The sequence below is a fragment of the Nitratireductor luteus genome (assembly GCF_026162365.1).
Classification (GTDB): Bacteria; Pseudomonadota; Alphaproteobacteria; order Rhizobiales; family Rhizobiaceae; genus Chelativorans; species Chelativorans luteus.
On record NZ_JAOANW010000007.1, the window covers coordinates 1 to 55,800 of the forward strand.

The window sequence follows — 55,800 nt, forward strand, 5'->3', positions numbered from 1 at the left end:
GGCCTAAAAAACCCAAGGCCCAAAGAGTGTCGCTCACGCGGCTCTCATGATTACTAACCAACAAGGCCAAACAACCCCGCCGCCAGCGGCGAGCCGCCCTCGTTGGTGAGGCGTATATAGGCGGGGGCTCACACCTCTGTCAACGGCCATCATCGAGTTTTTTGAATTTTTTGCGACAGTCCACAATCGCGGCATAAGCGGCGCGCATACGCGCTCTGTTAAAGGAATTTTAAACTGTTAATGGCCGCGTTTCCGACTTCTCTGGAGACATTGAGCCATATTGGAGCCCCATTCGCGACCTAGGCATGCAACGCGTTGAATCGCTCCTTCAGGGGGACGCGCTTCGGCGTTGGCTGCCGGCGCAGCGATCCACCGAATTGACTTGGACGCAGCCGGCGGGCAGAAACCATAAAGACAGGGGCGACGCACCGGCGCATGCCGGTTCACAACCAAAGAGCATCAGCGGCGTTGGACAATAAAGGTTCCACAAACACGACGCTTGGCAACGAGCCGCCGCTCGTTGCCGATGGACGTAGCGGCCCGCCGGATCGCCGCGAGATTTCCGCGCGATGGCTGCTGGGCACGTTTCTGACAGGCGTCACGTCGACCGTTCTAATGGGTGTCGCGCTCTCGGCCGCCCTCGATGGCCGCGAGCAATTGGCCACCCCTCCCGAACTCGTCGGGCTCGGCGAGATGGCGCACGGTTCCGGCGAAGCGGCCAAGAACGCCCGTCTCATCCCTTCGCGAACAGTGACCAAGCCTAGCGACCGCCGCCGCATGGAAGTTTCCACGGTCCTGAAGGAAGGCGACCGCGAGGTCGTGCGCACCCTTCCCTTTGTGCATGTCCGGATGGCGCTCGCCGCCGGTCACGCCGCCGGCCGCGACTACCCGCCATTCGATCCGCTGACGGTATTCGCCGAGGACGGCGCCACAGCGAACACGCAGACCGGCCTCATCTACGGCGCGCGCGTCGAGAGCGAAGTCAGCCTGCGCACCCTTCCATTCCCCCTGAAGAATGCGTCCTTCGACGAAAACAGCGACCTTTCGGCCGAAGAGGTCGAGGAGGTCGTTCGCAATACCAGCGCCATCCTGACTGATGGCGATATCCAGGTCGCCGCACTTCACTATGTCGATCCGCAGCGCTTCGGCGGCGATGCGCTGGCCGCCCAATCGCTCGCCAATTTCGGCGTCCGCATCGTGCAGGAGAATGTATCCGTCGCACCGATGACGAAGCCGACTGGTCCGTCGGAGGGCTTCGCCGAGGACGTCGTCTTCTTTCAGACGGATCAGGACATCACCGACGCGCTCGCCAGCTCGGGCTATGACGGACAGGACGCCGCCAACATGGCGGAGGCGATCGCCAAGCTGATGAACAGTAAGGCACTGAAGGCCGGGACGATGCTGCGGGTCGGCGTTCTGGTCGAGGGGGAGACGAGCCGCATCGTCCGCACCAGCGTCTATGACGGCCGCCAGCACATCCTAACCATTGCCGTCGATGATCGCGGCCAGCACGTGCCGGCCGAGGAGCCCGATGCAGACCCCGAACTGCTGGCCATGCTGGACAACGAGCCCCAGCCCACGCGTGCCCGCGCCGACCTGCCGCGCACCTATGACGCCATCTACAATGCGGCCTATTCCTACGGTCTCAACGAGCGTCTGACCCAGCGGCTGATCAAGCTGCTCGCCGCCGATGTCGACTATCAGTCGCGGCTTTCCTCGTCGGACCGCATAGAGGTGTTCTTCTCGCAGCCGAATGAAGATGGCAGCGCCTCCGAAAATTCGGAGCTGCTTTATGTTTCGGCGGCGTTCGGCGGCAAGGTCCGCACCTATTACCGGTTCCAGATGCCCGACGGGACGGTCGACTACTTTGACAGCGAAGGGAAAAGGTCAAAGCCCTTCCTCTTGCGAAACCCCGTGCCGAACGGCCGCTTCACCTCCGGCTTCGGCATGCGCCGCCATCCCATCCTCGGCTATTCGCGCATGCATACGGGCGTCGACTGGGGGGCCCCGCGCGGCACCCCCATCATCGCACCGGGCGACGGAATGGTGGAAAAGGCCGGATGGGCCGGCGGCTATGGCAGGCAGACGATCATCCGTCACGCCAACGGCTACCGCACCTCGTACAATCACCAGAGCGCCATCGCCAAGGGCGTGGTCCCCGGCGCGGCGGTCCGCCAGGGCCAGGTGATCGGCTATGTCGGTTCCACCGGCCAGTCGACGGGCAACCATCTGCATTACGAAATGATCGTGAACGACCGGAAGGTCGATCCGATGCGTGTGCGCCTGCCAGAAAGGCGCGCGCTCGAGGGCGAGGCCCTTGCCTCGTTCGAACGCGAGCGCAAACGCATCGACGAATTGCTGGGCGATTCCTTCGACACGCCAGTGCCCGTCGCCAGAGCCCAGTAGAAGGCCGGGCTCTCCGCTCTTGCCGGGAAAGCTACTCCGCGAACTCGACGGTCACGCCGGGTTTAACCCTTTTCGCCAGTTCCTGTGCATCCCAATTGGTCAGGCGCACGCAGCCGTGGGAGGATGTCTTGCCGATCTTGGACGGCTCGGGCGTGCCGTGGATGCCGTAGGTGGGTTTCGACAGCGCGATCCAGATCGAGCCCACCGGCCCGTTCGGCCCCGGCGGTATGGTCAGAACCTGATCGTTTTGGCCCTGCTTGAAATTGATCTTTGGGTTGTAAGTGTATTCCGGATCAAAGGCGACGCGCGCCACCTCGTGGGTGCCCGTCGGAGAGGGCGTATCGGCTGAACCGATGGTCGCCGGATAGGCCCCGACCAGACGGCCACGCTCATCATAGGCGCGCACCTGCTTGGCACTCTTGTCGGCGACGATGCGCGCCACTTTCGCATCGGCCGGTTCCCCCGGATTGACCACTTTGATCCGAGTTCCTGGCCGGTTGAAATAGGCGTCGGGATTGAGAGCGGTCAGATATTTCTCGTCCATATGGAACCGCTCGGCGAGCATCTCGCTCACCCGCGTGAATCCCAAGCGCTCCAGCTTGGCTTTCTCGCCGTAGTCCTCGGGAACCGACGCGATATACGGCCCGGCCGCATCAGCCGCGGTGATCGTGTAGTCGATGAAGGCGGGACCGCCGGTCTTTTCCAGCTCAGCCTCGATCCATTCCTTGTCATAGGTCCTCAGCCGCTGTCCGGTGATCTCCTGATAGGCGCTGATGGCCTTGTTCACATTGTCGCCGGTGCGCCCGTCGATCACGCCGGGCGAAGCGCCCGCGCGATCGAGGAGGACCTGGAATTGCGCCACGTCCTCACTGGCGCCGCGCGCACCTGGGACCGTAACGGCACGCTGGTCGCCAGGCAGCGCCGGCCGCAAATTGTCGCCGCCAGTCGGCGGCAGGCCCGTTTCATCCCGGGGAACGGCGGCATAATCGTCACGTCCGCTTGCCGGCGGATCCAGCGGTTCGCGGCGCACGTCTCCGCCATCACGCCATTCGCCCGGCTCATTGGCAAAGCCGCCGAAGTCGTCATAGTCGGGCTCGCGCTCATAGTCGTAGTCGTCAAACCCCCGATCGCGGTAGCGGGGGTCGCCATAAGGCGGTGGCTCGCGCGCGATAATGGCTTCCCGGTCGCGACGAAGCCGTTCCAGATCTTGCGGGTCGGTGAGATCGTAGCTGCGGCGGCCAAGCTCCCTGTCACGCGCCGCGCGGCGCTCGACGGGCGGCGGCTGCAGGGGTGGACGCTGCACGACCGGAGGGCGGATTTCAACAACCCGGCCAGTTCGCGGATCCACCACGACCTCGCGGCCATACTGGTCGATATAGACGTCGAAATCATAGGCCTGCGCAAGCTGAACCGCCGGCGCATCCGCCATGCCATCTGCGAATGGAACCGCGCCGGCCTGCGAAGCCATAGCTAGCCCTGAGAAGAACGGCAGCAAATAGCGCATCAATTTCGGCCCCCGATCGATGTTGTCAATGCCGCATCGCACATGCCTGCGGAGCAGTATTAGCGGTTAGGACATGAACCGGGCATGAAAATGGCTGAATGGCCGCCGCCGGCGTTCAGTCACCGTTCCCGCCAGGCTGTAAAACCGAGCTCTCGCTGCAGTTTCCGGGTCAAACCCAGTGTAACGAGGCGATGACTCTCCGCCAGGTATTCGCATAGCGCCTGATCGTCCATGGCTTCGTCAGTCTGTCGCTGGATCCATTTCATTCCGCATGATGCGAGATAGGGTGCGGGGCGCAATCCCGGCTGCTCGCTGAGAATGTCGAAGGCAACCGGTGAGCATTTGAAGGTGACCGCGAGCGCCGCGCCGTCGCTCCAGCCGCCGACGGCGAAAACCTTGCCGCCCACTTTCCAGACATGCGCACCGCCCCATTGTACCACATGGGTGGCATGGGGCAGCGAGGCGCAGAAGCGATTGTAGTCGTCAAGCGTCATCTGCGCCTCCCCGGTGGCGATTTCAAGCAGCCTGCTCGGCCGCGCCCGAAGCGTCATTGCGGCGGGTGCGGAAATTCAGGCGATCCGATCCCGCCGTCACCTTGACGGTGGAGCCGTCGAGAATGTCGCCGAGCAGGATCTTCTCGGCTAGCGGATCCTGCAAGTCCTTCTGTATGACCCGCTTCAGCGGCCGGGCGCCGTAGGCCGGATCGTAGCCCTTGTTGGCGAGCCAGGCGACAGCCTCGTCGTCGAGTTCGAGCTGGATCTTGCGGTCCGACAGAAGGCGCTCCAGCCTTTCGAGCTGTATCCTGACGATCTGCCCCATATCCTCGCGACGCAGCCGGTCGAACAGAATGACCTCGTCGACGCGGTTGAGGAACTCCGGCCTGAACGAGGCGCGCACGACGTTCATGACCTCGTTGCGCACCTTGTCCACGTCCTCGCCCTCACCGAGACCGACCAGATATTCGGCGCCGAGATTCGACGTCATGATAATCAGCGTGTTGCGGAAATCGACCGTGCGGCCCTGCCCGTCGGTCAGCCGGCCATCGTCGAGCACCTGGAGGAGCACATTGAAGACATCCGGATGCGCCTTCTCGATCTCGTCAAAGAGGATTACCTGATAGGGCCTGCGGCGCACCGCTTCCGTCAGAACACCGCCCTCCTCATAACCGACATAGCCGGGAGGTGCGCCGATCAGCCGGGCAACGGAGTGCTTTTCCATGAATTCCGACATGTCGATGCGCGCCATCGCATGCTCGTCGTCGAACAGGAAATTGGCCAGCGACTTGGTGAGCTCCGTCTTGCCCACGCCCGTGGGACCGAGGAACATGAAGGAGCCGATTGGCCGGTTGGGATCCTGAAGACCGGCGCGGGCGCGCCGCACTGCCTTCGAAACCGCCTGCACGGCCTGGCCCTGCCCGACGACCCGCTTGGCAAGCTCATCTTCCATGCGCAGCAGCTTGTCGCGTTCGCCTTCCAGCATCCTGTCGACGGGAATGCCGGTCCACCGCGACACGATATGGGCGACGTGATCCGGTGTCACCGTCTCCTCGACCATGCCGCCCGGCGCACCATCTTCCTGCGCCTCGGCCTCCGCCAGCTTTTTCTCAAGCTCGGGAATGACCCCGTAGGCCAGCTCGCCGGCACGCTGGAATTCACCCTTGCGCTGGGCGATGGCAAGGTCGTTGCGCGCCTCGTCGAGCTGCCGCTTGAGGTCGGCGGCAAGGCCGAGCTTGTCCTTCTCCGCAGCCCAGCGGCTGGTCAGCCGGGTGGATTCTTCCTCGAGCGCCGACAGCTCCTTCTCCAGCTTCTCCAGCCGATCCTTGGAAGCTGCATCCTTTTCGGCCCTCAGCGCCTCGCGCTCGATCTTGAGCTGCATGATGCGGCGGTCGATCTCGTCCAGCTCTTCCGGCTTGGAATCGACCTGCATGCGCAACCGCGCAGCCGCCTCGTCCACCAGGTCGATGGCCTTGTCGGGTAGAAAGCGGTCGGTGATGTAGCGGTTGGAAAGGGTGGCGGCCGCAACCAGCGCTGAGTCGGAGACCCGCACCTTGTGGTGCTGCTCGTATTTTTCCTTCAGGCCCCGCAGAATGGAGACTGTATCCTCGACGGTCGGCTCGTTGACGAAGACCGGCTGGAAGCGGCGGGCAAGGGCAGCGTCCTTCTCCACATGCTTGCGGTATTCGTCGAGCGTGGTCGCGCCGACGCAGTGCAGCTCGCCGCGCGCCAGCGCCGGCTTCAGAAGATTCGAGGCGTCCATGGCCCCATCGGCCTTGCCCGCGCCGACAAGCGTGTGCATTTCGTCGATGAACATAATGACGTCCCCGCTCGCCGCGGTCACTTCCGCGAGCACCGCCTTCAGCCGCTCCTCGAACTCGCCGCGGTATTTCGCGCCGGCGATCAGCGCACCCATGTCGAGCGCCATCAGCCGTTTGTCCTTCAGCGATTCGGGTACATCCCCATTGACGATCCTGAGCGCCAGTCCTTCGGCAATCGCCGTCTTGCCGACACCGGGCTCGCCGATCAGCACAGGGTTGTTCTTGGTGCGCCGCGATAGCACCTGGATGGTACGGCGGATTTCATCGTCACGGCCGATCACCGGGTCGAGCCGGCCGGAGCGTGCATCCGCCGTCAGGTCGCGCGCATATTTCTTGAGCGCGTCATAGCCCTGCTCCGCGCTCGCCGAATCAGCGGTGCGGCCCTTGCGAATATCGTTGATCGCCTGGTTGAGAGCAGTCGGCGTGACACCGGCCTTTGCCAGGATATCAGCCGTCTTGGCGGATTTTTCCACCGCGAGCGCCGTCAGCAGGCGCTCCACGGTAACGAAGCTGTCGCCGGCCTTTTTTGCCATTTCCTCGGCGGTCGCGAAGACCTTGGCCAGAGGCTGGGCAAGATAGAGCTGGCTATTGCCGCCCTCCACCTTGGGCATGGCTTTCAGCGCCGCCTCGACGCCCAGGCGCACATCGCGCGCGCTGCCGCCCGCCCGCTCGATCAGCGAGGCTGCCAGCCCATCGTCGTCGTCGACCAGCACTTTCAAGACGTGCTCGGGCGTGAATTGCTGATGGTTTTGCGAGAGCGCATAGGTTTGCGCCGACTGGATGAAACCACGCACCCGCTCGGAATATTTTTCAATGTCCATATCTGTCTCCATTTCCGCGCCGACCCGCTCAGCGGCATCGGTCACGACCAATGCGACGGGTCCCCGCGATCGAAAACCGACCGATTGTGGCAGACCCAACCTGCTGTGGATATGGGAACATTGGGCGAAGCGAACAAGATTGAGCGCAAACGAAAAGCGGCGGGCCGAGCCCGCCGCTTTCAATGAATTTCGGCAGCAAGGAAAGCGTCAGCCCTGGGCTGCGACTTCCTCATTGACGCTCGCCTCGGAGGCGTCCTTCTTGGCGGCCGCATCTTCCGAACCGGCTTCGTCGGGCTTCTTGGCGCGCGGCCTGCGGGTGCGCTTGGCAGGCTTGGGTGCAGCCTCCTCGCCATCCTCCGATACCGGCGCGCCCGCATTGTCCGCCTTCGCTGCGGTTTCGTCTTCGCTTGCGCCGTTCGGTTTGTTCCGGCTGCGTCCATCGGACCGTGCACCGTTGCCTCGGCTCGACTCGCGATCTTTCAGCGCAACTTCGGCCGGCGTGCCTTCGATGACGGGCTGCGGCCCGGAACCGTCGCCGGACCGCTGGCGCGGCTGCTCCGGCATGTTGTCGGCGAAACGATCGTTGCGATCGTCATTGTCGTCGTCATTGTCGTCGCGCATGTCACGATCATTATCGTCACGGGGATCGCGCGTGCTCTGCTGCTGCGCTTGCGCCTGTGCTGCGGCGATGATGCGGTTGTAGTGCTCGGCGTGCTGCAGATAGTTTTCCGCCATGACCCGGTCGCCGGAGCTATGGGCGTCGCGCGCCAGAGTGGTGTATTTTTCGGCAACCTGTTGGGCGGTTCCGCGGATTTTCACGTCCGGCCCGTTGCTTTCGTAGCTGCGGGTAAGGGGATTGGGTCCCTTGCGGTTGTTGTTGTTACCGCGTCCGCGCATACGCCTGTTCTGCTGTTGTGGCCTCATTCCATTCTCTTTGTTTGAGACAGCTAATGATTTGTATTGTGATCAACGGAGAAGAGCGCGCTCACGCGCTGCATTTCTCGCAATTTTCCCTTGGCGGTCTACCGCATCCGTAAGGCGGCCGCGAATGCCATCCCGTTCCGCTTCGTGTTCACTTGCCCGATGATCCCCGCACGAAGCATATGCGTCGAAAACGCAAAAAGGCAGTCTGTCCGCGGGAACCGAATCGATAACGGCACTGCCTGCTTCGTCTCATCCGGCAGGCGGAAACTAGCGGCATTGCCAACGCTTGCCAAGTCTTTTTTCGCCTTCGTCTTTTGCCTCAACAGGCAATGAACAATATAGCCCGGTCATGTCCCGCGAGATCGGCCGCAGCATCTGCCGCCTGAAAACTGTTTGAAGCGAATATTTCTTTAACATCAGCCGCTTGGCTGCTTCCTATCTCGACGGCAATCGCTCCCGCTGCGTTCAGGTGCCCGACCGCCTCTGCGGCGATTTGCCTGTAGGCATCGAGCCCGTCCACCCCGCCATGCAATGCATTGACCGGGTCATGCTCGCGCACTTCCCGGGAAAGTTCGTCCATTTCAGCCGTTGCGATATAGGGCGGGTTCGACACGATGAGATCGAATGATTCCTCGATTTCGCCGAACCAATCGGACCTTCTGGTCACGAACCGCTCGCTATACCCGTTCATATCGGCATTGGTCCGTGCCGTTGCAAGGGCATCATCGGAAATATCGGTGCCTACCGCGCGGGCCTCCGGCACCGCGCTCAGGAGCGCGAGCGCGATGGCGCCCGTCCCGGTCCCCATGTCGAGAATGGTGCAGCTCCCCCGGCGGCGGACGGTTTCGCGCAGATGCGGCAGCACCAGATCGACCAGCGTCTCCGTGTCCGGCCGGGGCTCCAGCGTCTCCGCCGACAGCATCAGCTTGAGCCCGTAAAATTCCCGGTAACCCAGTATGCGATGAACCGGCTTGCCTGCCGCCCTCTGCCGCGCGGCGGCAAGGACGGCCATGGCTTGTGCGGCGGCCACCGCCCGACCGGGCGATGCGATCAGATCGGCCTGCGTTATGCCGGCAAAATGCTCGACGATGAGGCGGGCATCATAGGCAGCGCCCGCTATACCGGCCTCCTGGAGAATGGTCCTTGCCTGCCGCAGCAAAGCGTCCAGCGTGCCGGGCAGGCGCGCTTCACCCATCTGCCGTTGCCGCAAGCAGCTTGGACTGATGGTCGGAGATGAGCCCGTCGATCACCTCGTCCAGCTCGCCCTCGATCACGCGGTCGAGCTTGTAGAGCGTCAGGTTGATGCGATGGTCTGTGATGCGCCCCTGCGGGAAATTATAGGTGCGGATGCGCTCGGAGCGGTCGCCCGTTCCCACCTGCAGCCGGCGCGCCTCCGAGCGTTCGTCGTCGGCCCTGGTGCGCTGCGCGTCGAACAGGCGCGCGCGCAGGATTTGCATGGCCCGCGCTCGGTTCTGGTGCTGAGACTTCTCCGCCTGCACAACGACGATGCCTGTCGGGATATGGGTGATGCGCACGGCCGAATCCGTGGTGTTGACATGCTGCCCGCCCGCGCCGGAGGCGCGCATCGTGTCGATGCGCAGGTCTTCCGTCCTGATATCGACGTCGATTTCCTCCGCCTCCGGCAGCACCGCCACCGTCGCCGCCGAGGTATGGATGCGCCCCTGCGCCTCGGTCGCCGGCACGCGCTGCACCCGATGGACGCCAGATTCGAATTTCAATCGCGAGAAAACGCCCTTTCCGGAAACCGTGGCAATGATTTCCTTATAGCCACCCGCCTCACCCTCGCTGGCCGATACGACCTCGACCCGCCAGCCCCGCTCGGCAGCATAACGCTCATACATGCGGAAAAGATCGCCGGCGAAAAGCGCCGCCTCGTCGCCGCCCGTGCCCGCGCGGATCTCCAGGATGACGTTCTTGTCGTCGGCCTCGTCCTTGGGCAGCAGCAGAAGCTGGAGATCGGCCCGCAGCTTCTCTACGCGCTCCTCCACCGTCTCCAGGTCGGCTTCCGCCAGTTCGCGCATTTCGGCGTCGGTCGATTTGTCGGCAAGCATTGCCTCCAGGTCGCCGAGCTCGTCTTCTGCCTTCCTGAGCGAGCGGATTGCGTCCGCAACCTCCTGGAGGTCGGAATATTCGGAGGCAAGCTTCACATACTCGTCCGGCGACGGGCCGGCCGCCATCTGCGCCTCGATCATCTCGAAGCGCTTCAGCACCTGGTCCATACGCTCGCGCGGCAATTCGGTCATGGCATGTTTTCAGTCACAGAGGAATGTCATGTTCGCTGGCAAACTGCCGAAGCTCCGCGCGGATATCGGTTTTCGCAGCGTTCTTGGCAAGGGCAATCTCCATGCGCTCGCTCAGCGCCTCCAGCGGCAGCTCACACAACATGGCCTTAACCGGGCCGATCGAGGCCGGGGCCATGGAGATAGCCCGATAGCCTATCCCCAGAAGCGCCATCGCCGAGATCGGCCGCCCGGCCAACTCGCCGCACAGCGTCACCGGCTTGTCCGCTTTCCTGCCGGCTTCCGCGATCTGCCGCAGCAGGCGCAGGAACGGCGCGCATAGGGGATCGAAGCGGTCGGCAATGCGTGTATTGCCGCGATCGGTCGCCATCACGAACTGGAAAAGATCGTTGGAGCCGACCGAGACGAAATCCACCGCGCTCATCAACTCGTCCAGTTGCCACAGAAGCGAGGGCACCTCCACCATCGCTCCCAGCTTGAGGCTGGTCGGCAGATGATGGGCGAATCGAGACAGGTGGCGCACCTCCCGATCGATGATGTCGCGCGCCTTGGCTATCTCGGAGATTTCCGTCACCATGGGCAGCATCAGTTTCAGTTCGCGCCCGCCCGATGCCTTCAGCAGCGCCCGAACCTGCGTACGCAACAGGCCGGGACGATCGAGCGTCAAGCGAATGGCGCGCCAGCCGAGCGCCGGGTTTTCCTCCTGCTGCACACCCTTGAAATAGGGCAGAACCTTGTCGCCTCCAATGTCGATGGTGCGAAAGGTGACCGGCTTGCCGTCCGCCGCATCGATCACTTCCCGGTACAGACGCTCCTGCGCCTCCACCCGCGGGAAGGTCGACGCCACCATGAACTGCAACTCCGTGCGGAACAGCCCGATACCCGCCGCGCCGGACTGGGCAAGCTGCGGCAGGTCCACCGCCAGCCCGGCATTCATCAACAATTCGACAGCCACGCCGTCCTTGCTGACCGGCGGCCGGTCGCGCAACTCGCGGTAAAGCTGCTGCCGCCGCGCCCTGAACCGGACCTTCTCCGAATAGGCCGCCTCGATATCGGCTTGCGGGCGCAGATGAACCTGCCCTTCCTCGCCGTCCACGATGATCGCATCGCCATTTTCCGAGAGCGAAACCGCACCCTTGACCTGGCCCACCGTCGGCAGGCCGATGGCACGGGCGACGATCACGATGTGGCTCGTCGGCGCCCCATCTTCAAGCACCAGGCCGCGCAGCTTTTGCCTCGGATAGTCCAGCAATTCGGCGGCGCCCATGTTGCGGGCGACCAGTATCGCGTCCTTGGGCAGCACTTCCGCCAGCGCATCCGGGCCCCGCCCCATGAGCTGCCGCAGCAGCCGGTTGGCCAGGTCATCGAAGTCGCTCATGCGCTCGCGCAGATAGGGATCGGTCATGTGCAGCATACGCGCGCGCATGTCGCTCTGCACCTTTTCCACCGCCGCCTCCGCCGTAAGGCCGTTGCGCACCGCCTCTTCCAGCCGCCGCACCCAGCCGCGGTCGTTTGCGAACATGCGGTAGGCTTCCAGCACCGCACGGTGCTCGCCCTCGAAAGCCACGTCGCGGCGCGACAGCATGTCATCGATGGAAAGGCGCAGCGAACTCAACGCCACCTCCAGCCGCTCAATCTCCTGGTCGCTGTCTTCGTTGAATAAATTGGTGACGACGACGCGCGGTTCGTGCAGGACGACGTGGCCGAGCCCGACGCCCTCGTTGAAAGAGAGCCCGTCCATGCTGACGGAGCGGCGCAGGTCGAGCTCCATGCCGGGACGCGTCAGCCGCGCCAGATCGCCCGTGGCGATCATTTCGGCAATGACCATCGCCACGGTTTCCAGCGCTTCCATCTCGTCGTCGCGATAATGGCGCTTGGTGCGATTCTGCACGACCAGCACGCCGAGCGTTCGCCCGGCGCGAAGCACCGGCACACCGAGGAAGGAATGATAGATCTCCTCGCCCGTTTCCGGCAGATAGGCGAAAGCCGGATGCTTCTGCGCGTCGGACAGGTTGAGCGCGCGGGCGCTCGCCGCGATGGTGCCGACGAGGCCCTGGCCCAGCCTCAGCTGCGCAAGGTGGACCGAGCCGGGATTAAGACCTTCGGTCGCATAGAGTTCGAGAAAGGAATCGGCCCGCAGAATATATAGCGAGCACACCTCGGCTACCATGTTCTGGGCGATTTCGCGCACGATGCGGTCGAGCCGCTCCTGCGGCTCGAGCGCCTCCGCCATCATCTCGCGAAGACGCCTCAGCAAAACACGTGGACCGGCGGTTGTCTCTCGCATCGGACCCCTCTTTTAGGTGCTGCCCCGCGACAGCACTAAAAAGAGCGGTCGGCGGGAACTCTTCCAGTTATTGCTTATCGAGACCGTAGACAGAATGCAAAGTCCGCACGGCCAGTTCCGCGTAGGCGCCGTCGATCAAGATTGAAATCTTGATTTCCGAAGTTGTGATCGCCCGGATGTTGATTCCCTTCTCGGCAAGCGCCTTGAACGCCGTTGCCGCAACGCCTGCATGGCTGCGCATGCCGATGCCGATAACCGATACCTTGACCATCCCGGCCTCCGACTGGATGGCGTCGAAGCCGACCTGTTCGCGCACCTTATCCAGCACGTTCAGGGTTTTGTCGAGGTCGCCCGTGGGCACGGTGAAGGTCATGTCCGTGCGCGAACCATCTTCCGAGATGTTCTGCACGATCATGTCGACATTGATATTGGCTTCGGCGAGCGGCCCGAAAATCCCCGCCGAAACACCCGGCCGGTCGGCCAGGCGGCGCAGCGAGACCTGCGCCTCATCCTTGGCATAGGCAATGCCGGTTACGACTTGCTGTTCCACGATCTCTTCCTCGTCGCAAATGAGCGTTCCGGGCGGGTTGTCGAAATCGCCCATGCCCGGCGCATCCGGGTCTTCGAGCGACGATCTTACAAAGGTCCGCACCTTATACACCATCGCAAGCTCGACCGATCGAACCTGTAGCACCTTCGCTCCGAGCGAGGCCATCTCCAGCATCTCCTCAAAGGAAATCCTGGAAAGACGGCGCGCCTTCGGCTCGACGCGCGGGTCCGTGGTATAGACTCCGTCCACATCCGTATAAATATCGCAGCGGTCGGCCTTCACGGCGGCGGCCATCGCCACCGCACTGGTGTCGGAGCCGCCACGGCCCAGCGTCGCAATACGGTTGTCCGGCGCCAGACCCTGGAACCCGGTGACGACGGCTACCTGCCCCGTTCCCATCCGGCGCACCATCTCGCTGCCGTCGATCTCGAGGATGCGGGCAGCGCCGTGCGCGTTGTCCGTCTGGATGGGCACCTGCCAGCCCTGCCACGACCGGGCGTCAACCCCTATCGACTGCAGCGCGATGGCCAGGAGACCGGCCGAAACCTGCTCCCCGGACGCAACGATGGCGTCATATTCGCGCGCGTCGAAGAAAGGTGAACTGCCTCCCGACGCCTTCGGCATGTCGCGCGCCCAGCCGACCAGCTCATTCGTCTTGCCCGCCATGGCGGAGACGACGACGGCCACTTCGTTGCCCGCGTCGACCTCGCGTTTGACGTGGCGCGCGACATTGTGGATGCGGGCGATGTCGGCGACGGACGTCCCGCCGAATTTCATCACGATGCGCGCCATGGTCGCAAGCTGCCTTTGCCTGGAAGTTCCGGTCGCCCGATCGGGCGGTTTTTCAAGCGGCCGCGACGGCGGATTCACGCCACGGCCGCGATTTCCATAGCCAAAAGCCCGTATATTCGCAAGCGATGCGCGCGCCTATTCCTTCAGTGGCGAGCCGATGGCCCAGCTATGGCCGAACGGGTCGCGCAACTGCCCGTACCGGCTTCCCCAGAAGGCGTTCTCCAGCGGCATGGTCGCGGTTGCTCCGGCATCGACGGCCCGCTGATACCATTTGTCCGCATCGTCGACTTCCAGATGGATGGTGACTCCGCGCGGCGCATCCACCGACATGCCATATTCGGGAAACAGGTCCCACATCATCAGATCGCTGCCGTTGATGCGAATATGCCCATGCATCAGGCGCTTGCCGTCCTCCGCCTCGGCCCGGCTCACCTCTTCGGCGCCAAAGGCCCTTTTATAGAAGTCGATGGCCGCAGCCGCGCCGTCGATGGTGAGGCATGGGATGATTCCGTTCAATTGCCGCATGGGAAATCTCCTCCTGGGAAAACAACTGCCGCTTGACGGGAGCATGGCACCGGATTAACTGACATTCAAGCCAATACTTGAATGAGGAACCGAATGGCGCGAGGCTCGGCCGCACACGATGTTTTCGGCGCGATCGCCGACCCGACGCGCCGGCGTATTCTTGAACGCTTGGGCAATACGGAACGCTCGGTGAACGAGCTGACGGCGGGCACCGGCCTCACGACCTCCGCCATCTCCCTGCATCTTCAGGTGCTGCTGCGCGCGGGTCTGGTAAGCCGGCGCGTTGCCGGCCGCCATCGCTTCTATCGTCTGGACCCTGCGCCGCTGCGCGACGTGGCGGATTGGGCAGCGCAGCTTTCAGCATTCTGGGCCCACAATCTCGACCGCCTGCAGCAACTCGCCGAGGAAAAGGATGCTTCAAGCAATCGAACTGAGGATTGAGCGGCGCATCGAGGCCTCGCTGGCCACCGTATGGGCCTGCATCACGACGCCCGAACTGATTGCCCACTGGTTCTTCACCGTCGACTTCAAGCCGGTGGCGGGCCACCGGTTCACGGTCACCGGCGCAAGCGTTCCCGGCTGGCGCGGATGGACCAATGTCGAGATTCTGGAACTCGAACCGCCGCACAGGATGGTCTGGAAGTTTGACTGCGTGGATGAGGCGCCACCATCCCGCGTGACTTTTGATCTTACCGAGGAGGGCGGAGGGGTGCGGCTGGTTCTCACCCATGAAGGCGAAGTGCCCGCAAGAACCCGGCAGTTGCTGAAGGAAGGCTGGTCGAGCTACCTGCCCCGGCTGGCGGGGCTGGCGGGGCTGGCGGCCAAGATGCCGTCTTGACATTCGGCCCGCAGGACCCGACTTCATGGCAACGCGTTTGCGCAAGCCCAGGCGGCAATCAGTGGAAACCAGAAGGGACCGGCGACGCCATGCCCCAGGCACGACAGACATCCATCGACCCGCGAGAAGTCGAGCGTTTCTCCGCGCTGGCAGCCGAATGGTGGAATCCCAACGGCAAGTTCCGACCCTTGCACAGGTTCAATCCAGTACGCCTTGCCTATATCCGCGATCACGTCGCGGCGCATTTCGGCCGCGACCCGCGTGGCACGAAGCCGTTTGACGGGCTGCGCATCCTCGACATCGGCTGCGGCGGCGGGCTCTTGTGCGAGCCCATGGCCCGGCTCGGCGCGGAAATTGTCGGCGCAGACGCCTCCGAAACGAATATCGAAGTGGCAAGGCTCCACGCCGCCGAAAGCGGTGTCAATATCGACTACCGAGCAACGCTCGCCGAAACCCTCGCCGACGAAGGCGAGAAATTCGATGTCATCCTCAACATGGAAGTCGTTGAGCATGTGGCCGACGTCGACTATTTCATCGAAAAATGCGGCGAGATGCTCAAACCCGGCGGCCTGATGTTCGTCGCCACCATCAACCGCACCACGAAAGCCTGGGGTCTGGCCATCATCGGCGCCGAATATGTGCTGCGCTGGCTGCCGCGCGGCACGCACCAGTACGAAAAGCTCGTGCGCCCGGCTGAACTGGAGAAGGCCCTGGAGCAGGCAGGCCTTTCCATCAAGGAAAAGACCGGCGTCGTCTACAACCCGCTCGCCGACCGCTGGCAGCGCTCGAAGGACATGGATGTGAACTATATGGTGCTGGCGGAGAAGCCTTAGAGCGTCCCTTGTTGCCGGTTTATTCGGCTGTCAGGCGATTCCACCCGACGGCAAAAGCCTCGCGGCATCTCAGGGTTAGTTCCGATCCTCGGGAAACACCGGCAGCGGCAGGAAGTCGACCCCATCCTCCACCAGCCCCTTCACGTCCTCGGTCGTCGCCTCGCCATAGATGCCCCGCGGGTCGGTCTCGCCGAAATGGATTTTTCGGGCTTCCTCGGCGAACTTGTCCCCCACGTAATCGGCGTTCTCGCGAACCTTCTCGCTCAGCGCCTTGAGCTTCGCCAGCGCCTGCTTCTGCTCATCGCCCATGGCCAGTGCCACCTGCGATTTCTTGCGACTGGTGGAAACGGCGGGCGCCATCAGCGCCTTGTGGACATCGTTGGAGCCGCAATGCGGACAGGCAACGAACCCCTTCTCGTTTTGAGCATCGAAATCCGCGCCATTGCGGAACCAGGCGTCGAAACCATGATCCTGCGCACAGACAAGATCGAAACGGATCACGATACAGTCTCCGCGTAGAACGCTCGCGCAAGGTTGAACTCGCGCGCATTGGCGAGATTGGGGATCTTGCCGCGCGCCGCGCGCGACTGCTCCACGTCGATGTCGGCGACGACCACCGCCGGCTCGTCATGCGCGGCTTCCGCCAGCACCTTGCCCCATGGGTCGACGATGATGGAATGGCCATAGGTCTCGCGCCCGTCCTCATGCCTGCCGCCCTGGGCCGCCGCGATCAGGAAGGCGCCGTTCTCGATGGCGCGGGCGCGTGTCAGGACATGCCAATGCGCCTCGCCCGTCTGGCGGGTGAACGCGGCGGGCGCTGTCAGCACCTGCGCGCCGGTCATGGCCTGGGTGCGGAAAAGCTGCGGGAACCGCAGATCGTAGCAGATCGCAAAACCGAGCGCGGCCATGGGCAGATCGACCACTAGCGTCGCTTCGCCGGGGGCGTAAGTGGCCGATTCCCGCCAGCTTTCGCCATTATCGAGATCGACGTCGAACATGTGGATCTTGTCATAAGTGGCGATACGCTCGCCGTCCGGACCGAAGAGGAATGCGCGGTTGGCGACCTTGCCACCGCCCACGGCGATCGCCGTCGACCCTACATGCACGAACAACCCGCATTCCCGGGCCAGTCGCGCCGCTCGGGCCACCAACGGGTCCTTCGCTTCGTCGGTGATGTTGTCCAGAAGCTGCGCCCGGTCCCGCACCAGCAGACCTGTCATCTCCGGGCTCTGCACATAATGCGCACCCTGCTTTGCCGCATCGCGGACCAGCCGCTCGAATTCGGCCACATTGGTCGCGACCGTCATGCCCGAGCGCATCTGAAGGGCTGCTGCGCGGAAGGTCGTCATTGTACAGCTCCGCCAACACCCTGCTCGGCCAGCAGATCGTCGAGCCGGCCATCGGCCTCCAGCGCGAAAAGCTCGTCGCTGCCTCCTACATGGGCATCGCCGATGAATATCTGCGGAAAAGTCGCACGGCCATTCGCCCGCTGAATCATCTCCTGCCGCAGTTCGGCGGAGAAGCTGGCGTCGTGTTCGGTGAAGTCGACACCCTTGTTTTCGAGCAGGCGTTTTGCGCGGCTGCAATAGCCGCACCCCATCCGCGTATAGATCGTCACATTCGGCATATGTACACCCAAGTCCCTTTGACGCCTATATAAGTGCGTCCTCGTTTTCAGCAAAGTCCCCCGGCAGGACTCTGGCAAAAGTTATCACATCGACGGTCAGCGCGCCTGCCCGCTTGAGCGACCGCGCGGCGGCGGCCACCGTGGCCCCGGTGGTATAGACGTCGTCGACCAGCAGCACCCGGCGCGCACGCACGATATGGTTGCTTTCGTCCGGCACGAGGAAGGCGCCGCGCACATTGGCCTCCCGCTCCCGCGCGCCGAGCCCCACCTGCTGCCGCGTCTTGCGCTTGCGCACCAGTGCCGAGCTCGAATATTCGAGGCGCGCCAGCCGCGCGAATGCCCGCGCCAGCTCGGCCGACTGATTGAACCTCCTGGCAAAGAACCGCCGGCGATGCAGCGGCACCGGCACCACGACATCGCAGTCTTCGGCAAGCTCCTTTCCGGCCCGCAGCATCCACCGCGCCATCCAGGGCGCCAAGTCTGTGCGGTCGGCGAATTTCAGCCCCTGCACCAACCGCCGGGCAACACCGTCGTAGATCACCGCCGAACGCGCCCGGGCGAAGGGCGGCGGATTGGCGATAGCCTCGGCCGACAGAAACCCCTCGCCCATATCATGGCTGAAAGGCGTGCCCATGACCGGGCACCAGGGCTGCTCCAGAAAACGCACCTTCGGCCAGCAGGAGGCGCAGAGCGTACCGGGCCTGGCGGTCAGGTTGCGGCATCCAAGGCAGACCGGCGGGAACAAAAGTCGCGACGGTATCGACAACACCGCCCGCACCATGTCGGTCTCGAGCAATCGCATGACTTGTCCACCCCCGTCCGCTCTCCCATCTTTGCATCATATCCCAAACGTGCGATGGCAAGCACCTCAAGAATGGAAGTCCGGCGAACAGATGGCCGCAATATTCGATACCGAACTGCTGGCGGCGCGCAAGCGGCGCGCATTGAGGCAAGGCGACCAGGGCGCGCATTTTCTGATGCGCCGCGCGGCGGAGGATTTGTCCGAGCGCCTGGCGACCGTCGAACGCCGGTTCGAGGACGCCGCCGCGATCCACTGCCTGACGGAGGATGCTGCCCGGATACTCCGCGACAGTGGCAAAGTCGGGCGCGTACGGCGCGTAGAGATGGACGAAGCGCTGATCGCGGGCAACGAAGACGCCGTATCGGCTCAGCCGGAAGTCCTGCCGTTGGAGCCAGAAAAACTCGACCTCGCCGTCTCGCTTCTCACCCTCCACGAGACCAACGATACGCCCGGCATGCTGGTGCAGATCCGCCGCGCGCTCAAGCCCGACGGCCTGTTCCTTGGCGCCATGAGCGGCGCCGGCACGCTCCAGGAGCTCAGGCAGAGCCTGCTCGAAGCGGAAACGGAAATCTGCGGTGGCGCGGCGCCGCGCATCAGCCCGTTTGCCGATGTGCGCGACGTTGGCGCCCTCCTGCAGCGCGCCGGCTTTGCGTTGCCGGTGGCCGATCTGGAGACGCTGACGGTGCGATACGACGACATGTTCGCACTCATCAGGGATCTGCGCGCGATGGGCGCCACCAGCGCGCTTGCCGAACGCAGCCGCAGGCCACTGCCCCGCGCCGTGTTCCTGCGCGCCGCCGCGATCTACGCCGAGCGTTTCGCAGATGCGGACGGCCGCGTTCGCGCGACCTTCAATATCGTGTGGATGTCAGGCTGGGCGCCACATGCCTCACAGCAAAAACCGCTCAAGCCGGGCTCAGCGAAAATATCGCTCAAGGAAGCGCTGTCGGACGCGATGGAAACGCCCCGCAAATAGCCCCGCAAATAGCATCGAGTCGGGACGCGGATCAGCCGCCGGCCGCATCCAGCTCCTTCGCTGTGGAAGTGTAGCTGTCGGAGATCGCCCCGCCCAGGGCGGTGGCGCCGCTGATGATGCCGATCGATATAAGAAGGGCAATCAAGGCATACTCGATCGCCGTCGCACCATTCTCGTCTGACAGGAATTTCTTCAACATCACGATCCCACCTTGCGGACTGCGACCAAGATTATGGGCAATTCCGTTAAGAAACCTTAACGGCGACGGCCTGGGATTTGAGGAACGACTTCCGGTAAGGCGTGTTCTAGCAGGCACCGGTTCGCACGCCATTGGCGCGGATGACGCAGACTGCAGAGGGTGTCGGCTGCAGAACGCTGCGACGGAGGGTGATCGTCTCGCCCCGTCGCTGCGGCAGCGATCCGGTGGTCGTGCGGTCGATGCCGATGCCTTGTATCGCCGCGCTACGCGATTGCCTGTCCGCAATGGGCGTGAGGATGAGCGCCAGCGCGATGCCAGCCGATCCGAACAGAAGCGCCAGCCGCAGCGCGCCCACGCCGGCGCTTGCCATGCGCGAAAACGAGCCAAATCCGGTGGGATGTTCCTGATGCTGCAAGTTCACGCGCCCCTCCAGCCATACTGGACCAACTGCTCATGAGGCGCCCCGACACGCCGATGATGAAAATTCTCATCATTGACTGAAGGAACCATTAACGATGGCTTCCAGCGTATCTTCAACTATGCTGGTCGATGATGAAAGGACTGTCTGCGATGGCTACGGTTGCCGTTAGCGCGCGGATCACTGGACGGGTCCAGGGGGTGGCGTTTCGCGCCTGGGCCCAGGCAGTGGCCGAACATCACGGTCTTTCGGGCTGGGTCCGCAACGAACCCGACGGTTCCGTTCGCGCCCTCATCATGGGCCCGGCACCCGATGTCTCCGCGATGGTGCGGGCTTTGGGCAAGGGGCCGCCCGCCGCGCACGTCGCCGGTGTAACAACCCGGACAGTCGAACCAGATCCGGAAATCTCTGGCTTCCAGATCACCCGATAGGGCGCTGTGAGACCAAGGCAAAACGCGCGCGATCACAAAGTCACGCAAGACAGGAACAAGCTCGAAGTACCGGCCGTTTCAAGAAGACTGGTGCTCAATTTGAACCCACTGATACCAAGGGCCATGGATAACGACCGGTCTGATTTGAGCGTTAAATGACGGAAGTCTCAGTACGCAATTTTACGATCAACTTCGGTCCCGTACACCCGGCAGCGCACGGTGTGTTGCGACTGGTGCTTGAACTCGACGGGGAGGTGGTCCAGCGCGTGGATCCGCATATCGGGCTTTTGCACCGGGGCACAGAAAAGCTCATCGAGAACAAGACATATCTCCAGGCCCTGCCCTACTTCGATCGCCTCGACTACGTCGCCCCGATGAACCAGGAGCATCCCTTCTGCCTGGCGGCTGAGCGTCTGCTCGAAATCGAGGTGCCACGGCGCGGCCAGCTCATCCGCGTGCTTTTCTCCGAGATCGGCCGGCTGCTTTCGCATCTCCTGAATATCACAACGCAGGCGCTGGATGTCGGTGCGCTCACGCCGATTGCATGGGGTTTTGAGGAACGCGAAAAGCTCATGGTCTTTTACGAACGTGCTTCCGGTGCCCGCATGCACGCCAATTATTTCCGGGTTGGCGGCGTGCATCAGGATTTGCCCCCGGATCTGCTCGACGATATCTGGGCCTTTTGCGATCCGTTCCTGAAAGTATGCGACGATCTCGAAGGACTGTTGAGCGAGAGCCGCATCTTCAAGCAACGCAATGTCGACATCGGAAAAATCGATCTCGACGACGCCTGGGTCCGGGGCTTTTCCGGCGTGATGGTGCGGGGCGCAGGCGCAGCCTGGGATCTCCGCAAGGCACAGCCTTACGAATGCTATTCCGACCTCGATTTCGATATTCCCGTCGGCAAGAACGGCGACTGCTATGATCGCTACCTGGTGCGAATGGAAGAGATGCGTCAGTCAGTGCGGATCATGAAGCAATGTCTTGAAGAATTGAGACGTGCGGAAGGCCAGGGACCGGTTGCCACCAAAGATCACAAGATCGTGCCTCCGCCTCGCGGTCTCATGAAACGCTCGATGGAAGCGACGATCGAGCATTTCAAATTGTACTCCGAAGGCCATCGGGTACCGGCCGGCGAGGTCTATGCCGCTGTCGAGGCCCCCAAGGGCGAGTTCGGGGTCTATCTTGTCTCGGATGGCACCAACAGGCCTTACCGGTGCAAGATCCGGGCGCCTTCCTATGCACATTTGCAGGCGATGGACACCTTGAGCCGCGGGCACATGTTGGGCGATGTCTCTGCAATCGTGGGATCGATCGATATTGTGTTCGGGGAAATCGACCGTTGATGCAGCGCTATGAGTGTTTATCGCAGGTAATCCGGACCAGAATCTCAACAGACTTTAAAGCAGGTCGATCAGGAACGGGATGAGCGGCGCATCCGCCGGCGGCATCGGATAATCGCGCATCCGGTTCGGCCGGACCCATTTTATCGCCTGCCCCTCGCGCGGATGGGGAATACCCCAGAAGCGGCGGCAGATATAGAGCGGCATCAGGAGATGGAACGTCTCATAGGAATGGCTGGCGAAGGTCAGGGGAGCCAGGCACGCCGTCTTGGTCTCCAGGCCGAGCTCTTCTTCAAGCTCGCGCACCACGGTCTGTTCCGGGGCCTCTCCAGGCTCGACCTTGCCGCCGGGGAATTCCCATAGGCCCGCGAGCTGCTTTCCCTCTGGGCGCTGGGCGATGAGCACCCGCCCGTCGGCATCGACAAGCGCACAGGCGGCCACCAGCAGCACTGGCTTCGCGTCGGCCTTCATCGGTTTCCTCCCGGCTGGCGGTAGTGATAGCGGTAGATTTCGCGAAAACCCACCGAACGATACAGGCCAAGTGCCGCGACGTTGTCCGCTTCCACCTGCAGCCATGCCACGGTCGCCCCTCGCAGCCGCGCCCATTTCAGCGCGGAAAGCAGCGCCCGGCGCCCGAAGCCCTTGCCCCGCATGCCCTTGGCCGTCGCCACTTCGAACAGCCCGGCAATGGCGCCGTCATGCACGCAGATGGCGGTCGCCACCGGCTGCCCGTCCTGCTCGAGGATGAAGTGCCCCGCTTCCGGCTTGATCGAACCCACGAGCTCCTTGAAGCCCGGCCTCAATGCCTCGTCATAGCCATGCACGCTGAAGGCAGCGGAGACGAAGCGTCCCAGATCTTTAAGCGGGATCTGGTGCATCGCATCGTCGACCACACTGTCGCTTAAGGGCAGACGCATCACGATCGATTCGGAAAGATAGCTCCAGCCTTCGTTGTCCAGGAACTGACCGATGGACGGCGCGGCTAGCGGCGAGAGGCGAAAGGTCACCGTCCGCCCGATCGCTTCGAAATGCGGCCGCGCCCGGTCGATGCGCATGTCGATGTTCCGCGCGTCGCCAGGGTCGAGCGGGTTGATGGAGTTGAGGCGCTTGGCCGGGTATCCGGCCGTCAGCCGCACCGCCCACGTTCCGTCATAATAGACATTTGCCGCCGGCCAGGCCCGGAAACCGGCCCCTTCGAAACGCCTGATCGTCGCCAGTTCCACCTGCGCCTCGTGTTGCACGCCCAATCAACCGCCCTCAGAGCCTGTTTTGAAATTGGGCAAGGCTAGTCGAAAATAGTGATTTTCGAGCCCGGACCGCAGGAGATTGCCATTCGCCGGCAGGCATCACGAATTTCAAAACAGGCTCTCAGCTCCGATAATCGCCGTTGATGGCAACATATTCCTTGGTGAGATCGCAGGTCCAGACCGTCGCGCTACCCCGCCCGATGCCGAGGTCCACGCGGATGGCTATCTCATCCCGCTGCATGTATTCGGAGGCCTGTTCCTCGGAATAGCCATGATCGCGCTCGCCTTCGAAGGCCACGCGAATATCGCCGAACCATATGCTCAGCAGATCGCGCTCGGCCGGCTCTCCGGCTTTGCCCACGGCCATCACGATGCGCCCCCAATTGGCATCCTCGCCGGCAACCGCCGTCTTGACCAATGGCGAATTGGCGATGGAAAGCGCGATGCGCTTGGCCGAGCGCGCGGATTTGGCGCCGGTCACGCTGATTTCCACCTGCTTGCGCGCGCCCTCGCCGTCGCGCACCACCTGCAGCGCCAGCGTCTTCAGTAATTTGCCCAGGGCGCGCTTGAACGACGAAAGCCGACCGTCCTTGGGGTCCGTGATCCACGGCGCGCCGCGTTCGGCCGCCTTTCCGGTGGCGAAAAGCATCAGCGTATCACTGGTCGAGGTATCGCTGTCCACAGTAACGGCGTTGAAGGTCTTGGCGGTGGCCCTCGCCAGCATATCCTGCAGCACAGGCGCGGCGATTGGCGCATCCGTCGCCACGAAAGAGAGCATCGTCGCCATGTCCGGCGCGATCATGCCCGCGCCCTTGGCGATTCCGTTTATGGTCACCGTGCAATCGCCCAGCTTGGCCGAAGCGGTGACGAACTTGGGATAGGTGTCGGTGGTCATGATGGCGTGCGCCGCCTCTTCCCACCGTCCGCCTTCGGCGCCGGCCGCCAGGTCGTCCAGCAGATGGGTGAACCGACCCGCCTCCAGCGGCTCTCCGATGACACCGGTAGACGCCAGGAAGACCGTGTCGGGCTCCGCACCGGCGGCACGCGCCGCCGCTTCCGCCGTCAACGACGTCGCCTCACGCCCCTTCTTGCCGGTAAAGGCATTGGCGTTGCCGGAATTGACCACCAGTATCCGCGCTTTGCCGCCGGCAAGGTTGCGCCGGCACAGTTCGACCGGAGCTGAGGGGCATCTGGACCGCGTGAAGACACCGGCCGCCGCCGTGCCTTCGTCAAACACCATGACCAAAAGGTCCTTGCGGCCCTTGTACTTGATGCCGGCCTCGGCAACGGCGATCCGCGCGCCGGCGATTTCCGGCATTTCGGGGTAGGACTTGGGCGCAAGTGGGGAGATAGATGCAGACATCCGAACTTCCGGTTCACATACTGGCTCGTCCGCTTCGTCTGCCCGATAATATTGGCGGACGCAAGCCGAACAGCTGGCGCAAAAAAGCCGCGCCGCCCGCCATGTGCGGGCAAGCGCGGCTTTATGTGGATGCAACCGGGCTCGTGCGCCTTACTGCTGGCCCTGTGCCGCCGGGGCGGCCTTGCCGAGTTGCTGCTGGAGCAGGGCGTCGACCGATGCCTTCAATTCCTCATTCGGAATGTCGACCTCGGCGCCCTCGCGCATGGCGCCCAGCTTCTCGATGTATTTCTCGCGCAGGAGCATTGACTTGATCTGGTTCTGCACCTGCTCGAATGCCGGCGGCTGCTGCTGGCGGCGGTCTTCGACCTTGATCACGTGATAACCGAACTGCGACTTGACCGGCTCCTTGGTGAACTCGCCCGGCTCAAGTGCGAACGCAGCTTCCTCGAATTCGGGAACCATGCGCCCCTTGGTGAAGTAGCCGAGATCGCCGCCCTCGCTGGCCGACCCGTCGCTCGACTTCTCCTTGGCAATTTCGGCGAAATCGCCGCCTTCCTCAAGTTGCTGGATGATGGCTTTGGCTTCTTCTTCCGTCGCCACGAGGATGTGGCGCGCCTGCACCTCTTCCGGAGGGTTCATCTTGGCGACTTCCTCATCGTAGCGCGCGCGCACGGCCTCATCGGAAATCTCCTGAACTACGTTCTGGTCGATATAGGCGCTGTGCAAGGCGCGCTGGCGGAGAAAGTCCATCCGCTTCTGGAAGTCCTCGCTCTCGTCGAGGCCCTGCTCGTCGGCTTCATTGGCGAAGAGGCGAACGTCGATGACAGCCGAAAGCGCGGCGGCCCGGCGCTGTTCCTCGGGCAATTGCGCGAACTGCGGATCGAGCTCCTGTTCGGCCAGGGCGATGTCGGCCGCCGTGATGGGCTCGCCATTCAGCGTGGCGACAACTTCCTCCTCCTGCGCGAAAGCCGGCGCGGAAAGAAGGGCAGCGATCAAGGCTGCAGCACCGGCATGGGCGCGCAGAGATTGGCGGAAGAGTCGTTTCATGAGAAAATTCTCCGTTCATGCGTATACGGCTTGGGCCCGAAACAATAGGGCAGCGATCCAAACCATCCAGAAATATGGCGGAATTTTGCGCCTTGGCAGCGCATTCGCACAAAGTTGACATCGCAGGTGGCCCCTCTTATCTCTCCTTCGACTTCCCGTCCAGAATCCATTTCCGGGCGCCCTTTTTGGCCAACTGGCTGCAACGGCCCGTGCTGGCGGATCAAACCTTATCGGACCGGCGGAAACCGCCGGCATACCGTGAACTGAAAGGACCACATGATGGTCAGCCTCGGCGGCATAGCCCGCAAGATTTTCGGCTCATCGAACGACCGCCGTGTCAACGGCTTGCGCCCGCGCGCCGAGGCCGTCGGCGCCCTCGAGCCGGAAATGCAGGCGCTGTCGGACGAGGCCTTGCGTGCCAAGACAGACGAGTTCCGCCAGCAATTGGCCGACGGCAAGAGCATCGACGATCTTCTTGTGCCCGCCTTCGCAGTGGTCCGCGAGGCATCAAGGCGTGTTCTCGGCATGCGGCCCTTCGACGTGCAGCTCATCGGCGGCATGGTCCTGCATGAAGGCTCCATCTCCGAGATGAAAACGGGCGAAGGCAAGACCCTGGTCGCCACCCTTCCCGTCTATCTCAACGCGCTTGCCGGCGATGGCGTCCATGTCGTCACCGTCAACGACTACCTGGCCCGCCGCGATTCCGAATGGATGGGCCGCCTCTACGGTTTCCTGGGGCTGACCACGGGCGTCATCGTCCACGGCATGTCCGACGACGAGCGCCGCGCGGCCTATGGCTGCGACGTCACCTACGCCACCAATAACGAGCTCGGCTTCGACTATCTGCGCGACAACATGAAATATGAGCGCGGCCAGATGGTCCAGCGCGGCCACAATTTCGCGATCGTCGACGAGGTGGACTCCATCCTGATCGACGAGGCGCGCACGCCGCTGATCATTTCTGGTCCGCTCGACGACCGCTCGGATCTCTACACCAAGATCGATGCCCTTATCCCCCAGTTGGAGGAAGGCGATTACGAGATCGACGAAAAGCAGCGTACGGCGACCTTCACCGAGGAAGGCACCGACAAGGTCGAGCGACTGCTGCGGGCCGAGGACCTTTTCAAGGGCGACTCGCTCTACGACATCGAGAATGTCGCGATCGTCCATCACCTCAACAACGCCTTGAAGGCGCACAAGCTCTTCCAGCGTGACAAGGATTACATCGTCCGCGATGGCGATCTCGTCATCATCGACGAGTTTACCGGCCGCATGATGCCGGGGCGCCGCTACTCCGAAGGGCTGCATCAGGCGCTCGAGGCCAAGGAGCACGTCAAGATCCAGCCCGAGAACCAGACGCTCGCCTCCATCACCTTCCAGAACTACTTCCGCATGTACGACAAGCTGGCCGGCATGACCGGCACGGCTTCCACGGAAGCTGAGGAGTTCGGCAATATCTATGGCCTCGACGTGGTCGAGATTCCGACCAACCTGCCGATCCAGCGCCTGGACGAGGATGACGAGGTCTACCGGACGGTCGAGGAGAAGTACAAGGCGATCGTCCGCGAGATCAAGGAAGCCAGCGCCAAGGGCCAGCCCATCCTCGTCGGCACCACCTCGATCGAAAAGTCCGAGTTCCTCGCCGAGCGACTGCGCCAGGAGGGTCTGAAGGACTTCGAGGTCCTCAACGCCCGCCACCATGAGCGCGAGGCCGCTATCGTCGCCCAGGCCGGCAAGCCGGGTGCCGTCACCATCGCCACCAACATGGCCGGCCGCGGCACCGACATCCAGCTTGGCGGCAACCCGGACATGCGCATCGCCGACGAACTGGGCGACATGCCCGATGGTCCGGAGCGTCAGGCCAAGGAGCAGGCGATTCGCGAGGATGTGCAACGGCTCAAGGAAAAGGCGATCGCCGCCGGCGGCCTTTATGTCCTGGCCACCGAGCGGCACGAAAGCCGCCGCATCGACAACCAGCTTCGCGGTCGCTCCGGCCGCCAGGGCGACCCTGGCCGTTCGAAATTCTACCTGTCGCTCCAGGACGACCTGATGCGCATCTTCGGCTCCGACCGCATGGACGGAATGCTGCAGAAGCTGGGTCTCAAGGAAGACGAGGCCATCGTCCACCCCTGGATCAACAAGGCGCTGGAAAAGGCGCAGAAGAAAGTCGAGGCGCGCAACTTCGACATCCGCAAGAACCTGCTCAAATTCGACGACGTGATGAACGACCAGCGCAAGGTGGTCTTCGAGCAGCGCATCGAGCTGATGGACGGCGAGAACCTTTCGGAAACGGTCGCCGAAATGCGCCAGGATGTGATTGATGATCTGGTAGCCCGCCATATCCCCGAGAAAGCCTATGCGGAACAGTGGGATATCGAAGGCCTCAAGGAAAGCATCCTGCGCGACCTCAATCTCGACCTCCCGGTGGGCGAGTGGGCTCAGGAAGAAGGCATCGCCGAGGACGATATCCGTGAGCGCCTGACCGAAGCGGCCGACAAGGCCGCCGCCGAGCGCGCCGAGCGTTTCGGCCCCGACATCATGACCTATGTCGAGAAATCCATCCTCCTGCAGACGCTCGACCATCTGTGGCGGGAGCACCTGGTCAATCTCGACCATCTGCGTTCGGTCGTCGGTTTCCGCGGCTATGCCCAGCGCGATCCGCTGAACGAATACAAGACCGAGGCTTTCGAGCTGTTCCAGGCCATGCTCAGCAATTTGCGCCAAGCCGTTACGGCGCAGCTCATGCGGGTGGAGCTGGTGCGCGAAGCCGCCGAGGCGCCGCCGCCCCAGGCCCCCGCGATGGAGGCCCATCACCTGGATGGCACCACCGGCAACGACGAATTCGGCGAAGACACGATGACCCTGTCACGCGTAGAAACCGGCGTCGTTCCCGCCGAAGAGCGCGATCCCAAAAATCCCGCGACATGGGGCAAGGTCGGCCGCAACGAGCCCTGCCCCTGCGGCTCCGGCAAGAAATACAAGCATTGCCACGGGGCGTTCGCTTAGAGGGTTTCCAGAATAAGTTGACAGACTTATTCGGTTGGGAAACCCGACCAAACAAGGAGTTGAGCCGCGATTTTGATTCTATCAAAATCGAAAAGGCTCTAGAAGCGTCGTACGAAGGTGTCGGTTCGTCATCCCGGAAGCCCAAAGGGCTATCCGGGACCTATTGGAAGAACATCGCAGGGCACGGCCCCTCTGAGCTTGTTGAAGGGCCTTGTCCGAGCGCACTTCAGCACCGGCAGCCCTTTCTGCGGGAACCGGCCGCGGGCGCCCTCTTCCTCCTCCGCCAGCGCGATGACGTTGCCGATCGGCGCCAAGCCCATGCTGTTCATGTGCTTGCAGCCGAGCGCGATGTCGATGCGCATGGCGATTATCCCGGCGTCATGCCCGCGCAAATCGCTCTGCCTCTCGATGCCGATTTCCTCCAGATAGGTCACCATTTTCGGCCCGGTCGAATGGGCGCGGAGCATCTTGCGCCTCTCCTCGTCACTGATCGGCCGATCCTCCCGCCGAACCGTTTCTTAAAGACTTTCCATTAGAGACCGCGCGTATAACGGCCGATGAAAGCGGAGTGTATTGAGTGCGCTTTTCTGCAGCAACGACTGCTGAACGCCTCTTGCCAGGGGGGCTGGCGCGGCGCGCGCAACCGTGGGCGGCTCGGATAGACCGGCTCGTCTTCACCGAGGACGCGCGAAGCCAGGCTGGCCGCATGTCGCTGATCGCCTTCAGCCTGCGCATCGTCAATGCCGTCATCGCCTTCGTCAGCCAGGTGCTGCTTGCCCGCTATATGGGCGGCTTCGAATACGGCATCTTCGTGCTGGTCTGGGTGACCATGATCATCCTCGGCAACATCTCCTGCCTCGGTTTCCATACGTCGATTATCCGTTTCGTACCCGAATACCGGGCCACCGGCATGATCCCCGAACTGCGTGGCATCCTGCGCACGAGCCGGATTTTCGTGCTGGCCTCGTCTACGGTGTTCGCGCTGGCCGGCGCCGCCGGTATCTGGTGGTTCGAGCCGGCTATCGAGCACTACTACGTAGTCCCCTTCTATCTCGGCCTCATCTGCCTGCCGATGATCGCGCTCAGCGATCAGCTCCAGGGCATCGCGCGGGCGAACTCCTGGGCGCTTTGGGCGATGGCTCCCACCTATCTGATGCGGCCGGTGCTCATCCTGCTCTTCCTCTGGGCCATGCATTTGGCCGGCTACGATCCGGACGCCACGGGTGCCGTCATCGCGGCGATCCTCGCTACCTATCTCACCACGATTTCGCAGCTTCTCACCATGGGGACGCGGCAAAAGCATCGCCTGCCGCCCGCCCAGCCACGCTTTCTCGTGCGCCTGTGGGTGCAGGTTTCCCTGCCTATCTTTTTGGTGGAAAGCTTCTACTTCCTGCTTACCAATGCCGACGTTCTGATGGTCGGGCGGTTCATGCAGCCGACGGACGTCGCCGTCTACTACGCCACGGTCAAGACGCTGGCCCTCGTCCACTTCGTCTATTTCGCGGTCAAGGCGGGGGTTGCCTCGCGCTATGCGGCCTTCATCCATGGCGGCGAGCGCCAGGCGCTGGAGAATTTCGCCCGCGAGACCGTCAACTGGACCTTCTGGCCTTCGCTTTTCATGGGCATCTTCGTGCTCCTGGTGGGCAAACCGATCCTCACCCTGTTCGGGCCTGGATTCGACGCCGGCTACCCCTTGCTGTTCCTGCTGGTTGCCGCGGTTGTCGGCCGCTCCGCCGTGGGACCCGCTGAAAGCATGCTCACCATGAGTGGCCACCAGAATGTCTGCGCCGGCATCTATGCCGTAACCCTGGCGATCAATATCGGCCTCAATATCCTGCTGATCCCGGTTCTGGGCCTGTGGGGCGCGGCACTCGCCACGGCCATCGCCATGATATTCGAGGCCACGGCGCTCGCCTTCATCGTCTGGCGGAAGCTCGGCATCGTGATGGCGGTTTTTCTGCCTGTTCGCACGCAAACGGAGATAGGCTGATGGCGGCAACGCCCTTGATCGAAGAAGTCGGTGGCTCCGCTTCAGGGGCCATGATAGGCGAGCTTGCCGGCCTGAAGGACATCACGACTGAGGGCGCGGAGATGGAGCTCTCTGCCCATGGCCGTCCCCAGCGCAAGCTCGCCGTCTACGCCGCCACCGCGGGCTTCGAGCTGGTCGAGGAACTGGACCATCTCTGCGCCCGCGCCATCGAGCCCAATATCTTCTTCAATCCCCGCTTCCTCGCCCCGGCGATGCCCAGGCTGGAGGATCGCGAGGTACGGCTGGCCGTCGTCCGCGACGGCACCGAAGACAAGAACCGCCTGCGTCTGCTCGTGCCCTTTTCCGTCGAAAAGCCAGCCATTCCGCTGGGCGTAACCGTCATGCGGACATGGTCGAACCCGTTCGGCCCTCTCGGCACCCCTTTGGTCGACTGCGACGATCCGGTCGGTGTGCTGGAGGACTTCTTCGCGATGCTCGCGCGCCCTCATCTGCGCCTGCCCAAGGTGCTGGTCCTGCCCGAAACACGGCTCGACGGCCCCTTTGCCACCGCTTTGCGTTCGGTCGCCGAGACCAGGAACCTGCCGCTGATAACCGCCAACGAGATTGAAAGACCGTTCCTCGAATCGCACCTTGAAGGCGACGACTACCTGCGCAACAGCCTGAGGTCGCACCACTTCCGCGAGTTTCGCCGGTTGAAGAAGCGGCTGGCGGAACATGGCAGGCTTGAGTACACGATCGCGCGCCAGCCCGGCGAGATCCGCCACGGCATAGAAACCTTCCTCACGCTGGAAGCGTCCGGCTGGAAGGGACGCGAGCGCACGGCCATGGCTACCGACAGGTATCGCGCGGCCTTCGCCCGCGAAGCCGTCGACCGGCTGGCCGAGCGCGATCTCTGCCGCATCCATACGTTTACACTGGACGGAAAACCCATTGCATGCCTGGTTGTCTTCGTAGAGGCGGGCAGGGCCTACACTTGGAAGACGGCTTATGACGAGGCCTACGCCGCCTACTCGCCGGGCGCATTGCTGGTCATTGAGCTGACCAGGAACCATCTCGACGATCCGAACATCATCGCCACCGATTCCTGCGCGGTGCCGGATCATCCGGTCATGAGCCGCCTATGGTCGGAGCGGCGCGCGCTCGGCACCTTCGTGATCGGCCTCACCCCCGGCGCGGAAAAACTCGCGCACCAGGCCGCGGGGCAGCTCCAATTTCACCGCGAGGCCCGCAACGTGCTGCGGCTCATCCGCAGCCGTGTTCGCCGTCTCGTCCGGCGGTAGCGAAGCTATTCTGCAAGTCCGGCTTCGCGACGGGCCCTATCACGGAAAATGCGGCGAATGACCTTACCGGTCGTGGTCAGCGGCATGGAATCCACGAACTCCACCTCTCGCGGATATTCATGCGCCGAAAGCCGTTCCCGCACGAAGGAGCGAATCTCGTTCGCCAGCGCCTCGTCGCCGGAAAAGCCGGGCTTCAGCACCACATAGGCCTTGACGATTTCGGTGCGCATGGGATCGGGCTTGCCCACTGCGGCGGCAAGCTGGATTGCGGGATGGCCGGTCAGGCAGTCCTCGATCTCGGATGGCCCGATGCGATAGCCGGACGAAGTGATGACGTCATCGTCGCGGCCGACGAAATGGACGTAACCGTCCGCGTCGATCATGCCCTGGTCGCCGGTGGTCATCCAATCGCTGATGAACTTCTTCCCCGTTGCCTCGGGATTTTGCCAATATTCCAGGAACATCACCGGATCGGGCCGGCTGACCGCGATTTGGCCCGCTTCGCCCACAGGCAGCGCGCGCCCTTCCGCATCGATGACCGCCACCTGGTGGCCCGGCACCGGCTTGCCGATGGCCCCGCCCCGGCTGACCCCGAGCGCCGCACAGGATGACAGGACGATGTTACACTCGGTCTGGCCGTAAAACTCGTTGATGGTGACGCCGAGAGCCCCGCGCGCCCATTCATAGGTTTCCCTCCCGAGCGATTCGCCGCCGGAAGCCACGGACCGCAGGTCCAGGTCGAAGCGTTCACTGATATCGGGCACCGATTTCAGCATCCTGAGCGCGGTTGGCGGGATGAAAGCGTTGCGCACCTTTATGCGTTCCATCAGGCCGAGCGCTGCCTCGGCTTCGAATTTTTCGAACCGCCCCGCCACGACCGGCAGGCCGAAATAAAGACCCGGAAGCAGAATGTTCAGCAAGCCGCCGGCCCAGGCCCAGTCCGCCGGCGTCCATAGAAGATCACCTGGCTGTGGCAGGAATTCATGGTGGAACTGCACGCCCGGCAGATGCCCCAGCAGCACGCGATGCCCGTGCAGCGCGCCCTTCGGCGGCCCGGTCGTGCCCGAGGTGAAGATCATCATCGCCGGATCGTCGGGACCGGTCTCGACCGCTTCGAAATCCGCATCGGCGTCGGCGATCAGCCGGTGGAAATCCCGTGCCTCCCGGTCCGCGCCGTCGACCGAGATGATCGCTTCGAGCCCGCTGATGCGGCCGGCGACGGCCCGCACCTTCGCCAGCCCCGCCTCGTTTGTGACGACCGCCCTCACCCCGGCCGTCTGCAGGCGGTACTCGAGCGCCTCCGTGCCGAAGAGCAGCGCCAACGGCACGGCGACCGCGCCCAGCTTGTAGATGGCGGCATGCGCGATGACCGTCTCGAAGGATTGCGGCAGGAGAAGCGCCACCCGATCCCCCCGCGCCACGCCCAGGCCCCGCAGCGCGGCCGCAAACCCGTTCGACTGCCGCGCCAGCGCCGCAAAGGTCATGCTGCCGGGCTCGCCGTCGGGCCTGTAGTCGTAGAGCGCGATCCTGTCGGGCGCTATGCGCGCCCAATGATCGCTGATCGCCGTGCCGATATTAAAGGATGGGGGCAGCTTCCACCGGAAGTCCCTGTACAGCGCATCATAGCTATCACGCCGCTCGAGCATCGATGGCAGAGGGCTCTCCCAACCCGGTCAAATGGTGCCCCTGGCCGGACTCGAACCAGCACTCCTTGCGGAAACCGATTTTGAGTCGGTCGCGTCTACCAATTCCGCCACAGGGGCCCGAGGCCCCGATGGGGCCGGACAGGCTGCGGACTATACGGCGAACCCTATCGGCGTCAACCTGTGTCGCCACAGCATCGGCCCGAAAATCGGTTCCGATTTTCGCAAAGCATAATGTGCAGTTTCAAAGTGCCGGTTACGAACTGCGAACAGATGTGAAAAATGCCGCAATCCACGCCGTTGCGCCAGGTAAGGCGGACGGCTAGACATGCAGCGTCAGAGCCTGAATCGAAAAGTCGATCTGGCGTGGCGAAAATGGTGTTTTTCGAGCATTGGAGCGCAGGAAAACGCCACTTGCAGACCGCCAGAGTCACTTTCAGGTCAGGCTCGCACCGAGGATTGTCGATGCTTCGCAAGCTTTATGACTACACCATGTCGCTCGCCGCGACGCGGCACGCCGAAAAGGGCCTGGCGACGGTTTCCTTCGTCGAGAGCTCTGTCTTCCCCATTCCGCCCGACGTGCTGCTTATTCCGATGGTACTTGCCGAGCGCGCCAAATGGCTGCGCTACGCCTTCATCTGCACCCTTGCCTCCGTTGCCGGCGCCCTGCTCGGCTATGTCATCGGCGCATTCCTCTACGAAGCCGTGGGCCAGCCGATCCTGGCCTTCTACGGCAAGGAGGATGCGTTCGAACAGGCTGCCGAATGGTACAACCGCTGGGGCGGCTGGGGCGTGCTGTTTGCCGCAGTGACGCCTTTCCCTTACAAAGTGCTGACGATATTTTCAGGCGCCACAGGCCTCAGCCTGCCGGTGTTCATTCTCGTATCGATCATTGGCCGCGGCTTGCGCTTCTATTTCGTCGCCTGGCTGCTTTTCCGTTTCGGTCCGCCGGTCCGCAGCTTCATCGAAAAGAACCTTGGCCTTCTTTTCACCGCCTTCATGGTTTTGCTCATCGGCGGTTTCGTTGCCGTCCGCTACGTATTCTGAGGCTTTGATGTCGATTACCGCGCCCACCGGCAAATTCCATACGTTCACCGCTGCGCTTCTTGCCGCTGGAATGACTGCCACCGTCGGCACCGCCCTCGCCTTCGAGCACATTGGCGGCTTCATTCCCTGCAAGCTGTGCCTGGAACAGCGCGTTCCCTATTATGTCGGCATCCCGCTCATGCTGCTGGCGCTGGCCTCGTCGGCCGTCAAGCTGCCCGGCGTGCTCACGCGGGGCCTGCTGCTCGCTGGCGCTTTGCTAATGATCTGGGGGCTCTATCTCGGCGTCTATCATTCCGGCGCCGAATGGGGTTTCTGGCCGGGACCCGCCGATTGCGGAGCGGTCGCCAGCCCTTCGACCAGCGGCAGCCTGTTGGATCAGCTCAACGCCTATATTCCGCCGTCATGCGATGAGGCTGCAGGCCGCTTCCTCGGCCTTTCCTTCGCCGGCTGGAACGTGGTCGCAAGCGCCATCCTGTCGGCAATCGCGTTGCGCGGCGCGTTCAAGCGCTGACACCGCGGCCGTCACGGCTCCAGTTCGACATCCCAGTAGAGATAGTCCATCCAGCTTTCGTGCAGATAGTTCGGCGGAAAAAGCCGGCCGTTATTGTGCAGGTCGTGGACGGTCGGCCGGAAAGGCTTCTGCTGCGGCCACATCCTCGCCTTGACCGGCATCACCCCGCCTTTCCGCAAATTGCAGGGCGAACAGGCCGCCACCACATTCTCCCATGACGTGACCCCGCCCAGGCGCCGAGGCACCACATGATCGAAGGTCAAATCCTCATGGGCGCCGCAATACTGGCACTGGAAACGGTCTCGCAGGAAGACGTTGAATCGCGTAAAGGCGGGATAGCGCGAAGGCTTCACATAGGACTTCAGGCTGACGACGCTGGGAACCCGCATCGAAAAGGATGGCGAGGAGACTGCGTGCTCATACTCGGCGACGATGTTCACCCGGTCGAGGAACACGGCTTTGATGGCATCCTGCCACGACCACAGTGACAGGGGATAGTAGCTCAGCGGACGGTAGTCCGCATTCAACACCAGAGCGGGCATCCCGTCCGGCGAAACAGCGATCGTCACGTTCTTGAAGCTCCTTCGCTACGCAGATCGATCGAGACGGATACTGTAAGCAGGTGATGACAGGAATGTGAAGCGGTTATTAAGAATAATGACCCGGCAAAAGGTGCCATTTGGGCTGGCTTTTGCCGATTCTCAGCTCGATTTGGGGCCTTTTCAGCTCATTCAGCCCACCGCCAGCGCCTCGCGACCCCTCATTTCCCGGTAATAGGCCCAAAAAAGACGCGCCGCCACGGAGCGCCAGGGCCGCCATGATTCGGCCTCCAGCGCGAGCCGGCTCGCGTCGGGCCGCACCTCCCAACCGAGCGCTTGCGCCACTGCTGCCTGGAGCGCCACATCGCCTGCCGGAAACACATCGGCATGCCCCGCCGAGACAAGCAGATAGACCTGGGCGGTCCATGGCCCCACGCCGGGCAGCGCCGTCATCAGCGTGATCGCCTCCTCGGCTTGTAGCGCACAAAGCGCGTCGAGGTCGATCGCTCCGCCCGCGACATGCTCCGCCAAGCCGGTCATGGCCCGCTGCTTCGCCCTTGAAAGTCCAGCCTCGACGAGCGGCCCCTGGCCGGCGACGAGGAGGTTTTCGGCCGTCAGCGGATCGATCAGCCGGCACAGCCTGCCGAATATAGCGTCGGCGCTCGCCCGCGACACCTGCTGCGATACGATGATGGATGCAAGGCTGGCAAAGCCCGGCGCATTGCGCCTGAGCGGAATGTCGCCGGAGGCGCGGTGCACGGCGGCAAGGCGCCCGTCCAGCGCCACCAGGGCTTCAAGCCCGAGGGCGATGTCTTCGAGGGTTTCGATGCGCTGCATGGTGGTCCTTGCGTCCGGAGGCCGACGATCGTAGCAATCACCCCATGAGGCCCACAACCCGTTTCCGGCGACCTTGATGACAGTTCCTGTCTTCCGCTTCGCGCCAAGCTCCAACGGAGCCCTCCATCTGGGCCATGCCTATTCTGCGATGCTGAACTACCGGCTGGCGCGCAAGGCGGACGGGCGCTTTCTCCTGCGCATCGAAGACATCGACACGAGCCGGTGTTCGCCGGAACGGGAGCAGGCAATCTACAGGGATCTCGAATGGCTGGGCATCGAGTGGGAGCTGCCGGTGCGCCGCCAGTCGGATCACTTCGAGGACTACCGGGCAGCACTCGACCGGCTGGAAGATGCCAACCTCATCTACCCGTCCTTCATGACACGCGGCGACCTGCGCGCGTTCATCGCCGAGGCGGAGGCGGAAGGAACTCTCTGGCCCCGCGATCCCGACGGAGCACCGCTTTTCCCCTCCCTGGACCGCGAGCGCAGCCCGTCCGAACGAAAGCGGCTCATCGCGAACGGCGCGCCGTTCGCGTGGCGGCTGGACATTGAAAATGCTTGCGCAGCCCTCGGCCACGGCATCGACTGGGACGAAGAAGGCGCGGGACCGCAGGGACAGACTGGCCTCATCCCCGCCGACCCCCGCGCATGGGGCGACGTGGTCATCGCCCGCAAGGAAACGCCCACCAGCTACCACCTGGCCGTCACGGTGGACGATGCCGTGCAGGGCATTACCCACGTCGTGCGCGGCCGCGATCTCTTCTTCGCCACCGCCGTCCACCGCCTTATCCAGGAACTGATGGGCTTGCCCGTTCCCCGCTACCACCACCATGCCCTGATACGGGACCTGGATGGCCGAAAGCTGTCGAAGTCTCAGGGAGACACCGGCATCGCAGCGCTACGTCAGGCCGGCGCGACGCCAGCGGATATCGCAAGAATGGTGGGGTTGGACGAAGTGACCTGAGCGCTAAAGAAGCCTGAGCAGGGCCGACTTGATCAGCACGAGCACAAGCAGCACGACGAACGCGCCGCCCACCCCAGCCAGCACGGCGTCGAGCAGACTGTTGAAGCGGAGCCCGTGCCAGTTGGCCGCATAGACCGTGCCGAAGAATGCCGCCGTGATGACGACGGCGCTGCCCGCCACGCCAAAGCCAGCCTCCTTCATCACCGCATCCAGGGCCATTGAAAAGATGAAGGACAGCATTGCGACTGCCGCGATGGCAAACAGGAGCCAGGTGGAATCGAGCTTCATCAGCATGCGGTTGCCCCGTGCCGGCTGGTTCAAGTCAATGAACGTTCAGTGCCCTTGACACTGGCACGAAAAACTTTCGTTTTCCTTGCGCTCACAATGTTCACAAGAACCCGAAAACAGGAATATCCTGCCTTGGCCTCACTACCCCGCGCATCGAGCGTGGTCCCGGCGCTGTTCGTCGTCCTCTGGGCCACAGGCTTCATCGGCGCGCGCTATGCCATGCCATGGGCCGACCCGTTCACGTTCCTCTGGGTGCGCTTCGCCATCACCTTTGTTCTCCTGCTGGCGCTCATCCCTTTTCTCGGCGCAAGACGGCTTTCCGCGCGTGTGAGCGCACATGCGACGATCGCCGGGATGCTCATGCACGGGGTCTATCTCGGCGGCGTCTTCTGGGCGATCGCCCATGGGCTACCAGCCGGTCTGGCGGGCCTTATCATCGGCCTGCAGCCCATGCTGACGGCCATACTGGCCGGCGCCTTCATTGGCGAGAAGGTCAGTCCGCGTCACTGGCTGGGGCTCGTCGTCGGCCTGCTTGGCGTCGCCATCGTCCTTGCCCCAAAGCTCGGCGCGATCTCAGGCGGCGTCACGGCAGCGACCGTGACGGCAGGGCTGATCGCCGTCCTGGCCATGAGCGCGGGCACCGTCTGGCAGAAGCGCTTCGTCGTCAACGCCGACCTGATCTCCGGTGCACTGTGGCAATATGCCGGCGGCTGTACAGTCACCTTCATCGCCTCGCTGCTTCTGGAGGAGGGCCGCTTCGTCATAAACGGCGAACTGATCTTCGCCATGAGCTGGCTCGTGCTGGTCCTGTCGGTCGGCGCCATCTTCCTGCTGATGTTCCTGATCGAAAAAGGCGAGGTGGCGCGGGTGGCCTCGCTGTTCTACCTCGTGCCGGCCGTCACGGCCGTCATGGCCTGGTACCTGTTCGGCGAGACGCTGACCCTTGTGCAGATCGGTGGCATCGCCATCACCACCTTTGGCGTGGCGCTCTCTACGCTGCGTCTATCACGGCGCGCCGGGCTTCCCGGTAGCGCATGATGGCCGCGTTCAGCTCGCCACCAAGGATGAACATCGCCGAAAGTATGTACAGGAAGACCACGGCGATCATGATCGACGCCAGCCCGGCATAGGTGTTGGCATAGCTGCTGAAGCGGCTCAGATAGGCCGCGAAAAGGCTGGAACCGAGCAGCGAGCCCAGCAGCGTGAAGGCGATGCCGGGCAGCACGTCCAACACCGAACGCTTTCCTCCGGGAAGCCACAGATGCACCAGCACCAGCGCCAGCACCAGGATCGTCAGCGCGATCGCATAGCGCCAGAAGGTGATGGTGCCGGTATAAGGCGCGAGCCACTCCAGATTGTCGCTTGCGATCTGCAACACCACGGGCGCCACGACCAAAAGCAGACTGATGGTCAGGAAGCCTATCGTCGCCACCAGCACGTACAGCAGGCTCTGCATGCGCAGAAAGAATATCGAGCGCTCCTCGCGGACGCGGTAGGCCCGGTTGAGCGCGAGCCGCAGCGCCTCCACCCCGTTGGAGGCGAACACACCGGCCAGCACCACGCCGAAGGTGAGCACCCCTCCGCGCCGCACACCGAGCACATTGTGCACTTCCCTTGCGATCGGCTCGGCCACCTCATCCGGCCAGGTATCGAAAATGAGGTCGACGGCGTCCTCCGCATAGGCGTCCGCGCCCATGAAACTGGCCAGCGCCGTAGCAAAGATCAGAAAGGGAAACAGCGCCATGAGCGCCGAAATGGCCACATGGCTGGACATCGCCCAACCGTCGTCGGCATTGAAATGTCCGAAAGCATCTCTGCCGATGCGACGGATAGCCACGATGCTGCGCACGCTTCACCTCTCGATTGTTCCGTCTGCTCGAATATGTGAAAGACTTGGCTTATAGGCAACCAGCGCGGACAGGTCATCGAAAGATGGATTCGAAAAAGACGATAATCGTCACCGGTGCCTCGTCCGGCATCGGTGCCTGCTGCGCCCGCGCGCTGGCGAAGGAAGGCTGGCGCGTCTTCGCCACGGCGCGCAGGCCCGAAGATCTTGCCGCACTGGAAGAAGAGGACGGCATTGAAGCCTTCTATCTCGACTACCGCGACGCGAACTCGATCGAAGCGCTGGCGAAGGCCGTTCTGAAACGCACCGGCGGCTCGCTCGACGCGCTTTTCAACAACGGCGCCTACGCCCAACCCGGCGCCGTGGAAGACCTGCCCGTCGAAGCCCTGCGCGAGCAGTTCGAGGCAAATTTCTTCGGATGGCACGATTTGACAAGGCGGGTCCTGCCGGCGATGCGCGTCCAGGGCCACGGGCGTCTGGTGCATTGCTCCTCCATTCTGGGGCTGCTGCCGGTCAAGCATCGTGGCGCCTATGTAGCCTCCAAGCACGCGCTTGAGGGCCTGATGCTTTGCCAGCGCCAGGAGCTGGCGGGTACCGGGATCCACGTCTCCCTGATCGAACCCGGCCCGATCGATTCCCGCTTTGCCTCAAACGCGCTTGCCTGGTTCGAACGCAATATCGACCGCGACAACTCGCACTATCGCGACGACTATGAAGTCCAGCTCAGGCGTATGGGGTCGGGCGGGAGCCAATCGCTGATGAAGCTCGGCCCCGAAGCCGTTCACGCGGTTTTGCGCCACGCACTTCTTCACGCGCGCCCACGTCCGCACTATCTCGTCACCAAGCCGGCGAAGATCGGGGCTGCACTCAAGCGCCTCCTTCCTGCGGGCCTGTTCTATCGCTTCCTCTCCACCCAGGCATAAGGAAAACCGGCTTCAACGGCCCCTGGAATCGTCATAGCCACGAAAGAGACCGAGACCATGTCCACAGTCTTCAATATCCTCACCGTCCTTGTCATGATCGCGGTCGTATTCGTGCTGATCCGCGGCCTCGTCAACATGATGCGCGGCGGCTCCGCCAACACCTCGAACAAGCTGATGCAGGCGCGCGTGGCCTTGCAGTTCGTGGCTATCGTGCTCGTCGTGCTGGCAATGTACTATGCGCGCTACAAGGGTAGCTGACGGACATGGTGAAGCTGAACAAGATATATACGCGCACCGGCGACGATGGCACTACGGGACTTGGCACCGGCGAACGCCGGCTGAAGAGCGATCTGCGCGTCGCTTCCTACGGCACCGTGGACGAGGCCAATGCCTGCATCGGCATGGCGCGCCTGCACACTGCCTCCATGCCGCAGATCGACGCGATGCTGATGCGGGTTCAGAACGACATGTTCGATCTCGGCGCCGACCTGGCCACACCGGACACCGGCAAGGAACCCGCCTACGAGGCCTTGCGCATCGTTGCCTCGCAGGTCGAGCGCGTGGAGCGGGATATCGACACGCTCAACGCGCTTCTGTCGCCGCTCAAATCCTTCATCCTGCCCGGCGGCTCGCCTGCCGCCGCCCATCTGCATCTGGCGCGCACAGTGGCGCGCAGGGCCGAAAGGCTGATGATCGACCTATCGCGGCAACCTGACGAAACGGTTGGGCCCGAGGCCATCCGCTACATCAACCGCGTCTCCGACTTCCTGTTCGTGGCCGCCCGAGCCGTCAATGACAATGGCGCAAACGACGTGCTATGGGTTCCCGGTCAGAACCGCTAAGAGACTGTTTGAACCGGCTCGGGGCCGGGGGAGGTCCCGATGTTCATACCGTTGCACGATGCCAACAGCCTCACCCATATCAAGCGCCAATATGTGACGCTGACGATCATAGCGATCAACGTCCTCGTGTGGTTGATGACCTCGGTCGGGGGCACCGACTTCGCGCAGATCGCGGCCATCGGACTCGGCTACATCCCCTCCGTCGCCTACGACATTGCCGTTCTGCCGCCGGAACTGGAGCTCGTTCCGGCGCCCTTCACCTATGTCACCTATTCGTTCCTGCATGCCGATGCCCTCCACCTGGGCGGCAACATGCTTTTTCTCTGGGTGTTCGGCGACAATATCGAGGATGCGCTGGGCCATTTCCGCTTTCTGCTCTTTTATCTCGCCTGCGCGGTCGCCGGCGCGGCCTTCCATGGGATGGTAGTGCCCGATTCCCAAGCCCCGTTGATCGGCGCGTCGGGAGCCGTGGCCGGCATCGTCGCCGCCTATCTGGTGCTGCATCCGCGGGTCAAGGTCTGGGTGCTGGCCTTCGCCCGGATACCGTTGCGTGTCCCCGCCGTCTTCGTCCTGGCACTGTGGATTGCCTACCAGTTCGCCATGTTCGTGCTCGACCGGGAAAACCAGGTCTCCTGGGCAGCCCATATCGGCGGCATCCTTGCCGGCGTCGTGCTCGTCGTCCTCATGCGCCGCCGGGGCGTTCCGCTGTTCGATCGCCAGATCGTCAAGCCGGAAGCGGCCGAACTCGATGCGCCCAGACCGGCCGAAAACACCAGGCCGCCTCCGCATTGGGGGCGCTAATCGATTTTGGCCGCGGCGTTGTCTCCCCCATCTATTGACGTGCGCGTCAGGCCTCTCTACGGTCCCGCCGCTTCCGGCAGAACCTGCGCCGTGGCAGGGTGAACGGGCAGCCGTCGCGGCGATGTCTGCTTTTTCCCCAACCATGTCGGCTTTCGGCTAAAGGTCGGGTCCCATAGCTGTTATCCAGCGCTGTGAAATTTCGTCAGAAAGGGTGAATGCGCATGAAAGTCCTTGTACCGGTAAAGCGGGTCATCGACGCGAATGTGAAGCCGCGCGTAAAGGCGGATGGTTCCGGCGTCGAACTGGCCAACGTCAAGATGGCCATGAACCCGTTCTGCGAGATCGCCGTGGAAGAGGCGATCCGCATGAAGGAGGCCGGCAAGGTCGAGGAAATCGTCGCCGTTTCTATCGGTCCGGAAAAGGCCCAGGAAACGCTGCGCACCGCGCTCGCCATGGGCGCCGACCGTGCCATCCTGGTCAAGACCGACGAGACGGTCGAGCCGCTGGACGTAGCCAAGATCCTCAAGGCCGTGGCCGAGGAGGAGAAGCCCGAACTCGTCATTCTCGGCAAGCAGGCGATCGACGACGACGCGAACCAGACCGGCCAGATGCTGGCCGCCCTGCTCGGCTGGTCCCAGGGCACGTTCGCCTCCAGCGTCGAGTTGTCCGACGGCAAGGCCAAGGTCACGCGCGAAGTCGACGGCGGCCTGCAGGTCGTCGAATTGAAGCTGCCGGCCATCGTCACCACCGATCTGCGTCTCAACCAGCCGCGCTATGCCTCCCTGCCCAACATCATGAAGGCCAAGAAGAAGCCGCTCGACCAGAAGGTGCCCGGTGACTACGGCGTCGAGATCAAGGCGCGCCTCAAGGTTCTGAAGACCGAAGAGCCGGCCGGCCGCAAGGCGGGCATCAAGGTGGGGTCGGTCGCCGAACTGGTCGACAAGCTCAAGAACGAAGCTGGCGTGCTTTGATCGCGCGATAGGAAAGGAACGACAATGGCAATTCTCCTCATCGCAGAACACGACAACCAGTCGCTGTCCGAGCAGACGGCCAAGGCGCTTTCGGCGGCTTCGAAGATCGGCTCAGACATCGATATCCTGGTCGCCGGCAAGGGTGCAAAGCCAGCCGCTGACGCGGCGGCCAAACTCGCCGGCGTTCGCAAGGTGCTCCTCGTCGAAAGCGACGCGCTGACCGAGCGCCTGGCCGAGCCGCTTGCCGCCACGATCGTGGGGCTCGCCGACGGCTACGACACATTCGTCGCGCCCGCCACCACGATGGGCAAGAACGTCATGCCGCGCGTGGCCGCCCTGCTCGACGTCATGCAGGTCTCCGACATCATCGAGGTGATGAACGAGAAAACCTTCAAGCGGCCGACCTATGCCGGCAACGCGATCCAGACCGTGGAATCGGCCGACGCCAAGCGTGTCATCACGGTGCGCACCTCGTCCTTCCAAGCGGCCGGCGAAGGCGGTTCGGCCAGCATCGAAAGCGTAGAGGCCGCCGCCGATCCCGCCCTCTCCTCCTTCATCGAGAACAAGATCGAGGAAAGCGACCGCCCGGAACTGACCTCTGCGAGGATTATCATCTCCGGTGGCCGTGCGCTCGGCTCGGCCGAGAAATTCGAGGAAGTCATCCTTCCTGTCGCCGACAAGCTGGGTGCCGCCGTCGGCGCATCGCGCGCCGCCGTGGACGCCGGCTATGCGCCGAACGACTGGCAGGTGGGACAGACCGGCAAGGTCGTCGCCCCCGACCTCTATATTGCCTGCGGCATCTCCGGCGCCATCCAGCATCTGGCCGGCATGAAGGATTCCAAGGTCATCGTCGCCATCAACAAGGACGAGGAAGCGCCGATCTTCCAGGTCGCCGATTACGGCCTCGTTGCCGACCTGTTCGACGCGCTGCCCGAGCTTGAGAAAGCGCTTTAGAGCGCCGTGCGATTATTCGGACGCACCAAGGACGCTCTAACAGTTTGAATCTACGCATCGTGCTCTCCGAAGATCGATTCCGATTTTCGGGCCGATGCTGTAGCCGGCAGCTGCTTGGTTCGTGCCGGACGCACGCAAAATGTCGAAAGGGGGCGGCTGGTCCGCTCCGCTTTCTTTTTCCGCACTTACGCGGATATCAGGTGATTCCACCGGGCTGTAAAATGTTATAGTTTGCGCTGCAACAACAATCATGCATGGGCGGTTTAGGCCCTGCGATGGGATCGGTGAGATGACGGGCAAGATTGAGACGGTCGGGATTGTAGGCGCCGGCCAGATGGGCAGCGGCATTGCACATGTGGCGGCGCAGGCCGGCTACAAGGTCAAACTCTACGATATTTCCGAGGACCGGATCGAGGCCGGCATTGCCACGATCAGCGGCAACATGGCCCGCCAGGTGTCTTCAGGCAAGATGGAAGACAAGCTCAGGCAGGAATCCCTTGCCCGCATCACGCCCGCTACCAGGCTCGACGATCTGACCGACGTCGATCTCGTCATCGAAGCCGCCACGGAAGACGAGACGGTCAAGCGCAAGATTTTCAGCCAGCTCTGCCCGCTTCTCAATCCCGAAGCGCTGATCGCCTCGAACACCTCGTCCCTCTCCATCACCCGGCTGGCCGCGCAGACGGATCGGGCCGAGCGTTTCATCGGCATCCACTTCATGAACCCGGTGCCGGTGATGAAGCTGGTGGAACTGGTGCGCGGCATCGCCACCGAAGATACGACCTTCGAGACCGCGCGCGGCTTCGTCGAAAGCCTCGACAAGACGATTACCGTTGCCGAGGATTTTCCCGCCTTCATCGTCAACCGCATCCTGCTGCCGATGATCAACGAGGCCATCTACACGCTTTATGAGGGCGTGGGCTCGGTCGACGCTATCGACACGGCCATGAAACTCGGCGCCAACCATCCAATGGGCCCGTTGCAACTTGCCGATTTCATCGGCCTCGACACCTGCCTGTCGATCATGCAGGTGCTCTATGAAGGCCTGGCCGATTCCAAGTACCGCCCGTGCCCGCTGCTGGTGAAATATGTGGAAGCCGGCTGGCTGGGCCGCAAGACCGGCCGAGGCTTCTACGACTATCGGGAAGACCCGCCGGTGCCCACCCGGTAGAACGGTATCAATGCATCAATGCGATCGGCTGAGGAGCCTCGCCGAGCGCACCGAATACCACACAGTTCCGGCCCGCGTTCTTGGCTTCGTAAAGGCGCTCGTCCGCCACACGAAACAGTTCGCTGAATCCCGTCTTCCGGTCGAACGCGGCGCAGCCTACGCTCACCGACAACCTGCACTCTTTGCTGCGCGGCACGAACGCCACGTCACTGACCGCATGGCGAATGCGCTCGGCAACGCTGGCCGCCGCTCGCTCGGTCGCACCCGGCAGGAAGACCCCGAACTCTTCCCCACCCAGACGCCCCACCAGGTCGTCCTTGCGCACCACTGACTGGATTGCGTCCGCAATCGCCTTCAGGGCGACATCGCCTTCATGATGGCCAAAACGGTCGTTGATCTTCTTGAAATGATCCGCGTCGATAACGAGCAGTGCCCCGCTCGGTGAAGCACTCTCATCGCCGCGATGCGTGAGCCAATCTTCCACGCGCTTGGAAAACGCGCCGCGGTTGAGGCACTTCGTCAGGAAATCGATGGCGGCGGCATCTGCCAGCTTGTAGTTGGCGATGACGAGCTCGCGCAGCTTCAAGGTAAGGTAGAAGAAGAGCGGCCCCGCCAGGATTATCGGGATGACAACGGCCGAAAGAAGCGCGCGTATCAGAACCTCTTCGCCATAAGCACGGAAAAACATGACATTGATGACGATGGCAACGCCGACACAACCGGCCGTACCGATTATCGTCCAACTCGCCAGCTTCCACCGGCCCTTATTGGACATGCCGCGCAACGTCGCCAACAGTCCCATGCCCGCCCCCTCAGTATTATCGTTCAGGATAGGCCACCATCTATGAAGATCGGGTTACTTTTGACGATTTTTCTATTCGGCCGCCTGTCGCCGCGACTTGCTGGCCACCGGTCTGTGTTGGCTGGCGATGGGCGAGATCTCGTCCATGGGAAACGCGTCCACTGCGACGACCCGCTGAACCGCCTCGCGCGCCTGCGCCAGATGATCGAACTCAGCCGCCGTGATCAGGCCCTTCCGACGGGCTTCCTCCGCATCGTGCTCGTCTCCATGGCGCATCTTCTTTTCGATCGGCGCAATTTCCGCAACCAGCCGGAACGCCTCCTCGAGATCCTTGATCGGATGCTCCTTATGCCCTTCGCCGAGATAAAGGTCCGGCGTCAGCCGGTCCCGTTGGGTCGAGGGCCGGGTGATGATGCCGGCTAGCCTGGAAATCAGCCGGTCGGATGGAGCGGGATCCGGCACGCCCATGGGAAAGGCCACGATCCGCGTCAGCCACGCCGCCCACCGCGCCGGAAGATTGTCGAGAACGCCGCGGAAGGCGCGCCCGATGCGGCTTTCGCCCTCCAGCATGAGGTAATCCACGATCGGCCGGTCGTCGGCCTGGCGCCCCTCCGTCTCGAACCGCTTGAGAACCGCTGCCAGCAGATAGAGTTCGGCCAATATGTCGCCCAGTCGGGCCGAGATCAGTTCCTTCCGCTTCAACGAGCCGCCGAGCGTCATCAAAGCCAGGTCGGCAACGAGTGCGAAGGCGCTTGAGTAGCGCGACAGCCGCTTCCAGTGCCGGGGCATGGCAGCATCCCCGGGCGCCGGTCCCACATGTCCTCCCGACCAGCCGCGAACGAAGGCGCGACCCGTGTTCTTGAATGCGTGGCCGATATGCTTCCAGAACGCCTTGTCGAAGGCATCGAGCCCGCGCTCCTTGTCCTCGTCCGAAAGAGCGAGCAATTCCTCCAGCATATAGGGATGCGATCGGATGGCGCCCTGGCCGAAGATCATCAGGTTGCGGGTGAGGATATTCGCGCCCTCGACCGTAATGCCGATCGGCACCGAACGGTAGGCGCTGCCCATATAGTTGCGGGGACCGTCTATGATCGCCTTGCCGCCGTGGATGTCCATCGCGTGCTCGACGGAGCGGCGCATGCGCTCGGTCGCATGATATTTCATGATCGCCGAGATCACCGAAGGCTTGTGCCCCTCGTCCAGCGCGGCCAGCGTCACCCGCCGGGCGGCGTCGATGAGATAGGCGTTGCCAACGATCTCGGCCAATGGCTCCTGAATGCCCTCGAACATGGCAATGGGAACGTTGAACTGCGTTCGCACACGCGCATAGGCCCCGGTTGCGCGCGCACACATCGCCGCAGAGGCGGCGGACTGGGAAGGAAGAGAGATGCTGCGGCCGGCCGCCAACGCCGTCATAAGCATCGTCCAGCCCTGGCCGATCTGCTTCTCGCCGCCCAGTATCCGCTCCAGCGGGATGAAAACATCCTTACCGTAGAGCGGGCCGTTCTGGAAAAAAGTGAACTGCGGGATATGCCGCTCGCCGTAGCTGACGCCGGGCGTATCGGTCGGCAGCAGCGCCACCGTTATGCCCAGGTCTTCGCCGCGCCCCAGATGGTTCTCCGGGTCGTGCATCTTGAAAGCCAACCCCATCACAGTGGCGACAGGCCCCAGCGTGATATAGCGCTTGTGGAAGTTGAGGCGCACGCCGAGCGTCTTCTTGCCCTTCCATGTGCCGTATTCGACGACGCCGGAATCGGTCATCGCCGCGGCGTCCGAGCCGGCATCCGGCGAAGTCAGGCCAAAGCAGGGAATATCGCGACCGTCGGCCAGCCGTGGCAGCCAATAATCGCGCTGCTCGTCCGTGCCGAAATGCATCAGCAGTTCGCCAGGCCCGAGCGAGTTCGGCACCATCACGGTGACGCCCGCAACCACGCTGGCGGAGGAGACCATGCGAACGACTTCGGAATGGGCCGTATTGGAAAAGCCGAGCCCGCCATATTCCTTGGGGATGATCATGCCGAAGAATTTTTTCTTGCGCATGAAATCCCAGACGGCCTTGGGTAAATCCCGGTCCACCCAGTTGAGCTTCCAGTCGTCGACCATGGCGCACAGCTCGCGCACCGGCCCGTTCAGAAAAGCCTGCTCCTCGTCCGAAAGCGTGGCGGGGGGCATGGCAAGAAACTCGTTCCAGTCGGGATTGCCGGTGAAAAGCGCGCCGTCCCACCACACGGACCCCGCATTGATCGCTTCCCGCTCCGTCTCCGAAATGGGCGGCATGATGCGCGAGGCCCATCTGAATATGGGCTTCGTCATCCTGTTGCGTCGAAACTCTGTGAAGCCCACCTGCTGCCTCCGTTTGGCTGTGCCCTGCCCGTGCAAGTTGTACGACGCGCGCGACCGCAATGATCTTCCGATCCAGCGCTACGCGGGATTACCTTCAATATAACAGGAATGCGTCGGCAGACGACAGGGTTCCGGGTACGAGTCGATCCTCAGCCGGGGATCTCCTTGCATTCGGCCCGCGGTGGCGCATCCTCGCCGGCCGTCAGGTCGAAAAGGGAGGCGGATTTGCCCTCGACCCACCAGATGAAGGCATCGCCCGCATAGCGGGCGCCAGAGGCCGATATCACGTTCGATGCAACGACGGGCTGGCCGTCGATCTCGAATACAGCCAGCGAAACCGGCCCAGCATTGACGTAGTCGACGGACATTTCGAACGTGCCGCAATCGTAATCGACGCGGATCTCCTCGACTTCTTGTTCGCCTGGCAGCACCAAATTGACCTCGCTCGCATGTCCGCTTGCGACCGCGCCCGCAAAAAGTGCAATGCCGACCGCTGAAATTGCTACAGATCGAAACACAGGTGGCCTCCGTCAACGGCGAAAAGTGATATTCGCATGCAGCGCCCCGTGCGAGGCGTGCATCAGCCTTCTGGCGGGGCCATTGCCGCCTCGATCAGCCTCTCCGCGTCCGCGCTGTCCCACTCCGCCGGCCCATTCATGTGCGCGAGCAGGTTCCCCTCGTCGTCGATAAGCAGGGTGACGGGCAGGCCGAGCGCCAGCCCGCGGGATTTGAGGTCGTTGAAAATCTTCATCTTGTTGTCGCGGTAGTAGGCAAGTGCTGTGATGTTCGTCTCTTCCAGAAACCGCTTCGGCTTGGTGTCGTCGCCGAGATCGACATTGACGGCCACGACCTCGAACGCATCGGAGCCCATCTTTCGCTGAAGCGCGTCGAGCGCCGGCATCTCCTCGCGGCAGGGCGTGCACCACGTAGCCCAGAGATTGATGAGGATTGTCTTGCCGCCGAAATCCGCCACAGTCATCTGCTGACCGTCGGGACCGTTGAAGGCAAGGTCGGTAAGCGGACGCGGCGGATCGGCCGGCAACATGGCCGCGACATCGCCTTTTATATGAGGATCGATCGCCGCGACCTTCGCCGATGTGGCTGCGCTGACATTTGCCGGCGCGCCGTTGTTGCCATCGGCGGTGCCCATGACGTATACGGCAATCGCTCCGGCAACGATGCCTGCGACCGCGGCAATTGCGGCCATGCGAAACGCCGGCTTGGTCAATTTCTTGTTCGGCATAAAATCACTCCAGGACCCGGTTATCACGATGAGCGAAGACAAAGCCAGCAACCGCATGTGGGGCGGACGTTTTGCCTCAGGCCCGGACGCCGTGATGGAAGCCATCAACGCCTCCATCGACTTCGACAGGAAGCTGTATGCGCAGGACATTCGCGGCAGCCTCGCGCATGCGGCCATGCTCTCTGAAACTGGCATAATTCCGGCGGAAGACGAACAGAAGATCGCTCACGGCCTCAACACGATCCTGTCAGAGATCGAAGCCGGCACGTTCGAGTTTTCGGCAAAGCTCGAAGACATCCACATGAATGTCGAGGCCGGCCTGGCCAGACTGATCGGCCCCGCCGCCGGCCGCCTGCACACGGCCCGCTCGCGGAACGATCAGGTGGCGCTTGATTTCCGCCTCTGGGTGAAGGAAGAACTGCAGCGCACCGATGCTGCGCTCGGCCGGCTTCTCGAAGCATTCCTCGCCCGCGCCGAGGAACATGCCGCCACCGTCATGCCCGGCTTCACCCACCTTCAGACTGCGCAGCCCGTCACCTTCGGCCATCACCTCATGGCCTATGTGGAGATGTTCGGCCGCGACCGCTCGCGCGTGCGCGACGCGATCGAGCGTCTCGACGAATGCCCGCTCGGCGCAGCCGCGCTTGCCGGCACCGGCTTTGCCATCGACCGCCACATGACGGCGGAGGCGCTGGGCTTTCGCGAACCCACGCGCAATTCCATCGACACCGTGTCCGACCGTGATTTCGCGCTGGAGTTCCTCTCTGTCGCCGCCATTTGTGCAACGCACCTTTCGCGCCTTGCGGAGGAGATCGTTATCTGGTCGACCCCGCAATTCGACTTCGTGCGGCTCTCCGATGCCTTTTCCACCGGCTCGTCCATCATGCCGCAGAAAAAGAATCCCGATGCCGCCGAACTGATCCGAGCCAAGACCGGCCGCATCAATGGCGATCTCATTGGCCTTTTGACGGTCATGAAGGGCCTTCCGCTCGCCTATTCCAAGGACATGCAGGAAGACAAGGAGAGTGTCTTTGACGCCGCTGAGACGCTGGATCTCATGCTGGCCGCCATGACCGGCATGGTCGGCGATCTCAAGATCAACAGGCAGGCCATGAAGAAGGCCGCCGGCAGCGGCTATTCCACGGCGACGGACCTTGCCGACTGGCTGGTGCGCGAGGCGGGCCTGCCGTTCCGCGAGGCCCATCACGTGACCGGCCGCGCTGTGGCACTTGCGGAGCAGAAGAAATGCGGCCTGGAAAAACTGGTGCTCGAAGAGTTGCAGGCGATCAATCCAGCGATCACCGACGGCGTCTTCTCGGTCCTGTCGGTCTCCAACTCGGTCAAAAGCCGCACTTCCTATGGCGGAACGGCGCCCACGGAAGTGCGCAGGCAGATCCGCAACTGGAAGAAACGCCTGAAACGGGATGCAAGCGCCGCGAAAAGCGGCTAGAAAGCCCCTTCCACAGTCACAGGCCGTACGGACGGAACATGACCGCCAGCAGAATTTGCGCCCTTATCGCCCTCAGCGCCGTGCTTGCGCTTGCCGCCTGCGGCCGCAAGGCCAATCTCGATACGCCCTATGACGCTGCCATCGAGGCCAGGAAACAGGCGGAACGCGACGACAAGCCCCTGCCGCCTGAGCCCGAGAAGCCGGTCGAGGACCGTCCTTTCATTCTCGATGGCCTGATCTAAGGCCTTTTATCCAGCGAAAGCGCCCGACGTGAACCATTTCGAGTATCGTGACGGCATCCTCCACGCCGAGGATGTAGCCCTGCCGGAGATAGCCGCCGCCGTCGGGACTCCCTTCTATTGCTACTCAACGGCAACGCTGACGCGGCACTACCGGGTTTTCGCCGAGGCTCTGTCGGGGCTGGACGCGCTCATCTGCTACGCCATGAAGGCCAATTCCAACCAGGCGGTCCTGAAGACCCTCGCCAATCTCGGCGCCGGCGCCGACGTGGTTTCGGAAGGCGAGTTGCGGCGAGCGCTGGCGGCGGGCATTCCCGGCGACAAGATTCTCTTCTCAGGTGTCGGCAAGACGCCCCGCGAAATGGATTTCGCGCTGGAAGCGGACATCTTGTGCTTCAACGTGGAATCCTTGCCGGAACTGGAAATGCTGTCGCAGCGCGCTACGGCGCTCGGCCATACCGCATCCGTTTCGCTGCGCATCAACCCGGATGTCGACGCCCGGACCCACAAGAAGATTTCCACCGGCAAATCCGAAAACAAGTTCGGCATTCCGTGGAAGGACGCAAGGGCCGCCTACGAACGGGCCGCCGGCCTGCCGGGGCTGCGTGTCACCGGCATCGACATGCATATCGGCAGTCAGATCACCGAGTTGCAGCCTTTCGACGATGCATTCGCGTTGCTGACCGATCTGACCGAGACGCTGCGCGCCGACGGCCACGCAATAGAGCATGTCGATCTTGGCGGAGGCCTCGGCGTGCCTTATCAGGAAGACAATCTCCCGCCGCCGCTGCCGGATGCTTATGCCCAGGTCGTGCATAAGCACGTGAAGCGGCTCGGCCTGAAGGTGATCTTCGAACCTGGTCGGCTGATCGCGGCCAATGCCGGCATTCTCGTGAGCGAGGTCATCTACGTAAAGGAAGGCGACGCCCGGAACTTCGTCGTCGTCGACGCAGCGATGAACGACCTCATCAGACCCACGCTTTACGAGGCCTATCACGCCGTCAGGCCGGTCGCCGAGCCGGCTCCCGACGCCAGGCGGATGAAGGCGGATGTCGTCGGCCCCGTCTGCGAGACGGGCGACTTCCTTGCGCAGGACCGCGACCTTCCAGCGGTCAAGGCCGGCGATCTCATCGCCATCGGCACGGCGGGCGCCTACGGGGCCGTGCTGGCCAGCACCTACAATTCTCGCCTGCTCGTACCGGAAGTCCTCGTCGATGGCGACCGCTACCACGTGGTCCGCCCGCGCCCCAGCTACCAAGACCTGATCGGCCTCGATTCCCTGCCTGACTGGCTCTGACGGAACATGATCCCGAAAAGTGGATACCGGTCTTCGGAAAGGATCACGATCCAGAGGTGTATGCCTGCACCAGCGACGGGCTGGAACGGGTAGCGGCTTCTCCGGCGATCTTCCGCTTCCGGGACTTCTTCTCCGAGATCGCGGAGAGGAACAGCGCCACGCAATATTGCAGGAGGATGCCTGACAGAAGCAGCGCGCCGTCTTGCAGCACGGTCGTCTCATACCTTGTGCGGAATACCTGCAGCACAATAGACAGCACCGAACCGGTGACGAACACCGCCAGCCCGTTTTGCCCCATCAGCGCAATGGGCGCGAAAGCCCGCCGCGACAGAAACGCGCCCATCCCCGCGATATTCGTCGCCACATAGGCCAACGCCAAGGCATGAACCAAACGCGGCAGCGACAGGAATGTCTTATCGGAGCCGGCGATGTAAAAAGGCAGGATCGAGCTGCCCGGAAACGCGCCCATGCTCAGCTTCGCCCATAGGAGCGAAAACAGCAAGAATGCGCTGGCGCCCCAGAACAGCCCTGGATGGAAGGGAACGAACTTCCTCCCTTCCAGCGCCGCCAAACCGCCGGCAATGCCCACCGCATAGATGAACTGCCAGGCGAAAGGATTGAAGAACCAGCCTCCCGGATTGGGGAAATTGGGCAGGTTGATGCGGAAATGCGCCGCCAGGAGCCAGACCAGCGCGGCGCAGCCGACCATCGCCCAACGGTTCAGCAGTCCGATCATGATATAGACCGGCGAGACGAGAAGCAGCACGAAATAGAGCGGCAGAATGTTGAAATAGCCAAGTTGGTGCCCAAGCGCCGGCAGGCCGATCATTGCCGACAGGGGGCGGTCGAGCAGTCGTGCGAAATTGACCCTCTCCACCATCTCGATAGCATTGAGATAAAGGATGCCCCAGGCGATAATCGCGATGGCGATCATCGTGGTGACGACGTGCGCAACATAGAGCGTGCAGGCTCGCCGCCAGACGCGAAGCACGGCTTGCCCCATATCGCCTGTCTTGAAGCCGCGCGAATAGGCAAGGCCGACGGCAATGCCCGACATCAACACGAAAGCCTCTGCCGCATCCGAGAAGCCGAAATTGCGCGAGGTCAGGTGCTCGAAGGCGTTGCCCGGCACGTGATTGATGAAGATCGTTATGAGCGTGAGCCCGCGAAATACGTCCAGCCGCACATCACGCTCGCCGGAGCCCGGGATGAAGGGTGTGCTCATTTGAGGTGTCCTTCACCTGCCGGCGATCCGACATGCGCGGCCGGCGGCCCTTCACCCGTCACGGGCAACGGCGACGCCCGCCAATGCCGCAGCAGACCTTCCTGCATCGTCACGGCTAGCGGGACCGTCCGCTCTTCGGCAGTCGCGAACACGCCAAAGCGACGGCCGAGCGCGGTGCCCGAGAACGAAGTCCAGGAGATGAGCAAGGGTGCAACAAGCTGCGGACCGGCCACCAGCATCACCCATGGCAGGAAATCGGGAGCAAGCCGATAGGCCGCCCCGATGGTGATGGAGCCGATCGCTACGATCCACCAGCTTGCCGACCAGGCCTCCGAAAGGCTGACGCGGCCCGCTTCGCGATTGGCCGCCGGCCACCCGCCATCCGCGCCGGAGATCACTTCGGCGACCGAACGCGTCTGGAACAGCATCATCAGCGGCGCCAGGATGCTGGTGCAAAGGATCTCGCAGAACACGCCGACGAGACATCGCAGCGTCCCGCCGAACTGCCGGTTGCGGCCGCTCAACGCGCCATCCAGCACGATCAGGAGCTTTGGGCCGATCAGAAGGCCGAGTACGCCGCTGAGCAACGCCAGCGCGTTTTCCTGCGCGACACGCGGAAACACCGGCAGAAGGCCGGGCACCGGAAAATAGTCGGGGATCACCTGCATGGCCGGAGCCACAATGCTGGCAACCAGGAACAGCGCCCACAGCGGTGCAGCAACATAGGCTATGATGCCCTGCAGGAAGACGAAGCGGCTCCACAGCTTCAGCCCCGGCGCGGCGATCAGCCGGCTATGCTGCAGGTTGCCCTGGCACCAGCGCCGGTCACGTTTGGCGTAATCCACCAGATTGTCCGGACCTTCTTCGTAGGAGCCGCCGATATCGGGGTCGATCCGCACCTTCCAGCCATTACGGGCGAGCAGCGCCGCCTCGACATAGTCGTGGCTCAGAATATGCCCGCCAAAGGGCGGCTTGCCGGGCAGTTCCGGCAGGCCGCAGCTCTGCGCGAAGGCCCGCGTACGCGTGATTGCGTTATGGCCCCAGAATGGCCCCTCGCTACCCTGCAGCGTGGCCACCCCGCCGGCATAGATCGGTGAGTAATACGAGGCGGAAAACTGTATAGCTCGGCCGAAGAGGGAGCGCGCATGGATCACTTTTGGCAGCGTCTGCAGCAGCCCCAGCTCCGGATCGGCCTCCATGCGCCGCACCATCTGCATCATGGCCGCGCCTTCCATCAGGCTGTCGGCATCGAGGATGATCAGATAGTCGTAGAGCGCGCCGGAAGTGCGGATGAAATCTCCGATATTGCCAGCCTTTTTGCCTGGGTTGGTCGGGCGGCGGCGATAAAAGACGGGGAAGTCGGGCCCGATCTCCTGCCGCAGGCGGCCAAACCAGAATTCCTCTTCCTGCACGATACGGTCGCTGTTGCTGTCGGACAGGATGGCGAAGTGAAACCGCCCTGCCCCACCCGCCTCGCGCAGCGAACGCGCCATGGCCGCAACGTGGGAAAAGCTCTTGGCGGGCTCCTCGTTGTAGATGGGTACCAGGATGGCCGTCATCGCCCCGGCCGCCGGGCCGGCATGGGCGTCCTCCCACCCGTCGCGACGTCGGCTCAGAAGGCCGTTCAGGGCCAACGCCGCGCCCCAGGCGAGCCAAGCCGTGCTCACGGCCAACAGGGCGATGCGAACCAGATCGATCCACTGCACCCCGTCGGTAAAGAAATAGCCCGCCGCCAGCGCGCTGGCGATGGCCGCCATCGCGACTGCGAAAAGCGTGGAGGCTATCCGCCTGAGCTTCACCATCCAGGAAATCCCGGCGCCACCGCCTATCTCCACGCCAGCCAGCTGATCAGGGGCCGGAACAGCACGATGCGCCGCGAACGGGTCAAGACCTGCTCGGGCATCGTCAGCGGCGCGGAAGGCAGCCGGCCCGCTTCCATGAGGCCGGCACTGCGTGACGCCTTCTCGAACTCAGCCATCATCGCCTCTTCTCCATTGATATACCCATGTTTCCGAAAGCAGGCGGTCGCCTGAATTCAGCTTTGCACTCAACTCCACGGGTTCGGCGCCCTCTGGAAGCA

57 protein-coding genes and 1 tRNA gene (1 of these 58 only partly in view) are annotated in these 55,800 nt (G+C 63.0%); 24 read left to right on the plus strand and 34 right to left on the minus strand.

The window, feature by feature from the left end; all coding sequences use genetic code 11:
- Positions 1–468 precede the first annotated feature (468 nt).
- The gene (locus N1058_RS10740; protein ID WP_265517529.1) at positions 469–2,406 is read left to right on the plus strand and encodes a M23 family metallopeptidase; all 1,938 of its coding nucleotides are present in this window, start codon (positions 469–471) and stop codon (positions 2,404–2,406) included.
- A gap of 31 nt (positions 2,407–2,437) precedes the next feature.
- Here the strand turns inward: N1058_RS10740 and N1058_RS10745 are convergent, their stop codons facing one another.
- From N1058_RS10745 to N1058_RS10785, 9 genes are all read right to left on the minus strand, one after another.
- Positions 2,438–3,910, minus strand: a complete 1,473-nt coding sequence (locus N1058_RS10745) for a L,D-transpeptidase family protein (protein ID WP_420847973.1) — start codon at positions 3,908–3,910, stop codon at positions 2,438–2,440.
- A 119-nt stretch (positions 3,911–4,029) separates the two neighbouring features.
- Positions 4,030–4,404: an MmcQ/YjbR family DNA-binding protein gene (locus tag N1058_RS10750; RefSeq protein WP_265517530.1), complete on the minus strand. Its 375-nt coding sequence runs from the start codon at positions 4,402–4,404 to the stop codon at positions 4,030–4,032.
- A 22-nt stretch (positions 4,405–4,426) separates the two neighbouring features.
- Complete coding sequence (gene clpB, locus N1058_RS10755) at positions 4,427–7,045, minus strand: ATP-dependent chaperone ClpB (protein ID WP_265517531.1); 2,619 nt, start codon at positions 7,043–7,045, stop codon at positions 4,427–4,429.
- A gap of 207 nt (positions 7,046–7,252) precedes the next feature.
- Positions 7,253–7,942, minus strand: coding sequence for a DUF4167 domain-containing protein (locus N1058_RS10760; protein ID WP_265517532.1), 690 nt, complete (start codon positions 7,940–7,942; stop codon positions 7,253–7,255).
- 346 nt (positions 7,943–8,288) lie between these two features.
- Positions 8,289–9,164, minus strand: coding sequence for a peptide chain release factor N(5)-glutamine methyltransferase (prmC, locus tag N1058_RS10765; RefSeq protein WP_265517533.1), 876 nt, complete (start codon positions 9,162–9,164; stop codon positions 8,289–8,291).
- Complete coding sequence (gene prfA, locus N1058_RS10770; RefSeq protein WP_265517534.1) at positions 9,157–10,233, minus strand: peptide chain release factor 1; 1,077 nt, start codon at positions 10,231–10,233, stop codon at positions 9,157–9,159. Before prfA ends, prmC begins: the two co-directional genes overlap by 8 nt.
- 13 nt (positions 10,234–10,246) lie before the next feature.
- The gene (gene ptsP / locus N1058_RS10775; RefSeq protein ID WP_265517535.1) at positions 10,247–12,517 is read right to left on the minus strand and encodes a phosphoenolpyruvate--protein phosphotransferase; all 2,271 of its coding nucleotides are present in this window, start codon (positions 12,515–12,517) and stop codon (positions 10,247–10,249) included.
- Positions 12,518–12,584: 67 nt separating this feature from the next.
- Positions 12,585–13,859 (minus strand): aspartate kinase, encoded by a 1,275-nt coding sequence (locus N1058_RS10780; RefSeq protein ID WP_265517536.1) that lies wholly within the window; start codon positions 13,857–13,859, stop codon positions 12,585–12,587.
- A gap of 135 nt (positions 13,860–13,994) precedes the next feature.
- Positions 13,995–14,384, minus strand: coding sequence for a VOC family protein (locus N1058_RS10785; protein WP_265517537.1), 390 nt, complete (start codon positions 14,382–14,384; stop codon positions 13,995–13,997).
- A gap of 93 nt (positions 14,385–14,477) precedes the next feature.
- Here N1058_RS10785 and N1058_RS10790 point away from each other — a divergent pair, with 93 nt between their 5' ends.
- From N1058_RS10790 to ubiG, 3 genes are all read left to right on the plus strand, one after another.
- Positions 14,478–14,825 (plus strand): ArsR/SmtB family transcription factor, encoded by a 348-nt coding sequence (locus N1058_RS10790; protein ID WP_265517538.1) that lies wholly within the window; start codon positions 14,478–14,480, stop codon positions 14,823–14,825.
- Complete coding sequence (locus tag N1058_RS10795; RefSeq protein WP_265517539.1) at positions 14,797–15,222, plus strand: SRPBCC family protein; 426 nt, start codon at positions 14,797–14,799, stop codon at positions 15,220–15,222. The genes N1058_RS10790 and N1058_RS10795 overlap by 29 nt, the downstream gene beginning before the upstream one ends.
- An 89-nt stretch (positions 15,223–15,311) precedes the next feature.
- Positions 15,312–16,055 (plus strand): bifunctional 2-polyprenyl-6-hydroxyphenol methylase/3-demethylubiquinol 3-O-methyltransferase UbiG, encoded by a 744-nt coding sequence (gene ubiG, locus N1058_RS10800; protein WP_265517540.1) that lies wholly within the window; start codon positions 15,312–15,314, stop codon positions 16,053–16,055.
- A 75-nt stretch (positions 16,056–16,130) separates the two neighbouring features.
- Here ubiG and N1058_RS10805 read toward each other — a convergent pair whose 3' ends face one another.
- The 4 genes from N1058_RS10805 to N1058_RS10820 are packed head-to-tail and all read right to left on the minus strand — an operon-like array spanning position 16,131 to position 18,484.
- The gene (locus tag N1058_RS10805) at positions 16,131–16,556 is read right to left on the minus strand and encodes a DUF1178 family protein (RefSeq protein WP_265517541.1); all 426 of its coding nucleotides are present in this window, start codon (positions 16,554–16,556) and stop codon (positions 16,131–16,133) included.
- Positions 16,553–17,404, minus strand: coding sequence for a carbon-nitrogen hydrolase family protein (locus N1058_RS10810; protein WP_265517542.1), 852 nt, complete (start codon positions 17,402–17,404; stop codon positions 16,553–16,555). The genes N1058_RS10805 and N1058_RS10810 overlap by 4 nt, the downstream gene beginning before the upstream one ends.
- On the minus strand, positions 17,401–17,682 hold the full coding sequence (gene grxC / locus N1058_RS10815; protein ID WP_265517543.1) for a glutaredoxin 3: 282 nt from the start codon (positions 17,680–17,682) through the stop codon (positions 17,401–17,403). Before grxC ends, N1058_RS10810 begins: the two co-directional genes overlap by 4 nt.
- Positions 17,683–17,707: 25 nt before the next feature.
- A complete protein-coding gene (locus N1058_RS10820) occupies positions 17,708–18,484 on the minus strand; it encodes a ComF family protein (RefSeq protein WP_265517544.1) in 777 nt (258 codons plus the stop codon).
- A gap of 91 nt (positions 18,485–18,575) precedes the next feature.
- Between N1058_RS10820 and N1058_RS10825 the strand changes: the two genes are divergently transcribed.
- Complete coding sequence (locus N1058_RS10825) at positions 18,576–19,460, plus strand: methyltransferase domain-containing protein (protein ID WP_265517545.1); 885 nt, start codon at positions 18,576–18,578, stop codon at positions 19,458–19,460.
- Between the two features lie 31 nt (positions 19,461–19,491).
- On the opposite strand, the gene N1058_RS10830 is transcribed toward N1058_RS10825, so the two are convergent.
- Positions 19,492–19,659 carry a Flp family type IVb pilin gene (locus tag N1058_RS10830; RefSeq protein WP_265517546.1) on the minus strand — a complete coding sequence of 56 codons (168 nt, stop codon included), beginning with the start codon at positions 19,657–19,659 and terminating at the stop codon, positions 19,492–19,494.
- A gap of 106 nt (positions 19,660–19,765) precedes the next feature.
- Positions 19,766–20,080, minus strand: coding sequence for a hypothetical protein (locus N1058_RS10835; RefSeq protein WP_265517547.1), 315 nt, complete (start codon positions 20,078–20,080; stop codon positions 19,766–19,768).
- Positions 20,081–20,229: 149 nt separating this feature from the next.
- Between N1058_RS10835 and N1058_RS10840 the strand changes: the two genes are divergently transcribed.
- Both N1058_RS10840 and N1058_RS10845 read left to right on the plus strand, forming a co-directional pair.
- A complete protein-coding gene (locus N1058_RS10840; RefSeq protein ID WP_265517548.1) occupies positions 20,230–20,508 on the plus strand; it encodes an acylphosphatase in 279 nt (92 codons plus the stop codon).
- Between the two features lie 155 nt (positions 20,509–20,663).
- Positions 20,664–21,854: an NADH-quinone oxidoreductase subunit D gene (locus N1058_RS10845; protein WP_265517549.1), complete on the plus strand. Its 1,191-nt coding sequence runs from the start codon at positions 20,664–20,666 to the stop codon at positions 21,852–21,854.
- Between the two features lie 54 nt (positions 21,855–21,908).
- On the opposite strand, the gene N1058_RS10850 is transcribed toward N1058_RS10845, so the two are convergent.
- The 4 genes from N1058_RS10850 to N1058_RS10865 all read right to left on the minus strand — a co-directional run bounded on the left by N1058_RS10850 (position 21,909) and on the right by N1058_RS10865 (position 25,508).
- Complete coding sequence (locus N1058_RS10850) at positions 21,909–22,322, minus strand: (deoxy)nucleoside triphosphate pyrophosphohydrolase (protein ID WP_265517550.1); 414 nt, start codon at positions 22,320–22,322, stop codon at positions 21,909–21,911.
- Positions 22,319–23,098 (minus strand): GNAT family N-acetyltransferase, encoded by a 780-nt coding sequence (locus N1058_RS10855; protein WP_265517551.1) that lies wholly within the window; start codon positions 23,096–23,098, stop codon positions 22,319–22,321. The genes N1058_RS10850 and N1058_RS10855 overlap by 4 nt, the downstream gene beginning before the upstream one ends.
- A gap of 121 nt (positions 23,099–23,219) precedes the next feature.
- Positions 23,220–24,461 (minus strand): bifunctional glutamate N-acetyltransferase/amino-acid acetyltransferase ArgJ, encoded by a 1,242-nt coding sequence (argJ, locus tag N1058_RS10860; protein ID WP_265517552.1) that lies wholly within the window; start codon positions 24,459–24,461, stop codon positions 23,220–23,222.
- A 150-nt stretch (positions 24,462–24,611) separates the two neighbouring features.
- A complete protein-coding gene (locus N1058_RS10865) occupies positions 24,612–25,508 on the minus strand; it encodes a peptidylprolyl isomerase (RefSeq protein WP_265517553.1) in 897 nt (298 codons plus the stop codon).
- A 279-nt stretch (positions 25,509–25,787) separates the two neighbouring features.
- On the opposite strand from N1058_RS10865, the gene secA reads away from it, so the two are divergent.
- On the plus strand, positions 25,788–28,514 hold the full coding sequence (gene secA / locus N1058_RS10870) for a preprotein translocase subunit SecA (RefSeq protein WP_265517876.1): 2,727 nt from the start codon (positions 25,788–25,790) through the stop codon (positions 28,512–28,514).
- 149 nt (positions 28,515–28,663) lie between these two features.
- On the opposite strand, the gene N1058_RS10875 is transcribed toward secA, so the two are convergent.
- On the minus strand, positions 28,664–28,981 hold the full coding sequence (locus N1058_RS10875) for a hypothetical protein (RefSeq protein ID WP_265517554.1): 318 nt from the start codon (positions 28,979–28,981) through the stop codon (positions 28,664–28,666).
- A 110-nt stretch (positions 28,982–29,091) separates the two neighbouring features.
- Here N1058_RS10875 and N1058_RS10880 point away from each other — a divergent pair, with 110 nt between their 5' ends.
- A complete protein-coding gene (locus N1058_RS10880; protein ID WP_265517555.1) occupies positions 29,092–30,504 on the plus strand; it encodes a lipopolysaccharide biosynthesis protein in 1,413 nt (470 codons plus the stop codon).
- Complete coding sequence (locus tag N1058_RS10885; protein WP_265517556.1) at positions 30,504–31,784, plus strand: GNAT family N-acetyltransferase; 1,281 nt, start codon at positions 30,504–30,506, stop codon at positions 31,782–31,784. The genes N1058_RS10880 and N1058_RS10885 overlap by 1 nt, the downstream gene beginning before the upstream one ends.
- Before the next feature lie 5 nt (positions 31,785–31,789).
- On the opposite strand, the gene N1058_RS10890 is transcribed toward N1058_RS10885, so the two are convergent.
- Both N1058_RS10890 and N1058_RS10895 read right to left on the minus strand, forming a co-directional pair.
- Positions 31,790–33,430 carry an acyl-CoA synthetase gene (locus tag N1058_RS10890; protein ID WP_265517557.1) on the minus strand — a complete coding sequence of 547 codons (1,641 nt, stop codon included), beginning with the start codon at positions 33,428–33,430 and terminating at the stop codon, positions 31,790–31,792.
- 32 nt (positions 33,431–33,462) lie between these two features.
- Positions 33,463–33,547: transfer RNA gene (locus N1058_RS10895), tRNA-Leu, on the minus strand.
- A 345-nt stretch (positions 33,548–33,892) separates the two neighbouring features.
- Here N1058_RS10895 and N1058_RS10900 point away from each other — a divergent pair.
- Together N1058_RS10900 and N1058_RS10905 are read left to right on the plus strand one after the other, a co-directional pair.
- Positions 33,893–34,474, plus strand: coding sequence for a YqaA family protein (locus N1058_RS10900; RefSeq protein WP_265517558.1), 582 nt, complete (start codon positions 33,893–33,895; stop codon positions 34,472–34,474).
- Positions 34,475–34,481: 7 nt separating this feature from the next.
- Positions 34,482–34,985, plus strand: a complete 504-nt coding sequence (locus tag N1058_RS10905; RefSeq protein ID WP_265517559.1) for a disulfide bond formation protein B — start codon at positions 34,482–34,484, stop codon at positions 34,983–34,985.
- An 11-nt stretch (positions 34,986–34,996) separates the two neighbouring features.
- Here N1058_RS10905 and N1058_RS10910 read toward each other — a convergent pair whose 3' ends face one another.
- Complete coding sequence (locus N1058_RS10910; RefSeq protein WP_265517560.1) at positions 34,997–35,554, minus strand: HNH endonuclease; 558 nt, start codon at positions 35,552–35,554, stop codon at positions 34,997–34,999.
- A gap of 162 nt (positions 35,555–35,716) precedes the next feature.
- Complete coding sequence (locus N1058_RS10915) at positions 35,717–36,361, minus strand: DNA-3-methyladenine glycosylase family protein (RefSeq protein WP_265517561.1); 645 nt, start codon at positions 36,359–36,361, stop codon at positions 35,717–35,719.
- A gap of 76 nt (positions 36,362–36,437) precedes the next feature.
- Between N1058_RS10915 and gluQRS the strand changes: the two genes are divergently transcribed.
- On the plus strand, positions 36,438–37,325 hold the full coding sequence (gene gluQRS / locus N1058_RS10920) for a tRNA glutamyl-Q(34) synthetase GluQRS (RefSeq protein ID WP_265517562.1): 888 nt from the start codon (positions 36,438–36,440) through the stop codon (positions 37,323–37,325).
- A gap of 3 nt (positions 37,326–37,328) precedes the next feature.
- On the opposite strand, the gene N1058_RS10925 is transcribed toward gluQRS, so the two are convergent.
- Positions 37,329–37,619: a hypothetical protein gene (locus tag N1058_RS10925; protein ID WP_265517563.1), complete on the minus strand. Its 291-nt coding sequence runs from the start codon at positions 37,617–37,619 to the stop codon at positions 37,329–37,331.
- Between the two features lie 126 nt (positions 37,620–37,745).
- Here N1058_RS10925 and N1058_RS10930 point away from each other — a divergent pair, with 126 nt between their 5' ends.
- Positions 37,746–38,651 carry a DMT family transporter gene (locus tag N1058_RS10930; RefSeq protein ID WP_265517564.1) on the plus strand — a complete coding sequence of 302 codons (906 nt, stop codon included), beginning with the start codon at positions 37,746–37,748 and terminating at the stop codon, positions 38,649–38,651.
- On the opposite strand, the gene N1058_RS10935 is transcribed toward N1058_RS10930, so the two are convergent.
- Positions 38,605–39,462, minus strand: a complete 858-nt coding sequence (locus N1058_RS10935) for a YihY/virulence factor BrkB family protein (protein WP_265517565.1) — start codon at positions 39,460–39,462, stop codon at positions 38,605–38,607. The two genes, N1058_RS10930 and N1058_RS10935, sit on opposite strands and share 47 nt — an antisense overlap.
- Positions 39,463–39,545: 83 nt before the next feature.
- Here N1058_RS10935 and N1058_RS10940 point away from each other — a divergent pair, with 83 nt between their 5' ends.
- The 7 genes from N1058_RS10940 (at position 39,546) to N1058_RS10970 (ending at position 45,121) form a co-directional block, all read left to right on the plus strand.
- Positions 39,546–40,382, plus strand: a complete 837-nt coding sequence (locus N1058_RS10940; protein ID WP_265517566.1) for an SDR family oxidoreductase — start codon at positions 39,546–39,548, stop codon at positions 40,380–40,382.
- A 57-nt stretch (positions 40,383–40,439) separates the two neighbouring features.
- Entirely contained in the window at positions 40,440–40,640 is a 201-nt protein-coding gene (locus tag N1058_RS10945) for a twin transmembrane helix small protein (RefSeq protein ID WP_265517567.1), read from the plus strand.
- Positions 40,641–40,645: 5 nt separating this feature from the next.
- A complete protein-coding gene (locus N1058_RS10950; RefSeq protein ID WP_265517568.1) occupies positions 40,646–41,224 on the plus strand; it encodes a cob(I)yrinic acid a,c-diamide adenosyltransferase in 579 nt (192 codons plus the stop codon).
- A 39-nt stretch (positions 41,225–41,263) separates the two neighbouring features.
- A complete protein-coding gene (locus N1058_RS10955) occupies positions 41,264–42,025 on the plus strand; it encodes a rhomboid family intramembrane serine protease (protein ID WP_265517569.1) in 762 nt (253 codons plus the stop codon).
- 221 nt (positions 42,026–42,246) lie between these two features.
- Positions 42,247–42,996, plus strand: a complete 750-nt coding sequence (locus tag N1058_RS10960; protein WP_265517570.1) for an electron transfer flavoprotein subunit beta/FixA family protein — start codon at positions 42,247–42,249, stop codon at positions 42,994–42,996.
- A gap of 24 nt (positions 42,997–43,020) precedes the next feature.
- The gene (locus tag N1058_RS10965; protein ID WP_265517571.1) at positions 43,021–43,950 is read left to right on the plus strand and encodes an electron transfer flavoprotein subunit alpha/FixB family protein; all 930 of its coding nucleotides are present in this window, start codon (positions 43,021–43,023) and stop codon (positions 43,948–43,950) included.
- Positions 43,951–44,239: 289 nt separating this feature from the next.
- Positions 44,240–45,121, plus strand: a complete 882-nt coding sequence (locus tag N1058_RS10970) for a 3-hydroxybutyryl-CoA dehydrogenase (RefSeq protein ID WP_265517572.1) — start codon at positions 44,240–44,242, stop codon at positions 45,119–45,121.
- Positions 45,122–45,128: 7 nt separating this feature from the next.
- On the opposite strand, the gene N1058_RS10975 is transcribed toward N1058_RS10970, so the two are convergent.
- The 4 genes from N1058_RS10975 to tlpA form a co-directional block, all read right to left on the minus strand.
- Positions 45,129–45,923, minus strand: a complete 795-nt coding sequence (locus N1058_RS10975) for a GGDEF domain-containing protein (RefSeq protein WP_265517573.1) — start codon at positions 45,921–45,923, stop codon at positions 45,129–45,131.
- A 72-nt stretch (positions 45,924–45,995) separates the two neighbouring features.
- On the minus strand, positions 45,996–48,266 hold the full coding sequence (locus N1058_RS10980) for an acyl-CoA dehydrogenase (protein WP_265517574.1): 2,271 nt from the start codon (positions 48,264–48,266) through the stop codon (positions 45,996–45,998).
- A 149-nt stretch (positions 48,267–48,415) separates the two neighbouring features.
- The gene (locus N1058_RS10985; protein ID WP_265517575.1) at positions 48,416–48,784 is read right to left on the minus strand and encodes an MliC family protein; all 369 of its coding nucleotides are present in this window, start codon (positions 48,782–48,784) and stop codon (positions 48,416–48,418) included.
- Between the two features lie 62 nt (positions 48,785–48,846).
- Positions 48,847–49,509, minus strand: coding sequence for a thiol:disulfide interchange protein TlpA (gene tlpA / locus N1058_RS10990; RefSeq protein ID WP_265517576.1), 663 nt, complete (start codon positions 49,507–49,509; stop codon positions 48,847–48,849).
- Positions 49,510–49,537: 28 nt separating this feature from the next.
- On the opposite strand from tlpA, the gene argH reads away from it, so the two are divergent.
- Genes argH through lysA form a run of 3 tightly spaced genes read left to right on the plus strand, consistent with a single transcriptional unit; the run spans position 49,538 to position 52,495 of the window.
- Positions 49,538–50,959, plus strand: coding sequence for an argininosuccinate lyase (gene argH / locus N1058_RS10995; RefSeq protein WP_265517577.1), 1,422 nt, complete (start codon positions 49,538–49,540; stop codon positions 50,957–50,959).
- A 38-nt stretch (positions 50,960–50,997) separates the two neighbouring features.
- Positions 50,998–51,201 carry an LPS translocon maturation chaperone LptM gene (gene lptM / locus N1058_RS11000; RefSeq protein ID WP_265517578.1) on the plus strand — a complete coding sequence of 68 codons (204 nt, stop codon included), beginning with the start codon at positions 50,998–51,000 and terminating at the stop codon, positions 51,199–51,201.
- A 28-nt stretch (positions 51,202–51,229) separates the two neighbouring features.
- Positions 51,230–52,495 carry a diaminopimelate decarboxylase gene (gene lysA / locus N1058_RS11005; protein ID WP_265517579.1) on the plus strand — a complete coding sequence of 422 codons (1,266 nt, stop codon included), beginning with the start codon at positions 51,230–51,232 and terminating at the stop codon, positions 52,493–52,495.
- Between the two features lie 43 nt (positions 52,496–52,538).
- Here the strand turns inward: lysA and N1058_RS11010 are convergent, their stop codons facing one another.
- The 4 genes in view from N1058_RS11010 to N1058_RS11025 are tightly spaced (at most 23 nt apart) and all read right to left on the minus strand, a layout consistent with a single transcriptional unit that may run on beyond the window.
- Entirely contained in the window at positions 52,539–53,720 is a 1,182-nt protein-coding gene (locus N1058_RS11010) for an OpgC family protein (RefSeq protein ID WP_265517580.1), read from the minus strand.
- Entirely contained in the window at positions 53,717–55,522 is a 1,806-nt protein-coding gene (gene mdoH, locus N1058_RS11015; protein WP_265517581.1) for a glucans biosynthesis glucosyltransferase MdoH, read from the minus strand. Before mdoH ends, N1058_RS11010 begins: the two co-directional genes overlap by 4 nt.
- Positions 55,523–55,545: 23 nt before the next feature.
- The gene (locus tag N1058_RS11020) at positions 55,546–55,698 is read right to left on the minus strand and encodes a hypothetical protein (protein WP_265517582.1); all 153 of its coding nucleotides are present in this window, start codon (positions 55,696–55,698) and stop codon (positions 55,546–55,548) included.
- Positions 55,691–55,800: the end of an OpgD/OpgG family glucan biosynthesis protein gene (locus tag N1058_RS11025; protein WP_265517583.1), read on the minus strand. The gene runs 1,429 nt beyond the window's last position; 110 of the gene's 1,539 nt are visible here — the last part of the coding sequence; the start codon falls outside the window, past its right edge — the gene reads right to left on this strand; the stop codon is at positions 55,691–55,693. The genes N1058_RS11020 and N1058_RS11025 overlap by 8 nt, the downstream gene beginning before the upstream one ends.

Excerpts from the sequence above, each read along its gene's own strand:
- N1058_RS10745 (WP_420847973.1), bottom strand. The coding sequence starts at position 3,910 with ATGCGCTATTTGCTGCCGTTCTTCTCAGGGCTAGCTATGGCTTCGCAG.
- N1058_RS10750 (WP_265517530.1), bottom strand. The coding sequence starts at position 4,404 with ATGACGCTTGACGACTACAATCGCTTCTGCGCCTCGCTGCCCCATGCC.
- clpB (WP_265517531.1), bottom strand. The coding sequence starts at position 7,045 with ATGGACATTGAAAAATATTCCGAGCGGGTGCGTGGTTTCATCCAGTCG.
- N1058_RS10760 (WP_265517532.1), bottom strand. The coding sequence starts at position 7,942 with ATGCGCGGACGCGGTAACAACAACAACCGCAAGGGACCCAATCCCCTT.
- prmC (WP_265517533.1), bottom strand. The coding sequence starts at position 9,164 with ATGGGTGAAGCGCGCCTGCCCGGCACGCTGGACGCTTTGCTGCGGCAG.
- prfA (WP_265517534.1), bottom strand. The coding sequence starts at position 10,233 with ATGACCGAATTGCCGCGCGAGCGTATGGACCAGGTGCTGAAGCGCTTC.
- ptsP (WP_265517535.1), bottom strand. The coding sequence starts at position 12,517 with ATGCGAGAGACAACCGCCGGTCCACGTGTTTTGCTGAGGCGTCTTCGC.
- N1058_RS10780 (WP_265517536.1), bottom strand. The coding sequence starts at position 13,859 with ATGGCGCGCATCGTGATGAAATTCGGCGGGACGTCCGTCGCCGACATC.
- N1058_RS10785 (WP_265517537.1), bottom strand. The coding sequence starts at position 14,384 with ATGCGGCAATTGAACGGAATCATCCCATGCCTCACCATCGACGGCGCG.
- N1058_RS10790 (WP_265517538.1), top strand. The coding sequence starts at position 14,478 with ATGGCGCGAGGCTCGGCCGCACACGATGTTTTCGGCGCGATCGCCGAC.
- N1058_RS10795 (WP_265517539.1), top strand. The coding sequence starts at position 14,797 with ATGCTTCAAGCAATCGAACTGAGGATTGAGCGGCGCATCGAGGCCTCG.
- ubiG (WP_265517540.1), top strand. The coding sequence starts at position 15,312 with ATGCCCCAGGCACGACAGACATCCATCGACCCGCGAGAAGTCGAGCGT.
- N1058_RS10810 (WP_265517542.1), bottom strand. The coding sequence starts at position 17,404 with ATGACGACCTTCCGCGCAGCAGCCCTTCAGATGCGCTCGGGCATGACG.
- grxC (WP_265517543.1), bottom strand. The coding sequence starts at position 17,682 with ATGCCGAATGTGACGATCTATACGCGGATGGGGTGCGGCTATTGCAGC.
- N1058_RS10820 (WP_265517544.1), bottom strand. The coding sequence starts at position 18,484 with ATGCGATTGCTCGAGACCGACATGGTGCGGGCGGTGTTGTCGATACCG.
- N1058_RS10825 (WP_265517545.1), top strand. The coding sequence starts at position 18,576 with ATGGCCGCAATATTCGATACCGAACTGCTGGCGGCGCGCAAGCGGCGC.
- N1058_RS10830 (WP_265517546.1), bottom strand. The coding sequence starts at position 19,659 with ATGTTGAAGAAATTCCTGTCAGACGAGAATGGTGCGACGGCGATCGAG.
- N1058_RS10840 (WP_265517548.1), top strand. The coding sequence starts at position 20,230 with ATGGCTACGGTTGCCGTTAGCGCGCGGATCACTGGACGGGTCCAGGGG.
- N1058_RS10845 (WP_265517549.1), top strand. The coding sequence starts at position 20,664 with ATGACGGAAGTCTCAGTACGCAATTTTACGATCAACTTCGGTCCCGTA.
- N1058_RS10850 (WP_265517550.1), bottom strand. The coding sequence starts at position 22,322 with ATGAAGGCCGACGCGAAGCCAGTGCTGCTGGTGGCCGCCTGTGCGCTT.
- argJ (WP_265517552.1), bottom strand. The coding sequence starts at position 24,461 with ATGTCTGCATCTATCTCCCCACTTGCGCCCAAGTCCTACCCCGAAATG.
- N1058_RS10865 (WP_265517553.1), bottom strand. The coding sequence starts at position 25,508 with ATGAAACGACTCTTCCGCCAATCTCTGCGCGCCCATGCCGGTGCTGCA.
- secA (WP_265517876.1), top strand. The coding sequence starts at position 25,788 with ATGGTCAGCCTCGGCGGCATAGCCCGCAAGATTTTCGGCTCATCGAAC.
- N1058_RS10875 (WP_265517554.1), bottom strand. The coding sequence starts at position 28,981 with ATGCTCCGCGCCCATTCGACCGGGCCGAAAATGGTGACCTATCTGGAG.
- N1058_RS10885 (WP_265517556.1), top strand. The coding sequence starts at position 30,504 with ATGGCGGCAACGCCCTTGATCGAAGAAGTCGGTGGCTCCGCTTCAGGG.
- N1058_RS10890 (WP_265517557.1), bottom strand. The coding sequence starts at position 33,430 with ATGCTCGAGCGGCGTGATAGCTATGATGCGCTGTACAGGGACTTCCGG.
- N1058_RS10900 (WP_265517558.1), top strand. The coding sequence starts at position 33,893 with ATGCTTCGCAAGCTTTATGACTACACCATGTCGCTCGCCGCGACGCGG.
- N1058_RS10905 (WP_265517559.1), top strand. The coding sequence starts at position 34,482 with ATGTCGATTACCGCGCCCACCGGCAAATTCCATACGTTCACCGCTGCG.
- N1058_RS10915 (WP_265517561.1), bottom strand. The coding sequence starts at position 36,361 with ATGCAGCGCATCGAAACCCTCGAAGACATCGCCCTCGGGCTTGAAGCC.
- gluQRS (WP_265517562.1), top strand. The coding sequence starts at position 36,438 with ATGACAGTTCCTGTCTTCCGCTTCGCGCCAAGCTCCAACGGAGCCCTC.
- N1058_RS10925 (WP_265517563.1), bottom strand. The coding sequence starts at position 37,619 with ATGCTGATGAAGCTCGATTCCACCTGGCTCCTGTTTGCCATCGCGGCA.
- N1058_RS10940 (WP_265517566.1), top strand. The coding sequence starts at position 39,546 with ATGGATTCGAAAAAGACGATAATCGTCACCGGTGCCTCGTCCGGCATC.
- N1058_RS10945 (WP_265517567.1), top strand. The coding sequence starts at position 40,440 with ATGTCCACAGTCTTCAATATCCTCACCGTCCTTGTCATGATCGCGGTC.
- N1058_RS10950 (WP_265517568.1), top strand. The coding sequence starts at position 40,646 with ATGGTGAAGCTGAACAAGATATATACGCGCACCGGCGACGATGGCACT.
- N1058_RS10955 (WP_265517569.1), top strand. The coding sequence starts at position 41,264 with ATGTTCATACCGTTGCACGATGCCAACAGCCTCACCCATATCAAGCGC.
- N1058_RS10960 (WP_265517570.1), top strand. The coding sequence starts at position 42,247 with ATGAAAGTCCTTGTACCGGTAAAGCGGGTCATCGACGCGAATGTGAAG.
- N1058_RS10965 (WP_265517571.1), top strand. The coding sequence starts at position 43,021 with ATGGCAATTCTCCTCATCGCAGAACACGACAACCAGTCGCTGTCCGAG.
- N1058_RS10970 (WP_265517572.1), top strand. The coding sequence starts at position 44,240 with ATGACGGGCAAGATTGAGACGGTCGGGATTGTAGGCGCCGGCCAGATG.
- N1058_RS10975 (WP_265517573.1), bottom strand. The coding sequence starts at position 45,923 with ATGGGACTGTTGGCGACGTTGCGCGGCATGTCCAATAAGGGCCGGTGG.
- tlpA (WP_265517576.1), bottom strand. The coding sequence starts at position 49,509 with ATGCCGAACAAGAAATTGACCAAGCCGGCGTTTCGCATGGCCGCAATT.
- argH (WP_265517577.1), top strand. The coding sequence starts at position 49,538 with ATGAGCGAAGACAAAGCCAGCAACCGCATGTGGGGCGGACGTTTTGCC.
- lptM (WP_265517578.1), top strand. The coding sequence starts at position 50,998 with ATGACCGCCAGCAGAATTTGCGCCCTTATCGCCCTCAGCGCCGTGCTT.
- N1058_RS11010 (WP_265517580.1), bottom strand. The coding sequence starts at position 53,720 with ATGAGCACACCCTTCATCCCGGGCTCCGGCGAGCGTGATGTGCGGCTG.
- mdoH (WP_265517581.1), bottom strand. The coding sequence starts at position 55,522 with ATGGTGAAGCTCAGGCGGATAGCCTCCACGCTTTTCGCAGTCGCGATG.
- N1058_RS11020 (WP_265517582.1), bottom strand. The coding sequence starts at position 55,698 with ATGGCTGAGTTCGAGAAGGCGTCACGCAGTGCCGGCCTCATGGAAGCG.